The 57671-nt window shown below is 37.7% G+C and carries 49 protein-coding genes and 10 pseudogenes (1 of these 59 running past the window's edge); 54 read left to right on the forward strand and 5 right to left on the reverse strand.

The window, feature by feature from the left end; all coding sequences use genetic code 11:
- The coding region (locus tag JCM21531_RS05715; protein ID WP_243467290.1) for an OmpL47-type beta-barrel domain-containing protein at positions 1–1865 on the forward strand (1865 nt) is incomplete at its 5' end.
- Positions 1847–2317 carry an S-layer homology domain-containing protein gene (locus JCM21531_RS20855; protein ID WP_243467291.1) on the forward strand — a complete coding sequence of 157 codons (471 nt, stop codon included), beginning with the start codon at positions 1847–1849 and terminating at the stop codon, positions 2315–2317. The genes JCM21531_RS05715 and JCM21531_RS20855, both read left to right, overlap by 19 nt.
- Positions 2318–2464: 147 nt before the next feature.
- Here JCM21531_RS20855 and JCM21531_RS05720 read toward each other — a convergent pair.
- Positions 2465–4061: pseudogene (locus tag JCM21531_RS05720) on the reverse strand (peptide chain release factor 3).
- A 450-nt stretch (positions 4062–4511) separates the two neighbouring features.
- Here JCM21531_RS05720 and JCM21531_RS05725 point away from each other — a divergent pair.
- The 32 genes and pseudogenes from JCM21531_RS05725 to lipA all read left to right on the forward strand — a co-directional run bounded on the left by JCM21531_RS05725 (position 4512) and on the right by lipA (position 34199).
- Positions 4512–4988, forward strand: a complete 477-nt coding sequence (locus JCM21531_RS05725) for a hypothetical protein (RefSeq protein WP_038288152.1) — start codon at positions 4512–4514, stop codon at positions 4986–4988.
- 666 nt (positions 4989–5654) lie between these two features.
- Positions 5655–6194 carry an antiterminator LoaP gene (loaP, locus tag JCM21531_RS05730; protein WP_038288154.1) on the forward strand — a complete coding sequence of 180 codons (540 nt, stop codon included), beginning with the start codon at positions 5655–5657 and terminating at the stop codon, positions 6192–6194.
- 26 nt (positions 6195–6220) lie between these two features.
- Positions 6221–7831 carry a B12-binding domain-containing radical SAM protein gene (locus tag JCM21531_RS05735; protein WP_038288155.1) on the forward strand — a complete coding sequence of 537 codons (1611 nt, stop codon included), beginning with the start codon at positions 6221–6223 and terminating at the stop codon, positions 7829–7831.
- Between the two features lie 27 nt (positions 7832–7858).
- Positions 7859–8872: a radical SAM protein gene (locus JCM21531_RS05740; RefSeq protein ID WP_038288158.1), complete on the forward strand. Its 1014-nt coding sequence runs from the start codon at positions 7859–7861 to the stop codon at positions 8870–8872.
- A 50-nt stretch (positions 8873–8922) separates the two neighbouring features.
- Positions 8923–10191, forward strand: a complete 1269-nt coding sequence (locus tag JCM21531_RS05745; protein ID WP_038288159.1) for an ABC transporter substrate-binding protein — start codon at positions 8923–8925, stop codon at positions 10189–10191.
- Positions 10188–10906: pseudogene (locus tag JCM21531_RS25020) on the forward strand (GTP-binding protein). Before JCM21531_RS05745 ends, JCM21531_RS25020 begins: the two are co-directional and overlap by 4 nt.
- The gene (locus JCM21531_RS05755; RefSeq protein WP_201768053.1) at positions 10903–11919 is read left to right on the forward strand and encodes an ATP-binding cassette domain-containing protein; all 1017 of its coding nucleotides are present in this window, start codon (positions 10903–10905) and stop codon (positions 11917–11919) included. The pseudogene JCM21531_RS25020 and the gene JCM21531_RS05755 overlap by 4 nt, the downstream one beginning before the upstream one ends.
- 24 nt (positions 11920–11943) lie before the next feature.
- The gene (locus JCM21531_RS05760) at positions 11944–13485 is read left to right on the forward strand and encodes a class I adenylate-forming enzyme family protein (RefSeq protein WP_038288161.1); all 1542 of its coding nucleotides are present in this window, start codon (positions 11944–11946) and stop codon (positions 13483–13485) included.
- Positions 13486–13487: 2 nt separating this feature from the next.
- Complete coding sequence (locus tag JCM21531_RS05765; protein WP_038288166.1) at positions 13488–13763, forward strand: acyl carrier protein; 276 nt, start codon at positions 13488–13490, stop codon at positions 13761–13763.
- Positions 13764–13785: 22 nt separating this feature from the next.
- Positions 13786–14442: a class I SAM-dependent methyltransferase gene (locus tag JCM21531_RS05770; protein WP_054847011.1), complete on the forward strand. Its 657-nt coding sequence runs from the start codon at positions 13786–13788 to the stop codon at positions 14440–14442.
- Positions 14443–14597: 155 nt separating this feature from the next.
- Positions 14598–15155, forward strand: a complete 558-nt coding sequence (locus JCM21531_RS23575) for an aminotransferase class I/II-fold pyridoxal phosphate-dependent enzyme (protein WP_162149302.1) — start codon at positions 14598–14600, stop codon at positions 15153–15155.
- Positions 15152–15772, forward strand: coding sequence for a pyridoxal phosphate-dependent aminotransferase (locus JCM21531_RS23580; RefSeq protein ID WP_038288172.1), 621 nt, complete (start codon positions 15152–15154; stop codon positions 15770–15772). Before JCM21531_RS23575 ends, JCM21531_RS23580 begins: the two co-directional genes overlap by 4 nt.
- A gap of 5 nt (positions 15773–15777) precedes the next feature.
- Positions 15778–17532, forward strand: a complete 1755-nt coding sequence (locus JCM21531_RS05785) for a thiamine pyrophosphate-binding protein (protein ID WP_054847012.1) — start codon at positions 15778–15780, stop codon at positions 17530–17532.
- Between the two features lie 26 nt (positions 17533–17558).
- A complete protein-coding gene (locus JCM21531_RS05790) occupies positions 17559–18221 on the forward strand; it encodes an ABC transporter transmembrane domain-containing protein (protein ID WP_038288175.1) in 663 nt (220 codons plus the stop codon).
- Positions 18222–18325: 104 nt separating this feature from the next.
- Positions 18326–19276 (forward strand): ABC transporter ATP-binding protein, encoded by a 951-nt coding sequence (locus JCM21531_RS05795; protein ID WP_162149303.1) that lies wholly within the window; start codon positions 18326–18328, stop codon positions 19274–19276.
- 35 nt (positions 19277–19311) lie between these two features.
- On the forward strand, positions 19312–20085 hold the full coding sequence (locus JCM21531_RS05800; RefSeq protein WP_038288178.1) for an ABC transporter transmembrane domain-containing protein: 774 nt from the start codon (positions 19312–19314) through the stop codon (positions 20083–20085).
- Positions 20086–20090: 5 nt separating this feature from the next.
- On the forward strand, positions 20091–21014 hold the full coding sequence (locus JCM21531_RS05805; protein ID WP_054847014.1) for an ABC transporter ATP-binding protein: 924 nt from the start codon (positions 20091–20093) through the stop codon (positions 21012–21014).
- A 116-nt stretch (positions 21015–21130) separates the two neighbouring features.
- Complete coding sequence (locus JCM21531_RS05810; RefSeq protein WP_038288180.1) at positions 21131–21835, forward strand: hypothetical protein; 705 nt, start codon at positions 21131–21133, stop codon at positions 21833–21835.
- A 23-nt stretch (positions 21836–21858) separates the two neighbouring features.
- On the forward strand, positions 21859–22122 hold the full coding sequence (locus tag JCM21531_RS05815) for a hypothetical protein (protein ID WP_038288182.1): 264 nt from the start codon (positions 21859–21861) through the stop codon (positions 22120–22122).
- Entirely contained in the window at positions 22092–23732 is a 1641-nt protein-coding gene (locus JCM21531_RS05820; RefSeq protein ID WP_038288184.1) for a hypothetical protein, read from the forward strand. The genes JCM21531_RS05815 and JCM21531_RS05820 overlap by 31 nt, the downstream gene beginning before the upstream one ends.
- 237 nt (positions 23733–23969) lie before the next feature.
- Positions 23970–24128, forward strand: a complete 159-nt coding sequence (locus tag JCM21531_RS18255) for an acyl carrier protein (RefSeq protein WP_094184745.1) — start codon at positions 23970–23972, stop codon at positions 24126–24128.
- A 24-nt stretch (positions 24129–24152) separates the two neighbouring features.
- Positions 24153–26098 (forward strand): annotated as a pseudogene (locus JCM21531_RS20865) (dehydrogenase E1 component subunit alpha/beta).
- Positions 26092–27180 (forward strand): 2-oxo acid dehydrogenase subunit E2, encoded by a 1089-nt coding sequence (locus tag JCM21531_RS05830; protein ID WP_038288187.1) that lies wholly within the window; start codon positions 26092–26094, stop codon positions 27178–27180. Before JCM21531_RS20865 ends, JCM21531_RS05830 begins: the two are co-directional and overlap by 7 nt.
- Before the next feature lie 145 nt (positions 27181–27325).
- Positions 27326–28612, forward strand: coding sequence for an aspartate aminotransferase type Ic (locus tag JCM21531_RS05835; protein WP_054847017.1), 1287 nt, complete (start codon positions 27326–27328; stop codon positions 28610–28612).
- A gap of 121 nt (positions 28613–28733) precedes the next feature.
- Complete coding sequence (locus tag JCM21531_RS05840) at positions 28734–29423, forward strand: ABC transporter ATP-binding protein (RefSeq protein ID WP_038288193.1); 690 nt, start codon at positions 28734–28736, stop codon at positions 29421–29423.
- Between the two features lie 53 nt (positions 29424–29476).
- Positions 29477–29872, forward strand: a complete 396-nt coding sequence (locus JCM21531_RS20875) for a substrate-binding domain-containing protein (protein WP_243467292.1) — start codon at positions 29477–29479, stop codon at positions 29870–29872.
- On the forward strand, positions 29827–30477 hold the full coding sequence (locus tag JCM21531_RS05845; protein WP_243467293.1) for an ABC transporter substrate-binding protein: 651 nt from the start codon (positions 29827–29829) through the stop codon (positions 30475–30477). Before JCM21531_RS20875 ends, JCM21531_RS05845 begins: the two co-directional genes overlap by 46 nt.
- On the forward strand, positions 30452–31234 hold the full coding sequence (locus JCM21531_RS05850; protein WP_054847019.1) for an ABC transporter permease: 783 nt from the start codon (positions 30452–30454) through the stop codon (positions 31232–31234). Before JCM21531_RS05845 ends, JCM21531_RS05850 begins: the two co-directional genes overlap by 26 nt.
- 29 nt (positions 31235–31263) lie before the next feature.
- Entirely contained in the window at positions 31264–32529 is a 1266-nt protein-coding gene (locus JCM21531_RS05855) for a dihydrolipoyl dehydrogenase family protein (protein ID WP_059387190.1), read from the forward strand.
- A complete protein-coding gene (locus tag JCM21531_RS23585) occupies positions 32529–32654 on the forward strand; it encodes a hypothetical protein (protein WP_279378986.1) in 126 nt (41 codons plus the stop codon). The genes JCM21531_RS05855 and JCM21531_RS23585 overlap by 1 nt, the downstream gene beginning before the upstream one ends.
- 5 nt (positions 32655–32659) lie before the next feature.
- Complete coding sequence (gene lipB / locus JCM21531_RS05860; protein ID WP_038288196.1) at positions 32660–33325, forward strand: lipoyl(octanoyl) transferase LipB; 666 nt, start codon at positions 32660–32662, stop codon at positions 33323–33325.
- Positions 33318–34199 carry a lipoyl synthase gene (gene lipA / locus JCM21531_RS05865; protein ID WP_054847020.1) on the forward strand — a complete coding sequence of 294 codons (882 nt, stop codon included), beginning with the start codon at positions 33318–33320 and terminating at the stop codon, positions 34197–34199. The genes lipB and lipA overlap by 8 nt, the downstream gene beginning before the upstream one ends.
- A gap of 61 nt (positions 34200–34260) precedes the next feature.
- On the opposite strand, the gene JCM21531_RS05870 is transcribed toward lipA, so the two are convergent.
- Positions 34261–35850 carry a beta-sandwich domain-containing protein gene (locus JCM21531_RS05870; RefSeq protein ID WP_131464407.1) on the reverse strand — a complete coding sequence of 530 codons (1590 nt, stop codon included), beginning with the start codon at positions 35848–35850 and terminating at the stop codon, positions 34261–34263.
- A 944-nt stretch (positions 35851–36794) separates the two neighbouring features.
- Between JCM21531_RS05870 and JCM21531_RS05875 the strand changes: the two genes are divergently transcribed.
- From JCM21531_RS05875 to JCM21531_RS05950, 16 genes and pseudogenes are all read left to right on the forward strand, one after another.
- Positions 36795–37631: a DUF1848 domain-containing protein gene (locus JCM21531_RS05875; RefSeq protein WP_038288202.1), complete on the forward strand. Its 837-nt coding sequence runs from the start codon at positions 36795–36797 to the stop codon at positions 37629–37631.
- Between the two features lie 216 nt (positions 37632–37847).
- Positions 37848–38602, forward strand: a pseudogene (locus tag JCM21531_RS25025) (class I SAM-dependent methyltransferase).
- A gap of 73 nt (positions 38603–38675) precedes the next feature.
- Complete coding sequence (locus tag JCM21531_RS05885; protein ID WP_038288205.1) at positions 38676–39122, forward strand: VOC family protein; 447 nt, start codon at positions 38676–38678, stop codon at positions 39120–39122.
- 184 nt (positions 39123–39306) lie between these two features.
- A pseudogene (locus JCM21531_RS05890) lies at positions 39307–40977 on the forward strand (uridine kinase family protein).
- Between the two features lie 66 nt (positions 40978–41043).
- Entirely contained in the window at positions 41044–41397 is a 354-nt protein-coding gene (locus JCM21531_RS05895) for a DRTGG domain-containing protein (RefSeq protein ID WP_038288208.1), read from the forward strand.
- On the forward strand, positions 41394–41843 hold the full coding sequence (locus JCM21531_RS05900) for an ATP-binding protein (protein WP_038288211.1): 450 nt from the start codon (positions 41394–41396) through the stop codon (positions 41841–41843). Before JCM21531_RS05895 ends, JCM21531_RS05900 begins: the two co-directional genes overlap by 4 nt.
- Before the next feature lie 18 nt (positions 41844–41861).
- Positions 41862–43208 carry a [Fe-Fe] hydrogenase large subunit C-terminal domain-containing protein gene (locus tag JCM21531_RS05905; RefSeq protein WP_038288212.1) on the forward strand — a complete coding sequence of 449 codons (1347 nt, stop codon included), beginning with the start codon at positions 41862–41864 and terminating at the stop codon, positions 43206–43208.
- Positions 43208–43537: a DRTGG domain-containing protein gene (locus JCM21531_RS05910; RefSeq protein ID WP_038288214.1), complete on the forward strand. Its 330-nt coding sequence runs from the start codon at positions 43208–43210 to the stop codon at positions 43535–43537. Before JCM21531_RS05905 ends, JCM21531_RS05910 begins: the two co-directional genes overlap by 1 nt.
- Positions 43534–44243: pseudogene (locus JCM21531_RS25030) on the forward strand (PHP domain-containing protein). The gene JCM21531_RS05910 and the pseudogene JCM21531_RS25030 overlap by 4 nt, the downstream one beginning before the upstream one ends.
- A 261-nt stretch (positions 44244–44504) precedes the next feature.
- Complete coding sequence (gene nuoE / locus JCM21531_RS05920; RefSeq protein ID WP_038288229.1) at positions 44505–44999, forward strand: NADH-quinone oxidoreductase subunit NuoE; 495 nt, start codon at positions 44505–44507, stop codon at positions 44997–44999.
- Between the two features lie 23 nt (positions 45000–45022).
- Entirely contained in the window at positions 45023–45565 is a 543-nt protein-coding gene (locus JCM21531_RS05925; protein WP_243467296.1) for an ATP-binding protein, read from the forward strand.
- Positions 45549–45917: a (2Fe-2S) ferredoxin domain-containing protein gene (locus tag JCM21531_RS05930; RefSeq protein WP_038288236.1), complete on the forward strand. Its 369-nt coding sequence runs from the start codon at positions 45549–45551 to the stop codon at positions 45915–45917. Before JCM21531_RS05925 ends, JCM21531_RS05930 begins: the two co-directional genes overlap by 17 nt.
- Before the next feature lie 33 nt (positions 45918–45950).
- Positions 45951–47743 (forward strand): annotated as a pseudogene (gene nuoF / locus JCM21531_RS05935) (NADH-quinone oxidoreductase subunit NuoF).
- 19 nt (positions 47744–47762) lie between these two features.
- Positions 47763–49510: pseudogene (locus JCM21531_RS05940) on the forward strand (NADH-dependent [FeFe] hydrogenase, group A6).
- Positions 49511–49670: 160 nt separating this feature from the next.
- Positions 49671–50345 carry an endonuclease III domain-containing protein gene (locus tag JCM21531_RS05945; protein ID WP_038288239.1) on the forward strand — a complete coding sequence of 225 codons (675 nt, stop codon included), beginning with the start codon at positions 49671–49673 and terminating at the stop codon, positions 50343–50345.
- A gap of 78 nt (positions 50346–50423) precedes the next feature.
- Positions 50424–51029, forward strand: a complete 606-nt coding sequence (locus JCM21531_RS05950) for a flavin reductase family protein (RefSeq protein ID WP_038288241.1) — start codon at positions 50424–50426, stop codon at positions 51027–51029.
- A gap of 56 nt (positions 51030–51085) precedes the next feature.
- Here the strand turns inward: JCM21531_RS05950 and JCM21531_RS05955 are convergent.
- Positions 51086–52256 (reverse strand): annotated as a pseudogene (locus JCM21531_RS05955) (NAD(P)-dependent malic enzyme).
- A gap of 53 nt (positions 52257–52309) precedes the next feature.
- Positions 52310–53265 (reverse strand): annotated as a pseudogene (locus JCM21531_RS05960) (L-lactate dehydrogenase).
- A 512-nt stretch (positions 53266–53777) separates the two neighbouring features.
- On the opposite strand from JCM21531_RS05960, the gene JCM21531_RS05965 reads away from it, so the two are divergent.
- The gene (locus JCM21531_RS05965; RefSeq protein WP_038288244.1) at positions 53778–54128 is read left to right on the forward strand and encodes a hypothetical protein; all 351 of its coding nucleotides are present in this window, start codon (positions 53778–53780) and stop codon (positions 54126–54128) included.
- A gap of 44 nt (positions 54129–54172) precedes the next feature.
- Here JCM21531_RS05965 and JCM21531_RS05970 read toward each other — a convergent pair whose 3' ends face one another.
- Positions 54173–55420 (reverse strand): 6-phosphofructokinase, encoded by a 1248-nt coding sequence (locus JCM21531_RS05970; protein ID WP_038288248.1) that lies wholly within the window; start codon positions 55418–55420, stop codon positions 54173–54175.
- A 245-nt stretch (positions 55421–55665) separates the two neighbouring features.
- Here JCM21531_RS05970 and fba point away from each other — a divergent pair, with 245 nt between their 5' ends.
- The 3 genes from fba to JCM21531_RS20890 form a co-directional block, all read left to right on the forward strand.
- Positions 55666–56595, forward strand: a complete 930-nt coding sequence (gene fba, locus JCM21531_RS05975; RefSeq protein WP_038288251.1) for a class II fructose-1,6-bisphosphate aldolase — start codon at positions 55666–55668, stop codon at positions 56593–56595.
- 87 nt (positions 56596–56682) lie between these two features.
- On the forward strand, positions 56683–57252 hold the full coding sequence (gene lepB, locus JCM21531_RS05980; RefSeq protein ID WP_038288288.1) for a signal peptidase I: 570 nt from the start codon (positions 56683–56685) through the stop codon (positions 57250–57252).
- A 204-nt stretch (positions 57253–57456) separates the two neighbouring features.
- Positions 57457–57671, forward strand: the 5' portion of a protein-coding gene (locus tag JCM21531_RS20890; protein ID WP_243467297.1) for a peptidylprolyl isomerase. The gene runs 610 nt beyond the window's last position; the window shows 215 of its 825 coding nt (coding positions 1–215); the start codon lies at positions 57457–57459; the stop codon falls past the right edge of the window.

A 57671-nucleotide genomic window follows, 5' to 3' on the forward strand; every position in this document is an offset into this window, starting at 1 on the left:
AAAAAATAGCGGGATTGATAATTACAAATAATAAAATTAATTTTGAAGGTTATGTTAAAGATGAAAACGTAGGTGATACACTGGGGCTGTTCTTTAGCTTTGACAGCTATGATGAAAGCATGGCGGGAAATTCTTTTAAGGATTCCGTTATATCCGACGGAACGAAGCAGAGCATAAGCGGAGCCATAGATTTATCATCGTTTGATCTTAAAGACGGAGTTCACGACTTTTATTTTTGGGCAGTGGATAAAAGAGGAGTAAGGTCACTTCCGGAAAGAATAGAGTTTACAGTTGATACTGTACCGCCCGAAAAACCGGTGCTTACTCCAGACAAGACAGAAATCACAAATCAGAGCGTTGTAGTGTCGGTATATTATCCAACAGATGCAGCGGTCAAAGAGATAAAGATAAATGACGGACCTTGGATGCCAATAACCGATGTAACTAAAGATGACCGGATTGTAATGGATGAAAACGGTACAATAAAAGCAAGGGCAACTGATGAAGCCGGAAATGTTTCGGAGATAGCTGAACTTGTAATAAATAATATTGACAAGACTCCACCGGAGGCACCGGTTATTACCCAGAAACCTGAGAACGATACACCGACAAACGGTAGTGTATTTGTCACGATAAGCTATCCCGATGATGCTATTGTGAAGTTGTTTAAAATTGGCAAGGATGCGAAATGGTCGGATTATAAAGACAGTTTAACTTTAACGGTTAATGAGGCAGTTTATGCTGTATGTATGGACGAAGCGGGAAATTTAAGCGAAGAAGCTGTAAAAGTTGTGACTAATATTGATACATACCCTCCAACAGCACCGGTGATTAATACAAGTGCTCAGGAGACTGCAGAACAACCGATTACGGCTGCAATTGTGCCTGGAATTGACAAGGAGTCCGGAGTTAACAGAACTGAATACTGCTTAAAGGGTGCGACTACGAAAGATTGGGAAAAATACGAGGAAGGAACTGTAATAACCATATCTGCATTGGGAGAAACAGAGATTTGTGCAAGAACAATTGATAATGCCGGAAATATTTCTCCTGAGACAAGTAAAAAGGTTGTAATAAAAGAAAAGAAAGATGACGGCGGTAATGACGGTGGCAATAATGATGGCAACAACGGCGGTAATAACGGAGGTAATAACGGCGGTAATAACGGCGGCAACAATAATGGCGGTAATAATGGAGATAACAATAATGGAGGCAATAATAGTGGCGGCAATAACGGAGGTAATAACAATGGCGGCAGTAAAGACAATGAAATCCTGGAGCCCAACCCAGGTATTCCAGGAGCCAATCCGGTAGATTTGTCCATATTCATAAGTGCCGACAAATCGCAATATGAAGAAGGTGAAGTAATTACTTTTACTGTCATCTACAAGATCAAAACCAATGCTCAGGCAAATAATGTTATTGTAAAATCGGAAATACCAGCAAACACAACTGTTGTGGATATAGCTGGCGGCACTCGAAATGACGATAACATTGAATGGAAAATCGAAGCTCTTAAGGCGAATTCTTCGGGCAAAATTCAATATAAAGTCAAGGTAAATCAACTTGATGTTCCGGAGATAAGTTCATCTGCCACTACTTTCATTACAGCTGACGGAACATTGCTTAACAAGGATGACGATGAATCAAAGACTATTTTCCTTCTTTTCTCGAACCGATACGGTGAAAACTATCACGGCAAATATATTGCAGGTTATGAAGACAATACGTTCAGGCCTTTAAACAATATAACAAGAGCTGAAGTGGCAACAATTATGGCTAGGATATTAGGATTGAAACAAGAGGTTGCCGGAACCAAAACATACCCGGATGTGTCAAAGAACCATTGGCATATAACAATATAATTGCCGTGACAGAAAAAGGCTTGTTTACAGGATATGAAGATGGCTCATTCCGTCCCGACAACTTTATTACAAGGGCAGAATTTGCTACGGTTTTGGCTAAATATTTGCAGCTTAAAAATGTTGAGCATGATGAGGTGAATTTTTCAGATATCGCAAATCATTGGGCGAAGAACTACATAGATGAAATATTCAGGGTAAGACTGATAGAAGGTTACCTTGAAAATGGTGTGAGACTGTTTAAGCCTGATAACTACATAACGCGAAGCGAAGCGGTGACAATAATAAACAAAATGTTGTTCAGAGGTCCGCTTGAAGGGGCAAAGGTACCTTTCGCCGATGTTGAAGAAGGTTATTGGGCATACGGACATATATTGGAAAGCTCTATAGACCATTATTATGTACGAAACAAGGAGCAAAGTGAAACGATAGTAAGTAAGAAAACAGTGGAATAAGAGTTTTGGAATTATAGGCTTTATAAAGTAAAATTCAATATGACTCATGAATTAAATAAGGGTTGGCAATATACCAACCCTTATTTTAATCCTAAAAACTTTCTATAAAGCTTTTAAAGACAAATAAATGAGACATATAAATAAACATTAAAAATCTCTTTTTGCAATGTCATGCAGCTTTAACGAAGGATTTTTTTCCTCAGCCCACCGTATAGACCACTCATTTTCAAACAAAAGAACATATCTTTCATCTTCATCATGGACAACCATTGTCGTGCTTGTCAAAGTGAGATTTCGAGGTTCTATGTCATTGGACACAATCCAGCGGGCATGCTTATGGGGAAGCCGCTGAATTCTTAAATCGACACCGTACTCCTGCTTAAGTCTGTACTCTAAAACCTCAAACTGCAAAACTCCGACTACTCCGACAATAAGGGACTCAAATCCTATATCTATTTGTTTGAATACCTGTATTGTACCTTCCTCAGAGAGTTGATTGATACCTTTTATAAACTGCTTTCGTTTCATAGTGTCTACCGGGGTAACTTTGGCAAAATGTTCGGCCGGGAATATTGGAATTCCTTCAAACTTCAGATTGCTGTTGCCTTCGCTCAAAGTGTCTCCGATGTGGAATATTCCGGGGTCGAAGACGCCGATTATGTCTCCTGCATAAGCTTCTTCAACTATGGTGCGTTCCTGTGCCATAAACTGCTGAGGCTGGGAAAGACGCACTTCTTTTCCTTGCTGAACGTGGTAGACCGACATACCGCGGCTAAAGCGCCCTGAACAGATTCTAATAAAGGCTATTCTGTCCCTGTGAGCGGGATTCATATTTGCCTGAATTTTAAACACAAATCCGGTAAACTTGTCCGATTCCGGGTCTACTTCTCCTTCGGTGGAATTCTTGATGCCCGGTTTTGGAGACAGTTCCAAAAACTCTTCAAGAAAGGGCTGAACTCCGAAATTGGTCATGGCACTCCCAAAGAACATGGGAGTAAGTTCACCCTGCTGTATTTTTTTCCTGTCGAAAGCGTCTCCTGCCATATCAAGAAGCTCTATATCTTCACAGAGTTTTTTGTGATAATGTTCTCCTAGAAGCTCGGCGAATATCTTGTCATCAACGCTGCCTTTAGTTGAAGAAACGATAGTTTGACCGTGATTGCCTCCTTCGAACAATTCTATCTGGGAAAGTTTTCTGTTATATACCCTTTGAAGTCCCCGTCGGTTCCTATTGGCCAGTTCATGGGATAGGAACGGATTCCAAGGACATTTTCCAGTTCTTCCATAAGTTCGAAGGGGTCCTTGCTTGCTCTGTCCATCTTGTTTACAAAAGTAAATATAGGAATACCTCTCATTTTACAGACATGAAAGAGCTTTATAGTCTGTTCCTCCACACCTTTGGCTCCATCGATTAGCATGACTGCACTGTCGGCAGCCATAAGAGTACGGTAGGTGTCTTCACTAAAGTCCTGGTGACCCGGAGTATCCAATATATTAATGCAAAAGTTGTTGTATTCAAATTGCATAACGCTTGAGGTAACCGAGATACCTCTTTGTTTTTCAATTTCCATCCAGTCGGACGTTGCATATTTGCTTGCTTTTCTTGCCTTTACAGAACCGGCCAGCCTTATAGCGCTCCATACAGAAGGAGCTTTTCCGTCAAGGTTGTCTTACCGGCGTCAGGGTGGGATATAATTGCAAACGTCCTTCTTCTTTCAACTTCGTAACTAATTTTATTTTGCATAACAGCATAACCTCTTACCGTTAATTATTAATTTATTATGTATTATAAGGCAACAATTTATTTTATATTATTGCCTTGCGGCATGTCAATAATAAAGATTTGAGGAATTGTACGGCATATTTCTTACCTGTTGGAAATTCTATATATTGCATTTTTATGTTAAAGTCTGTACAGTGTTTTGCTTAGTGATATAATTATAGTATCAATATGGCGAAATTTTGATTTGCTGATAGTCTAGTATAATCATAAATGAAATAAAAACAATAATCCAAAACGGAGAAAAACTTCTGTATTGAGTTAAAACAAAGACACAGAGATTTTATTATTTGGAGGAATTTTTGATATGGCCAACAGATCAATGTTGTTAATTGGTAATTCTAAGCAATTTGACTATAATAAAATTATAATGAAAGTCAAAATATTATTGCTGTTGCCAATTACTCTATTCCTATGTTTTGGTTTGGTTTATTTTCTTATGAAGATCTTATCTATAGAAAACTCGAAATGTCAGACGGGACATTTGAAGATTGGCCTATATTAGTAGTAGAAAAGGATAAAGCTATTGAAAGAGCAACTAAACGAAAAGAAAGATTCTTAAGTGTACTTCCTAAAACATATGATTCTTTATACCAAAAGTGGATTTTTCTATTGCAAGATATTAATCTAAACTACATATTTCTTGATATGGACGAGATAAGGATGATGGAAAATGATACTGAGAATTTTGACAGGAAACTAAAAGAGATTTTGAATTCTTTAGATGATTTTAATTCGAATAAATTTGATATATTAATGAAAGATTTTGTTGGTATTCAAATAAAAGAAGGCATATTAGACAAAGAAATTAGTCATCCTAAATATAAAGAAGAAATAATTCACTTACTATGCGGTTATAGCTGGATAAGAAAGGTTCCGTGGGAAGAATAGTAAAAAGCCCCCCTTTTAAAGGGTATAATAGAATTGACATAAAAACCAACACTAGAGGGGTTGTACAATTCTTAAAGATAAATTGGAACTAAACATTTTTGGAATTATAAAACTGTGAAAGCAGCTAAAAAAAACCTTGCTATTTCAGCGGTTTCGAACTGTCCCTCTGCGTTTTTCCTGTGTTTCTCCGCCCTTCTGTAAGATTAAATAAGATATTGACAAACAATCTGTAAAATATTAAACTTTAAGTGGTGGTTTTCCAGATATTATGTTGAAAAACATCAAAGAAAATGCTAAAATAGTATAAATAAAAAAATGTTGTAATGTATTTATCTTTTACATAGTAGGGGAAGAAGTATAATATATATAAATTAAGAAAAATCAAAGTATCTAAAAGTATCTAGATAAGAAGCGATTTTAAAACAACCTGTGTTGTATTTTGCTTAATTAACTGGGGAGCAAGGTCAGTACTACTCTTTATTTTTCATACCCATGTTTATTTGAATTTATTAGCAATTAGTGCAGTCAAATCAAAGAAACAAATCCTGAAGGATATTAATCGTCGCCAGTTCGCGTTGATATCTGAGGGTGTCATGTTATAGCAATTTCTGTAGCACCAAGAGGAGGTGTGAAGGGGAGAGGCTGTGTCTTGGGGGGATGTCAGAGATGTGTAAATGGTTTGTCTTCTTTACACATACCGGTAAAGAGCATGCGGTTTGCAACTACTTAAACGGAATGTTTGACGATGAGAGGACAGTTGCATTTGTTCCTCAAGTAGAGCTGGTATATAAAAACTCAGGGCAGACTTATAAAAAGCTTAAACCTATGTTCCCGGGTTATGTCTTGGCTGAGTCGGTAATGGATTCAACAAAATTTGCACGTAAGGCATTACAAATAGTAAAGCAAACAACGCACTTTATTAATCTTTTGGGAAAGGAAAATCCCGAATTCATGTCTTTACATGAAAAAGAAAAGGAATTTTTGTTAAATTTTTGTGTTAACAGGCATCCTCACACGCATGTTGTTGAAAAATCAATCGGTTTTATAGAAGGGGATAAGTTGATAGTGACATCCGGCCCTCTATGCGGCAGGGAGAGCATTGTAAAGAGAATTGACAGACATAAAAAGCGTGCGGAAATAGAATTGGAGTTTATGGGTAATCTGAGACGTGTAAATGTTTCGTTGGAGGTTGTGTCGAAGATTTAATTATTAAAAATTTACGAGGTAAAAATATGGATGTATTGCTTCTGATAGATAAAAACCATTTTGGTACTGCTTATGATTCATTTACATCATTATTGCAAATGGGTTTTAAAAGGTTTCTGAAGAATCAGCCATTTCAGCTTGAGGAATATAGTACAAGCCTTCCTGAAATAGAGGTTGGATATTCCTTAACCGGTGTAGTCCTTTCTACGGCACTGTTTAATGCAGGACTGAAATTTAAAACGTTTGATAATTTCGATATAATAAATAAGAACAAAGAAGAGTTGATACAATATTTACAAACAGATTTGAAATGTATTGCGATTTCTACTACTTACATTGACGGATGTGCCAGACTGCAGGAAATTGTGGATTTTGTCAGGAATTACAATAAACAGGCCAAAATAGTCGTTGGCGGTCCGCTTCTCTTAAGCGAATTTGAAGATATATATACAAGTGTCAGACAAGTAGACTATTTTGTGTTTGGTGATGGGGAATACAGTTTTCCTAAATTGGTGCATAATATATGCAACGGTTCTGAAACCGCAATTGACGGTGTTGTTAAAAGACAGGACGGATCGGGTATCCCCGAGGTTCCTAAAAATATTCCCAATATCGATATAAATTCCGCCCCAATTCCTAAATGGGAATTAATACACGAATATTTTATAGGGGACGATTCTACTCCTACCCCAACTATTGAAGCTGTCAGAGGATGTGCATTTCGGTGCTTGTTTTGCACCTATCCCATTGCCGGCAGGTTTAGAACAAAAAATCCGGAACGGATAGTGGAAGAGATGAAGCACTTAAAGGAATTGGGTTATGATGCAATTCGTTTTATCGGGTCAAATTTTACATTTCCACAAGACTGGTGCATTCAAGTTTGTAATGAAATTAGTGCAAGCAAAATTGGAATGGAATTTTTCTGCTTTGGGAGAGTGACCGATTTAACTGATGAAGTGGTGGCAGCCCTCAAGACAGCCGGATGCAGTCAGGTGTTTCTCGGTGTTGAATCGGCACATGAGCCGATTTTGAATGCGATGGGCAAAAAAACATTGGAAAAAGACATACTGCCTGCGTTTGAAAGGCTTAATAAGAACGATATCTATTCAACCGGATCTTTTATCATTGGATTCCCCGGAGAGACACAAGACACGGTAAAAAAGGTTGCGGACTTAATCAAAGATTCGAAAATGGAATATTACCATTTATTCAGTTTGGGTATAAGTAAAGGATGCCGGTTGTTTAAAGAACGTGATAAGTTTAACTTGAGAATAAATGATGAATTGATAAGAACATCAAAATTCTATACATCCTGGGAACATGACACAATGAGTTCTAAGGAGGTCCCGGGATTGCAAATGCAGGTATTCAAAGACGTCTACCATCATTCGGAAAGTGTTATCGGGCTGATTCCAAGGCTTATAAGAGAGTACAAGCTCAACAGTTTTTTCAAGGATTTAGATAAGTTTGAGAGAAAAAAATTATACCAGTTGTTTCAAACTGGAATGTTTCAGTGTTTAAGACAGGTTGATGAAACAAGCTCAAGGGAAATCTGGAACAAAATTATTGATTTAAGCCGGAACGCCGAAAAAAGCAAGGTGTGTAATGTTGTAGCCGAGCTTTTAAGGCGAATATAAAATTTAGCAATAAAGGAGAAGGATAAAATGAGAGAGAGAATTACTTTTACAATTATTCCTACATACAAATGCAATATGTATAATTATTGCAGTTATTGCTATGCAAAAGAAATGAGTGACAAGTATGGAGAAATATCAGTTGAAAATTTCAGGAACATAATCAATTGGCTGAATGAGGAATACAAAAAAGTTGAAATTGTATTAATAGGTGGAGAATCTACAATGCATTCCAAATTTGATGAGCTACTCTCCATCATGAATGAAAATATAAAATCAGCCAAGCTGTACACAAACAATATGTACGGTGAAGATATTTTGAATTTGATTCTCCGTAGCCCGGTATTGAAAAAATTCAATATACATTATGAGGAGAAATATTTCTTTAATGAAGAATTGAAAAAAAGATATATGCACAATATTGATACGCTTTATAACGACGGAAGAATGATCAATCTTCGGTTCAATATCAACTCCAGCGATTTTGAATATGAAAATGTCTTAAACCTGGCACAGAAATATAAAGCTTTGATACTCTATTCAATTTCAGCCCCCGGAGGCGGAAATAACGATTACGTTCCTATAGAGTTCGTTGAGTCGTTTGCCCCAAGACTTTTAAGCTTTGTAAAAGATGCAAATGAGATGGGGATAAAGCTTAAATCCGCCAGACCGTTGCCTTTCTGCTCTTTTAGCGAGAGCGAACTGGAGTATCTGATAGATAAAGGCGGTATGAAAGGTTGTTGTAGCCCGTATAAAGCCATAAACCCGGATATGAGCGTGTTGGGGTGCAGCAGCTTAATTGATTTCGGCATGATAAAGGTACAGAACAAAAATGAATTTATAAAGAGTCTTGATGATTTTGAGTATTTGATAAATGAAGCCAAGTGGGAGCATATGTCAATCGGCAATTGTGAAGAATGTAATTACTTCCATAAAAAAATATGTCAGGGCGGGTGCCTGACTTACAAAGGGCCATTGTTCAATAATCCGCTGGAGGGGGGCGTGATAAGTTCGTGTTCAATGAATTTTTATGACAGGCATTGATATAATGACCGACCGGGTTATAAATCTAATATTATTTATTGGAGGTCAATATGGAATCAAAAGATAACAACCTCAAAACCTTATTGAGTAATTCAACCGTAGGAAAGATTGTTGATAAATATCCGTTTCTGATTGATACTTTTGTTGAACTGGGATTTACACCAATGAAAAATCCTGTTACCCGTAAAACTGTGTCTTACATGATAACCCTTGAACAAGCAGCTGCTTTTAAAGGTATGCATGTGGACGAGCTTATTCGGATACTCATTGAGAGAATCAGCGAAAATACGGATGAAGATGCCGTTCCCGGGAGGACGGAAGAATCCTGTGAAAATATTGTAAACATGGATTCTGTGCCGAAAGCGGATATACGTTTCTTGGGTATAGTGCCTTGTCCGATACGGAATGTTCTAATAGAGAAGTTTGACAAATTTGTTTCGGATTTCAACTACAGATTCGATAAAAAGCTGGCCTGGACTGTGGCAGGCGAGGGAACGGCCGGCGGTGATGTGCTTAAGGATATTATGGCCATATCAAACAGTAAAAGATATGATCGTTTGGTTGATTTGTTCACTGCAGTCGGTAAAGATATTTTTGTACATAATTTTTATGGAGGCAGAATATATAAGAATAACATATGGAAGAAGATCGGGTCGCATGCAGATGCCCACCCATTGCTGGAAGAGTTTAAAGACCCGAACGGTATTTTGCGTCTGGTTTATGGAACACCCTTTATTATGTCGTGCAGAAAGAGTGTGCTCGGTGATGTTGAACTTCCCAAGACATGGGTGGACCTGACTGATGAAAAGTACAAAGGCAAAATTGCCGTTCCGTCCTTGAATCTTCCTATCATTCCGGATCTGTTGGGTGCATTGTATTATCATTTAGGGGAAGAAAAATTCCAAAAATTCGCGGAAAACTGTTCTTATGACATGCATCCCGCTGAAGTATCCACCAGAAGAGATCGTGATGAAATACCGGGGATCTTTATTGTACCGGTGCATTTTGCAGAGATTTCTTCATCTTCCGGTGCTGTAGCCGTGTATCCTGAAGACGGGTCAATATTATTGCCTGCGTTTGCGGCAGTGAAGAGTGATGCAGTGCAAGAAACAGAAGAGTTACTGAAATTTTTAACGGACAAAGAGTTTTTGGAGGTCTTTAAGACCTGCGGCAGTATGGTTCCAAACCATAAAGATTTTGAAATTGATGAACGTTTATTACCTTTTATCACAAGACCTTGGCAAGATCTATTCGAGAGCAATCCTCTCACGTACACTACAAGATTAATTGAAATGATTAGGAAAAGGAGTAAGATATGAAACTGATAATAGCGGGCGGACCGCCATCTACCGGAAAAACCAGCGTGTTACTGCATACACTGGAGAAATTAAAAGATAAAGGCAAGAAGATCCATGTGGTGAAATTAGACTGCTTAGTTGGAGGAGACGAAGAAAGGTATAAAAAAAATGGCTTTGAGGCTGTAACGGTTTATCTGTTTATGTTTGTCCGGATCACTATCTTGCGACAAATATCGACCGAATCATCGAATGGGGATTTAAAAACAATTGCGACTACCTGATAATTGAAAGTGCCGGTTTATGCAATCGCTGTTCACCTCATCTGAAAGATGTACTATCTGTTGTTATTTTGGACATGCTCAGCTCAAATGCCCCTAAAAAAATTGGACCGCTTTTGAAGTCAGCGGATATTGCAGTGCTGACCAAAGGAGACTTGATATCGCAAGCAGAGCGGGAGGTATTCTGTATTCATTTATCCAGAGTTGCACCAAAAGTAAAAATACTAGAAGTTAACGGTTTGACGGGTCAACGGACAAATATCTTGTCAAACTGGTTTGAAAAGGCTGAAGACATTGACAACGCAGGAGGCCATTTGTCTTTAAAACTTAGATATCCTATGCCGGGAGCTGTCTGTTCATTCTGTCTGGGAGAAAAGCGTGTCGGACAGCATTTTGCAAAAGGAAGTTATCGTTTAATTCAATTTCCAGATTATCAGATAGGAGATATGCGGTTATGATAAAAGATTCATCGAGAGGACTTGAAAGCTTTACTGTTGAGGGACTCACTATAAATCAAATTCAGGAGTGGGTTCCGGATATTGAAATTATAATGAAGGATCTTGGAATTCCGATTACGAACAAAGATTCCTCATTGAAATATTTATGTGACGAAGCCGGTTATGAATTATCACAAGTATTGCAGGCTATTTTTTCAAGGGAAGCTCAGAAAAAAGAGATTGAAATGCAAAAGGAAGCGATTAACTTTTCAAATATTGACCGAATACGAATAGAAACCGGTTTTGATAAGGATGGAAATCGGGAACCCGTGGAGAGCATTGAGCTTCGAAGCGGTGAAATTGTTGCTATTGTTGGACCTACCGGTTCGGGAAAATCACAGTTGCTGTTTGATATTGAATCTCTTGCTGTGGGGGATACCGTTTCAAAACGAAAAGTGTATTTGAACGATAACCTGTGGGAAGTTTCGGATGACTCATACAATATGATACGTCCGATAGCACATATTTCCCAGACGATGAACTTTATTCTTGATTTATCTGTATACGATTTTCTTAATCTGCATATTGAATCTCGGCTTGGTATATCAAATAACGAATCGCTCATTGATGATGTTATCAAGACGGCTTGTAAATTGTGCGGAGAACCGTTTACAGGGGAGATGCAGTTGGTTTCCTTGTCCGGCGGCCAGTCAAGGGCTCTTATGATTTCCGATGCCGTTCTTATAAGCAAATCCCCTATTGTATTGATTGATGAAATCGAGAATGCAGGAATTAATAAGGATGTTGCTATAAATTTTCTTACCGGTAAAGGAGAAATTGCATTATTGGCAACTCATGATCCTGTCATTGCATTAAAAGCGGATAAAAGAATTGTTTTGAAAAATGGGGCAATATCAAAAGTCATCGAAAGGCAGAAAGAAGAAAGTGATATATTGGAAATGCTATTAGAAAATGAGAGAATCGTGGAGGATTTACGAAAGAAAATGCGCTTGGGCGAAACCATAGCTTTATAAAGATTTTAAAAGGAGATGCTTTGAATGGCCCATAAAAATATTCATTCGATTTACGATTTGATAAAAAAAGCTCAGAGTGAAAAAGGTGACAAAGTATTTATATTAAATCAAGCAGACGAGAGGAAAATCACGTATAATGAATTCTTTAATGATGTGAATGCTGCTTACAGGTACTTTTCCTCCCTTGAAATAAAGTCAGGGGATAAAATAGCTGTCATTTCCGAAAGCAGTTACTTGGGTTATGTTTTTATTACAGCCGCTCTTTCTTTTGGGATAACAATAAGCCCGTTGAGCACAAGTCTTAAAGAAAACGATCTGGATTATGCATTGTCGTTGATATGTCCCAGAGTGGTATTTGTCAGCCGGGAATGCAAAAAGAAGATGAGTTATATTGATAAATTCTCAAATAAATATACATTTATTACCATGGACGAGCAATGCAGTCTGGGCAAGGGATTGACCGAGACCGGCGAGTTAAATGAAATTTCGGCCGACGGCTCAATAATAATTTTCACGACGGGATCGACAGGAAGGTCAAAAGGCGTGGAATTGACTGTCCAAAATATACTGGCAAACATTTATGATGTTGTCAGGTATTATGGGATAAGCGATGATTCGAGACTTATAGCTTATTTCCCGCTAACAACAATAGGTTCGACGGTAATAAATATTTTGTCAACGGCTTATGCTGGAGCGAGCGTTTTCTTATGCAAACCCTTCTTGGAGCAGTCACTGTTTTTGGCGTTTGTGAAAGATTTTTGGAATATAATTCAGAATAATAAAATTTCACATATTTATGCCAACCCATCGGTGCTGAATATGTTACTGAAGTTTCAAAAGTCTTTTAAAACTTTGACATGGAAACCTAAAATGATTATCAGCAGTATGGCTCCTCTCTCAAAGGAAACTCAGAATGCGGTTGAGGATCTTACCGGAATTCCTGTATTGAACGGATACGGATTGACTGAAACTACATGTAGAAGCCTATTCGGATCTTATGACGATGAGAAAAGGAGAAAATGTTCTCTGGGCAAACCGATTTATCCTACAAAAATAATTAATGAAGCCGGTAACGAATGTAAACCGTATGAAGTCGGTGAAATACTGATTTCCGGACCAACCGTAATGAAAGGTTATTACAACGATTCGGCATCAACCGGCAATGTTATAAAAGACGGGTGGTTTTACACCGGTGATTTGGGCTATTATGATGAAGAACATGATTTTTACATTGTCGGACGTAAAAAGAACATAATTATTAAACACGGTAATAAGATATCTATTGAGGAAGTTGAGGAAGCTCTTCTTGGCTATAAGAAAATGTATGATTTTGCTGTTGTCGGTGTCCCTGACGAAAACATGGGGGAAAAAGTCGTATTGTTTTGCGTCGAATACGAAAATGAGCCGATAGATCAGAATGAACTGGTCAAATTCTGTAAAGATAATTTATCCGAGTATAAATGTCCTGACTTAATTAAAACAGTAAAAGCAATCCCGAGAAGTGCCAGCGGAAAAATATTAAGGGAAGAGCTAAAAAAATTATTGATAAGTGAGGAGAAGAATTAATAATGTGTCTTGAAAATAATATTTTTGAGGAAGTTAAAGATATTATTTTAGGTCTCAGTTCAGTTAATTTGTCTAATATTAATGTTACCGGGGAAACTAAGATTTTTGATGAATTGGGTATAAGTTCCATAAATTTTGTTGTTATGATTGCAGAAATAGAAGACAAATTTAATATAACTATTAATTTGGAAGATGTGGACGTTCTAAAATTGAATCAAATAAAATCTATTGTGGAGTTGGTGGAAAAAACTCTTGAGATTGAAAAGGCAGAGGATTAATAACAAGTTGGAGGTTGAATAAATGGAGACTGTATCTTCATGGAAAAACAAAATGGTGGTTGAATCCTTTATTAAAGGACAAAGGGCTGCCCTTCCCAATGCAATAGATCAATTGAATGTTATGCTTCATATTCTGCGGCATAACGAGGTTCCGACTAAAACATTTGTTGATTTGGGCGGAGGGGACGGAATACTTAGCCATTTGATTCTAGAGCAGTTTAGAGAGGCTCGGGGATATGTTCTTGATTTTTCCGATCCCATGATAGAAGCAGCCAATAAAAGGCTTGAGAAGTATTTGGACCGTGTGAAAATAATTAAATGCGACATTGCATTTCCGGATTGGCACGAAAAAATATTTACCGGTGGCATGGAAAAGGTGGATGCGTTTGTATCAGGCTATTGTATTCATCATTTACATCATGGCCGTAAATATGAACTTTATCAGGAAATATATGACCGGTTGGAACACAATGGCTTGTTCATAAATATTGAGCATGTTGCATCTAAATCTGCATGGGGTGAAATGCTCAGTGATGAAGCATTTATTGATTCGATATTTGAATATGAAAAGAATTTGGAAAATGCAAGGTCAAGGGAACAGATAAGCAAGGATTTTCATAACCGGGAGGACAAAAAGACAATATATTGCTTTCTGTGGAAACTCAGTGCGAATGGCTGAGGGAAATAGGCTTTAAGCAGGTGGATGTGTTTTTCAAGAGTTTTGAACTGGCAGTTTTTGCAGGAAAGAAACTATAGCAATAATAAAGATTTTTGGCGGAAAAGTAAATACATTCATGTGGTGCGGTTTTTTGAACGGGTAAATTGAGTTTCAGGGTGGGTAAAGTGAAAGCACACGGCAATTTCTTCGATAAGGTATATGAGAAACTTAGAATTGCAAAGGCGGAAGGTAAGAATGTTTTGGATTTAAGCATTGGAGACCCGGATTTGCCTCCCCCGGAATTTGCTACCGGGCTATTTATAAATCAAATGCATAAAGAGCATATTTACACTTATCCACAGATTTACGGCGAGAATACCTTTAAAGAGACTATAAGTGATTGGGCATATAGGAAACACGGAGTAAGTGTTCACCCTGAATATGAGGTATTGCCGCTACTCGGAGTTAAGGAAGGAATAGTTCATCTTGCGCTGGGAACTTTGGGTTATGGGGATGTGGGAGCATATGCAACACCGTCATATCCTATATACAGGCAAGCAATAGAAATGTCCAAAGCTTCTTCCGTAATAATTGAAACCAAGCCCGAAAACGGGTATTTACCTGACCTCGAAAGTTTATGCTCCAATGACTTAAGGAGTATTAAGTTATTATATTTAAACTACCCGAACAATCCTACAGGAACAGTGTTGATGAATCTTTTTGCAAATCGTTGATTGACATTGCATTGAAGCATAATATTTATATTTGTCTGGACTGTGTTTATTCAGACATAATACCGTTTTCATCCTATAAACATTTTTCAATATTAAGTCTGCCGGGTGCCATGGATTGTTGTATCGAGATGTATTCGTTTTCAAAGAGCTTCAATTTGCCGGGAATACGTTTGGGGTATGCCATTGGAAACAGGAAACTGATTGAAAATTTGAAAAGCATTAAGACTGTTGTTGATGTGTCGGCCTTTAAACCTATTCAGTATCTCGGAAAAGAAATTTTGGAGAAAGACATTCGTGGAGAACTTGAGCATTTTTACTCCCGGAACAATTCCGTATACGCACAGCGTATAAACAAGTTCCGGGAATTATTTAGATTACATAATATAGAGTTTTATAATAATATTGCCACTTATTATGTTTGGTTTAATACGAAAAGAATTTCGGACGGTGGAAATTTTGGAGAGCAATTGTTTGACGATGAGGGGATTCTAATTGTCCCCGGTTGTGAATTCAATTCGTGTGATGAGGGTTGGTGGCGAATTTCCATTTCCAGGTCTGATGATATAATAGATGAGAGCATTGACAAACTCATCAGGTTTCTTGCAAAGCTGAGGTGACATAATTGTATATAAAAGACATAGTTACTTTATGGTTAAAAAAATTAGGGGTGGATACTGTTTTTGGGATACCTGGCAGTTACGTCTTACCAATTATAGACTCTGTCTCAAGTTATGGAATTCGTTTTATTCTTACCCAGCATGAATATGGTGCTGCTCTTATGGCAGACGGATTTGCCAAGGCCAGTGAAAAAGTCGGGTGCATAATTACCACAACGGGTATAGGAGCAACAAACGCGTTAAGCGGTGTTATAAATTCATTTTCCGATTCTCAACCGGTATTAATTATTACCGGACAGGTTCCTGTTGAGAATTTCGGAAAAGGCGCGATGCAGGAAAGTGTAGGGATAAACCGGACAGCAGATCTTGAAGGTTTATTCAGTAAGATTACCAAGTATTCGAAAATTATTAAAACTGTAGATGAACTGTTACCCGCACTTTATGAAGCGGAATTCAATCTCCTGGAGAAAAGAAAGGGTCCGGTGCATTTGTGTATTCCTGTGGACATACTTCAGTCCGAGATTGAATTCTCCGGGTTCAAGCCTTCTAAAAACTTTGAAAACCCTGTAATTGATAATACAGAATTAAACGCTTTAACACAACTTCTGTCAGAGTCCAGAAAACCTTTGCTCTTGTTGGGGGCCGGAGCAAAATACAGGTGCAATGAAAAAATCGTATCTGACTTGGCCCAATATGGATTGCCTGTAGCTACGAGTCTCAGGGGAAAAGGTTTGCTAGATGAAAGGAACCCGATGTCCTTAGGATGCATAGGTTTGTACGGACATTCCCATGCCAATTATTATCTTGGTATGCATGCTGACTTGATAATTGCTGTGGGAATCTCCATGAGTGAGTTTTCGACACAGTGTTGGGACAGACCTTTTAAAAAAGCCAAGCTGATTCATGTGGATATTGATCCTGAGCAAATTGGAAAAGTGTACAATCCAACGTTGGGGATTAATATGGATTCCCATGAATTTTTAAAATATTTAAGCAAATTGGATTTGCTTCAGACAAAAACATGGGATGAGGCCAGAGATGCAGTAACGGCGTCAAAGGAGAAGTTTATCCGTAAATATGAAAACATACAATATGATTGTAACACCGAAGGAAAGATAAATCCGGTTCAGGCAATCCGGAGTGTGTTCAAATTGATGCCGGAGGATAAGACGGTTTGGGTGTGTGATTCTGTTGTTTGGACGGAAACGAATATATTGCTCAACGGTGCGGATAAACATATTGAAGCCCTTAACCAGGCATCCATCGGATATGCACCGGCTGCCTCTATCGGTGTTAAATTGGCACGAAACTCCTGTTACGTTGTAGCGGTTTTTGGGGATGGAGGTTTCCGCCAAACGGGATTTGAATTGGCAACAGCGTATAATTATGATGTGCCGGTTTTATGGCTAAACTTAAACAACGAAAAGTACGGTTCTATTTATAATGCCCAAAAAAAGTATTATAACGGGAATATTGTGGGTACCACATACAAAGCAATTGATCATGTCGGATTGTGCAAGGCATTAGGAGTTGATGCAGTTAAAGTCACGAACGTATATGAGCTGGAATTGGCGGTTCAATCCTTTATTGAGAGAGAAAGACCGTTGCTGTTGGACATTCAGATAGATGAGACTTTACCTGAGATGAAAGCCCGGCAGTTAATACGCTATCAACAATGGAAATTTAGCGACTCTGCAAAGAGCAAGGATGTAAAAGAACAGCAGCTTGCTTTAAAAGCAATTTTGGATAACAGATATTAACGTATCAGTGAAGAAGGGCAGGTCTTATGAATACCGTAAGATACACATGGGGATTGTTTAAAAAGAGTAAAAGAAAATTCTTTATATGGTTTTTTATAATGTTTCTTGCAAGTATAGCTGTAGCTGTGCCCCAGATTGTTATCAGAAGAATGGTGGATATAGCATTGCCTTCGGGTAAATTTTCTGTTGTGGCCTTTTACGCATTACTTATTGCTGCTTCATTCATTATAAGTTCGTTATTGCAGTCGTTGTCGAATCTGCTTTTGGAAAAAATGGTCATTAAGCTGATTAATGATAAGAGGTTATATGTTTTTAGATTGTTTCAGACAAAGCAATTGAATAAAATTACTGAATTTGGAAGCGATTCGCTGTACCAGAGGATTACGGAAAGTATTCTTGTAATTAAAGAAAAAATTATTTTAATTATGAGGGATATTTTCGGTGTTACAGTTACAGCAATTGTTTGCTTTATAATTATAATAAAGACGGATGTTTTTATACCGTTTCTTTTTATCACAGTATATATACCTTACATCTTAATAAGAAGATACCTTTTCAGCAAGAAAGGGTATAGTTTTGATTTGCAGGCAGAATCGAACAGGAAAATCCTTCAGTTGATAAAAGAGAATATACAAGGGATACGGTTAATAAAAGTTCATAACTGTGAGGCAAAAGAAATAGAGAGCTGAAGGAGAAACAGCAAGAGAATATCGATATACAGATTAATCATATAAATTTTTTCAGCCAATTGGTCATACTTAATATAATTATGAACCTGGTACCTGAAGGTATTGTGTATGGATATTTGGGTTATAAGGTTTTACTGGGGCATAGCTCAATCGGAAGTGTAATAATGATGGTAGGGCTTTTATCCCAAGTTCGCAACTTCATATGGCAGGTTTCGCGTTTCAGTATAATGATGCATGAGTACAAAACACACCTTAAAAGAGTGTATGAACTTGAAGAATTGCAGGATGAACCGTATATAAACAATGAAGACAAGATAAATGATCATTCAATATCAGGTGAGGTGGATTTTGAGAATATAAGCTTTGGATACAACGGTATACCGGTATTGAAGGACTTTACTTTGAAAATAAAAAAGGGTCAATCGGTAGGTATTGTAGGTCTGAGTGGTGTTGGAAAGACAACGCTTGCAAATCTGCTTATGGGTATAATAGCTCCAATGGAAGGTGAAATCAGAATTGATAACATACCTTTAAGTCAGATTAATTTGGAAAAATTCAGGCAAAGCGTATTTTATATAACCCAACAGCCTTATATGCTTAATGATACAATCAGAGCAAATATTTGTTACGGACTTGACGATGTCGATGAAAAAGAAGTTTGGAAAGCGGTAGAAAACGTAGACATGCTTGAATTTGTAAAAGGTTTGAAAGAGCAATTGGATACAGTGATTGGGGAACGGGGAATACAATTGTCAGGTGGACAGAAGCAAAGGATGTCTATCGCAAGAATTTTCCTGAGGAAACCTAAAATCCTTATTTTAGATGAAGCCACCGCTTCATTGGATCTTGAATCAGAATATAAAGTACAGAAAACATTTGAAAAATTGCAGAAAGGCGTTACCAGTATTATTATTGCTCACCGGTTGGCAACATTGACAAAAGTTGACAATATTGTTGTAATTAAAGACGGTGGAATAATCGAACAGGGTTCACATATGGAACTGTTGCAAAAAAAGGATATTATTATCAACTTTATATGGAGCAGTATAATATAGAAAGTTTAAGTAGTTCAAAGTAAGGAGCTTGCTTTATGAAAAGGGCGTTGGTTGCAAGAATAATTTTGTGCATAATATTATTTCAGATTGTTTCACTTTCATATCCGCTGCTTACGGGTTTGCTTGTAGACCGGCTTGTGAAAAAGGAATGGAACTTGTATATCTACTGTTTGACAGCAGTGTTATTCATTCCGTTTGCCCAGGGGTTTTTAGAGTGGAGGAAAGCACGGGGACTTACTGTTTGGAGTGAGCAGAATGCTGCGCAATTAAGATTAAAATTAATCAGCAAACTGTTCAATGTTCCTATTCATTATTTTTCATTTTCTAAAACAGGTGAGATTATAACAAGATGCACGGATGACGTTAAGCAGTTTATACATTATCAAAACATGAAATTTCAAGCCTTTGAAAAACTGCTGATACTTGTTTTCGTCGGAGCGGTACTGGGTTATAAAAATATAATGTTTATGTTATTTGTATTTGTGTGTGGTTTGCTGTATGTAATTCAATCGAAAAAGATATCTCCCATGATTTCTAAATTATACAGAAAATCAATAACAACCCGTGAGAAATTTAATGAGTTCATTCGCGAACGCATACAAATATTAAGTTTAACCAGACTTTCGGGTTGTTCGGAGTGGGAGTGCGAAAAACTGAAAAAATTACTTGACGAAGAATTTGCAACCGAGACGAAAAATGCTACGATTACCTTTATCAATGATTTTGTTTCTTCATTGGTTCGATCAATAATAAGCGGTGCTTTGTATTTATATGCGGGATGGCTGCTTGTAAATGACCGTATCAGTTAGGGGACTTGGTTGCAGCATTGGCCTATTATTTTCCGCTCATTGAGGTTTTGAACAGTTACAGTACTTTTGTACAGGATTTTAAAAAGTTTAAAATTTCAAAAGAACGTGTTGATGAAATACTGAATATTGATGAGGATGACTATCAAGCAGGAGAAAAAAACATTCCCCGTGTTGAAAAAATCAGCTTCCAAAATATATCATTTAATTATCCGAACAGAAGCAGTGTTCTTAAAGATATATCCTTCACTTTGGAGAAAGGAAAGGTAACAGCACTGGTGGGTGTCAGTGGAGGGGGAAAAACAACCTTGTGTGAGTTGCTTTTAAAATTTTATAAACCGTGTTCCGGTAAAATATTGATAAATGACAGCATTGATCTGGCAAAGCTGGATGGAGGCTTATGGAGGGAATCAATAAGTTATGCCCCTCAGAATAGTTTCTTCTTTTCCGATTCAATTTCCGCAAATTTGTTATACGGTTCCCAAAAAGGTTCAAAAGACAGGATGATGGAGTTGACTAAAAGGCTTGAACTCGATAATGTTATAACAAGCCGTGAAAACGGTTATGAAACGCAGATTAACAATGATTTTATCACATTTTCGGGAGGCCAGAAGCAGAGGCTTTCCCTGGTCAGAGCAATGATTCCGGAAAAGCCTGATGTCTTAATCCTGGATGAACCTACATCTGCACTCGACTATATATCGGAAAAAGCAGTTATGAAACTAATTTTTGAGTTTAAAGAAGACACAGCAGTTTTAATAATAGCCCATAGACTGTCTACAATTATTAATGCAGATTTGATTCTGGTTCTTAAAGACGGAATGATTGTTGAAAAAGGCAGACATGAGGAATTATTAAAGCTAAAAGGCGAGTACTACAATCTTTACAAGCATGAATTGATCCACAAAAAAGAGGTGGAAAATGTTGTATAAAAGCAGTACATATTTTGCTGCAGCATATGCAGCGACAGTTGGATTCTGCGATACCATCCTGTAAGGTTTATAGCGGGAACTGTAAATAAACTGATATTTTAGCGGGGTTTTTTATAATGGGTGTTCAAGATTATCTAAATAAAGTTATTGAGTCAGCATTGCACTATCCTGTAACTTTTTCAGGAGACAAAAAAGCCATACTCAACAGATGGCTTGTTAAAGCAGAGATTGTTGATGTTTTAAATGAAAACGGAGTTGATCCCTATATAAGCGAAAATGGGATCGTTATATCTGAAAATGAAGCGGACAACCTTTCAGATGAAGAGATAGAAAGTAATTGGAGATATTATATTTCAGATCATGAAAGGTCCTTTTACCACTATAATTCTCCGGAGAAACTCTTTAAAAATGCTTGCGAAAAAGGCAAAGAGAAGATGGTGTATTGTCTTTGCAATATCTTTAGCAATGATGATAAAGAGGTGTTGGTACATATATCAACAAACCTGCCGTCGCCTATAAGGGTTTGGATTAATGGGGAGTTATGCGTTAGCGGAAATCCCAACTACTTTGCAAAAAATTCTGCCTTTATTTTTAAATTAAACAAGGGGAATAATGCTGTATTAGTGGAGAGGAGCATGTTTGTACGAAACAGAATGCTTTCGATTGCAACGAGGTTTTTCACTTTTGTAGTTACTCCCTTTGACGAATTTATTTCCAATAAAACAAACAAACGGTTTTTAGACAGGAATGTGCTGAATTATTTGAAGTTTGGCTATGCATTATTCCTTCGAAAGCATTTTATCAACCCGGGGAAAAAGTAAGCTTTATTATATTGCCGAAGTCTATGCCTTATAGTAAAAACGTTCCGGTTAAAGTTACCGTTAAAACTGCTTTGGGAAGGACGGTCAGTACCATATTTGCAGAAGTTTTGAAAGTTGTTTCCGTTGAAACTGACGACTCTGTCAGGGGCGTTATATCCATAATAGCTGAAGGGAATGCAGGATATAAGAAAAAGGAAATTGTGAATGTTTTTTACGGAAATTTTAAAGAGGAAAAAACAAGCTTATTGAAAAAGCCATGGAAAGGCAAGACAGCAATGAAGAAATGATAAAGACTTTTTCCGAAATCACTGATATGTATGATATGCGTACAGGTTTAATAAAGGCCGGTTCCGAAACAATGCATGAATACATGTACCATCAGATGTTTGAAGCCTGTTTAAACTTTGAAAGATATGTGTTTAAACCGAATTCCGGCAAAAAGCTCAGTTTGTTTGATGTTTTTAAAGAAAGCGTAATGGTTTTTGACAAAAGCGATATTGACGGAGGATATTTTATATACAATATTTACTTGCCTTCGAACTATTCTCATAATAAGGAATATGCTTTGTTGGTATACATGATTTTTGACGACAGCATGACCAGGTATCCTGTTCATCCATATAGAATAGTCAGAGAGAAATCTGGCGATGCAATAGTATTAAGTTTTGTAACCCGATGGGAGTATCAGTGGGATTATATAAATGAAATAAATATTATTAATGTTGTGAATGAAACTTTGGAAAAATTCAATATTAACAGGGATAGGGTTTATTTAATAGGAATCTGCGCAGGCGCTAACAGAGCGTTTAATTTACTTTGTAAAATTCCGGATGTCTTTTCCGCTTTTATCAATATAGCGGGAACACCTATATTTGATGATAAAGAGCCCGAATCTTTAAATTTGGATAATATCCGAAACACTCCCATTGAATTGCTTTTTACCGTTAATGACATGTGGTACAATGTATCGGCCGTAATAAACAGTTTAAAAACCTTTTACAAAGCTAAACAGTGGATATTCCATGATATTGAGCATGAAGAGTTTATTGACCTGTTTAACAGTAAAAAATTATTGAATTACATTATGAAAATACCAAGTTGCAATTTTCCGAAGGTTGTTCAATTTACAACTTCCGAACCGGTTTTCAATAAATCTTATTGGCTGAAAATTGAGAACTTTATAAGCCTGAAGGAAAAAGCAACCGTTTATGCACAAATTGAAAAAAGGAATATGATCAGAATCGAATGCAATAATATTGACTTTTTGAGTATTCTTATTAACAGATTTGCAATGGATATCGATCAAAATATAACCATCGCAGTAAATGGAATTGAAAAGAATATGCCAATCAGTGATTACTGTAAAATAGAAATAAAAACAGATGGCAATAGATTGGCGGTGAATGAAATTCCGCTTTGCGAAGAAAGCTTTTACCGTAATTATCGGACTTTGAAAATAAATGAAAATCTGCTGGGTATCAGGCAGTTATATTTGAAAGAATGTTTAATAGTTATAAACAATAATCTTGACGGCCAAAATGAGGAATTTTATAATAAACTTTATCGAATATTGCAGCAACCGTTGGAATTCAGGGCCAGGAATTACAGATACAAAACTGCCTGCGAAAAAGATATTGGCATCGCAAGGTTGGGACAATCTAATTTTGTGGCGGTTGTCGATTCAAGAAATATGAGCAGTCTTCACAGGAGAATTATTGATGAAACAGGCATTTTGAAAGTCGGCAAAGAATTTATTAAACTAAAGTTTAACCCAAAAGAGTATCAAGGAGAGTATTTTGCACTTATTAAGGCTATAAATCCGTTTAATGCCGAACACCGGATTTTAGCGATAGTTTTTAACAGTGATAATCTTCAGAATAAAATAATCGATTTTTAGGTTCATTCAGCCGGAACCCTATTTTTAACAGCGATGCTGTGGTTTATAGCAATGGGGTTTTTGAAGAATTCAGATATTTAACGGACGGAAGCAATGTTGCATATTAAATAAAACAAGTGGGGAAGAGAGAGTAAAGAATATGACGGACAGACAATATGAAGAAACAATAATAAACATTTTATGTGAAGTGTTGGAAGTGAATAAAGACTTGTTTAACAACATCAAAAAAACGATCCTCTGGGGAGCTTGGGCCTTAATTCCCTCAAGGCCATTCAAGTAATTGTAAAGCTTGAAGATACATACGGAATATCCTTTGAAGATGAAGACCTTTTCTTTGATAAAATTAATACTCTGGAAAAAATCATTAACACCCTTGGCAAATACGTAAAAGAGTAAATTTCTAAAAGAGGAAGAAAAATAATGACAGATATTAGTTATTTTAAGGAAGCATTGCTAATTCGAAGAGTTGAAGAGAAACTGTTAGAACTGTTTTCCAAAGGGAAAATAAACGGTACAATACATACCTGTGTCGGTCAAGAGTTTTCAGCGGTAGCTTTTATCAATCAGATAAACGAAAATGACATAATTGTTTCAAATCATCGCTGCATGGGCATTTTATCGTATACAGCAAGAGTTATAGAGAATTAATTGCTGAATTGATGGGGAGTAAAAGAGGGGTATGCGGTGGTATCGGAGGGAGCCAGCATTTACACTGGAAAAACTTTTACTCTAACGGCATTCAGGGTGGTATGGTTCCAATTGCTGCGGGTTTGGCTCTTGCAAGCAAAATGGGGAAAAAAGACGGTATTTCTCTGGCTTTTATTGGGGACGGCACCTTGGGGGAGGGAATACTTTATGAAACAATGAATATTGCCTCAAAGTGGAATATTCCCATTCTTATTATTTGCGAAAATAATTATTACGCCCAGTCTACAAAACAGGAATTGAATTTGTCCGGAGATATTGTAAAGAGGGCGGAGTGTTTTGATATAAAGGTATTTAAAAGTAACACCTGGGAGTTGGAGCAGCTTTTTAACAATGCAAAAGAGAGTATAAATTATGTTAGAACAAACGGTAAACCGGCTTTTCATTTGGTTGATACATATCGCCTGAATGCTCATTCAAAGGGTGATGACTATAGAGATAAAAGTGAGATAGAGATGTATTACCGAAAGGATCCGCTGAATGTTTTCAGAAACACAAACCCTGATTTGTATCAGGAGTTATTAAATGAAATTGATAAGGAATTGGATGCCGTTATCGAAGAAGAAACGGAAAAATTTGCAGAAATAAGAATTGATGAATATTATGATAATCCGGAAGGTGGAGAAGAATCCGAATATATTTGGAAAGAGCCGGATGAGATTGAAATCAGGCAATCCGATCTTATTTATTCTTTTTTTAAGGAAGAAATGAGAAAAAACGAGCAAGTGGTTTTTATCGGGGAAGATGTACTGGCACCGTATGGAGGAGCTTTTAAAATCTCGAAGGATTTGAGTACTGAATTTCCTGAGAGGGTGCTTACCACACCGATAAGTGAAGCCGCAATAACAGGAATTTCAAATGGATTGGCTTTAGCCGGCTACAGACCGTTTTTAGAAATAATGTTTGGGGATTTTATAACTTTATGTTTGGATCAGGTTTTAAACCATTCGGTAAAATTTTTCCATATGTATAATAAGCGTGTTAATTGTCCCATTGTTTTGCGAACCCCCATGGGCGGAAGGCGGGGATATGGCCCTACTCACTCGCAGACATTGGATAAATTGTTGCTGTGTATTGATAATATAAAAGTTATTTCCCTGAATTCTTTAACTGATCCCAGACCCATATATAAATCGATTTTGGAAAATGAAAAAAACCCGGTAATTGTTATAGAAAACAAGGCAGATTATGCGAAAAAAATAACAAAAGCAAATGTGGAGAATTATAAGTTTGAATTAGCATATGTCCGAAATTATCCCATTGTCAGAATCAGACCGATTGTTTCCAGACCGACGGCAACAATTGTAACTTATGGAGGAATGAGTTCCATTGTGGTGGATTGTATCGCGACATTGTTTTATGAATACGACGTAAAGGCGGAGGTAATAATTCTTTCGAAAATTAAGCCTGTTGATTATGATGAAATAATACGCTCAACCAATGTAACGGGACATCTTTTTGTGGTTGAGGAAGGAAGTGCTTGTAACGGAATAGGAAGTGAAATAATTGCTTCGGTCTTGGAAAGAACAGAGAACAGAATATATGCTAGAAGAATTGCATCAGTGCCTGTTCCTGTTCCGGCCAATAAAAAACTGGAGGAAGAGGTTTTGACAAACAGGAGAAATATTATACAAGTCATAGGCGGTGTGTTTAAGTGTTAGTACTGCAAGAAATATTTGTGCCTCAGGAATCTGTTAATGACGAGTTTGTGAGAATAAGCAAATTATATTTTAAAAGCGGTGACTACGTTAATTCAGGGCAGGCTATTTTGGAGTTTGAAACTTCCAAAGTGAATGTATGCATTGATTCTGAGTTTGACGGATATATAGAGTTTTTTTGTAAGGAGGGTGATGAATTAAGGGTAGGGGAACTGATTTGCAGAATATATGATTCAATGCCCTGTACCGATTCAAAGGACAATTATCATATAAAAAACGATACGGAAAATCATGATGAAATCGAAACAATATATTCCAAAGCTGCTTTGGAGCTGATTGAATCCTCAAAGATTAACAAGGCTGTTTTTCAAGGAAGAGATCTGGTAAATGTTGATGATGTTAAAAATGTAATTAAGAATACGGGACATGTTAAGGAGGATAGAAATCTCCAAAAGGAGCAAATTTTCGATAATGATGAAATTGAATATAAAACATTGAGTAATATTAAAAGATCAGAGATAAACAACTTTCTTGACGCGGGAAATGTTACAAGTACGGTTTATTTATATTTGGACGTAAAGGAAAGTTATAGTCCGGATAATACTAATAATTACCTTTTGTCGGTTGTCGTTTTGGAAGTTTTCAAATTGCTTAAAAAGTATCCGGAGTTAAATGCATTCTTTTCTGGTGACGGAATTGCTTACTATAAGAGTATTAAAATCGGCATGGCAATTGATGCGGGATATGGGTTGAAAGTGGTAAAATTGCCTGACCTGGAAGGAAAAACCGTTAGTGAAGTTGAAAACGAAATATTTCGTGCCATTAAAAAATATTTAAGAAATAAGCTTTCAATAGACGATATAACGGGTTCCACATTTACAATAAGTGACATGTCTAATGAGGGGGTTGCGTTTTTTTCACCTCTGGTTAGTTCGAAACAATCGGCTGTTTTGGGTATATCCGGATTCGATGAAAAACTCAGGCGATATACGGTTTCGTTAACTTTCGATCACAGAGTGACGGAAGGAAGGAAAGCCACTATGTTTTTAAAAGAACTGATTGAAAGCATAAACTGTTATTTTTAGAGAATTCTTTTTTGGAATTTGATTGCATAATGCTTTAAAACAGCTGAAATTGGGTTTTTGGAAGCAATACATCATTTGGTTTTCAGGTTTGGAATTAAAACATTGATTCTGTTTTGCAAACTCTGACAGGGAAAGGAGGATATGAATTTTGAATTTGCCGCAGTTTTTTAATAATAATTTGAGTGAGTTATATGACAGGTATTATAAATTTGTGGATCGAAAGATGCATTTGGATATATCCAGATCGAAACCGTGTCAGGAACAATTGGATTTGTCTTCGGAATTGATTACTTGTTTAAATTATAGGGACTGTTTGGCGTCAGATGGAACTGACTACAGAAACTATGGGATTGTAGACGGGATAAGGGAGGCAAAAAAACTATTTTCCCAGTTGCTTGATATGAATGAAGATGAAATAATAATCGGTGGAAATTCAAGCTTGAACTTAATGTACGATTTTATAGCACGGGCTATGACTCATGGGGTTCCGGGCATTAATGTGCCGTGGATGTTGTCGGACAAAGTAAAATTTATATGTCCGTCTCCGGGATATGACCGGCATTTTGCAATTTGCAAGCATTTCAATATCGAAATGATCAACGTTGAGATAAAAGATTATGGTCCTGACATGGATGCGGTTGAGGAACTTGTGGCTAATGATGAGAGCATTAAAGGAATATGGTGCATGCCGCAATACAGTAATCCCACAGGCACTGTATATGCCGATGAAGTGGTGGACAGGCTGGCTGCTATGAAAACCAAAGCCTGTGATTTCAGAATATTTTGGGATAATGCTTACGCTGTTCATCATTTTTCCGAGAACCCTCCGGTATTGAAAAACATATTAAAAGCTTGTAAAGATGCAGGCAACCCTGACCGTGTTGTGATTTTTTCCACTACTTCAAAGATAACTCTACCGGGAGCAGGAGTTGCGATGATGGCTGCATGTAAAGAAATCATAGAAGGTATTAAAGTTCAGCTTTCAATGCAGACAATCGGCCCCGACAAGATTAATCAGTTAAGACATGTTCGTTTTCTAAAGAATATGGACAACATAAGGGAACACGTAAAAAAACATGTTAAAATAATAAAACCCAAGTTTGACATGGTATTGAGTGTTTTCGAAAGAGAGCTTGACGGTAAGGGGATGGCCTGGTGGAATTATCCCCAGGGAGGATACTTTATTCATTTAAAGACGCTCAAGGGGTGTGCTTCGGAAGTTGTGGAAATGGCAGCCAGGGCCGGACTTGTTTTGGGAAATCCGGGAACGCTTTTTCCATATGGAGTGGATCCTGAGGATAGGCATATACGGATTGCCCCCACATTTCCTTCGGTTGAGGAACTGGAAAATGCTATGGAATTATTGTGTATATGTATACAAATTGTTACGCTAAAAAAATATTCGGACGGTACGCTCCTCTTTAATACTTGATGAAGACGTTGTCAATACCTTAAAAAATTAACGGGAAGCTGTTTAAGATTTATGGCAAAAGGGTATAGACCACGATTGCTTTCATTACTGTTTGTGCTGTAGCGGCGGAATGGAGGATGAAATGAGACTGGAGGGAATTTACAAAAGCTTTGGAGAGGAAGAAGTATTACATGATATAAATATTTCCATTAATGATAAAGAAATAACCTGTATTTTAGGGCCTTCCGGATGCGGTAAATCTACTTTGCTCAATATAATTGCCGGGATCATAAAACCTGATAAAGGGACGATTAAAGAAAGCAAAAAAAAAGTCGGGTATGTTTTTCAGGAAGACAGGTTGTTACCGTGGAAAACTGTATTTGAAAACATTAAGTTGGTAAATAAAAAAGCATCGGACAAAAGTATAAGAGATTTAATTAGAATTGTGGGACTGGAGGATTCTCAAAAAAAGTATCCGGCCCAATTAAGCGGAGGCATGAGACAAAGGTGCTCTATAGCAAGAGCTTATAATTTTCAGTCGGAAATACTTTTGATGGACGAGCCTTTCAAATCGCTGGACTATGATCTAAGAATCAGCATGGTAAAATGTTTGATTGATATATGGTGTAAACTAAACAATTCAATTGTATTTGTAACCCATGAGATAGATGAAGCTGTACTGCTGGGGAATAAAATAATAGTTCTGTCCGGGAACCCCTGCAGAGTGGATACTGTAGTTAATGTCAGTATGCCTCAACAGGAAAGAAGAATCGATGACAAGAAAATGGTGGACTTAAGGTGCCGTCTATTAAAAATTCTATCAAGACAATAAAATTAAAATTTATAATCAATAGCAAAAAAATTGAAAGAAAAGGGTGTATATCAATGAAAAAAGTAATTAGCATGATTTTGATTCTAAGTTTTATGGTATTTGTATTTTCGGGATGTGCTTCAAATGTAAATAAAACTGATGGGGAAACCTCAGCCGGAACGGAAAAAATGAAGATAAAGGTGGCAGCTCCCCAGGGTGCACCTACCCTTAGCATGATAAAAATGTTTAAAGACAACCCTGATTTTGGAGAAAACTTTGAGTTAAGCTATGAATCGGTAAAGTCACCGGATTTAATGTCTTCCAGAATCATTTCCGGAGAAATTGATATTGCAGTGGTTTCCACTAATTTGGCCGCCACACTTTATAATAAAGGAGTGGATTATAAACTGGCGGCATCCAGCGTGTGGGGCGCCTATACATTGTCGGAAACGAAAAAACGGAAGATTTAGAAGAACTTCGAGGGAAGGAAATATATACTATGGGAAGAGGCCTTACGCCGGACATTGTTTTAAGATATATTCTTTCCGGCAACGGTATCGATCCGGAAAAAGATGTAACGTTAACCTATGTTGGGGAAGGCACTGAATTGGCATCGGCTTTTATATCGGGAAAGTGTGCATTAGCTGTTATACCGGAGCCGATACTTTCAAATGTTATGTTAAAAAAGCAAAATACATTGATTTTATTTGATTTGCAAAAAGAGTGGATAGAATTAAACAAGGGTAATTTTGGTTATCCGCAAGCCTCTCTTATAATAAAAAATGATATTATTGAGAAAAATCCGCAGTTTGTTGAATTGTTTTTGAAAGAATATGAGAAGAGCATCAATTGGTTGTCGGAAAACGTCCAAACAGCCGGTGAATACAGCGAGGAGTTGGAAACCGGCATATCAAAAGATGCTGTAGTTAATGGATTTGAAAGGTCGAATATTAAATTTGTAAATTCAAAAGATGCGAAGGAATCAGTAGATGATTACCTGAAAATTCTTTATGAATATTCTCCGGAGGTTATAGGAGGGAAACTTCCTGATGAAGATTTCTATCTTGAAAAATAATGTATTCAAAGAATTGATTTATACCGTTGTTTCAATAATAGCAATGTTAATTATTTGGAAAATAGTTTCCGTTGTAGTTAATAAAGAGGTGCTTATTCCTTCACCTGAAGTTACTTTGCGGGAAATTATAAGAATTGTTGAATCACCTGCTTTTTTTGGTTCTGTTCTTAATACATCAAAAAGGGCAATAATAGGATTTTTAATTGCTTTGGGTACAGGAATGCTTTTTGGTATGCTGGGGGGACTTTTTAAGGCTATTTACTATTTGCTAAGACCTTTTGTGCTGATAATCAAAGCGGTGCCGACCATGGCAATGATACTCCTCACGCTTATATGGTTGGAATCTGAAAAAGCTCCGATATTGGTAGGGTTTGTGGTAATATTCCCAATCATATATGAGAATGTTGTTCAGGGGATCAGAAACGTTGATTCTAAGTTGGTTGAAATGATGAAAGTATATAATATTAATAAGTTAGATACTATAAAAGAACTATACATACCGTCGATAGTATCATACTTGAACGGTGCAATGTCTGCTGCCGCGGCATTGAATCTTAAAATAGTAATAGCAGCTGAAGTTTTGAGCCAACCGAAATTATCAATGGGTACAAGTTTTCAAATGGAAAAGGCGAATCTTAATACTGCAGGAGTTTTTGCCTGGTCTCTTATAGCAATATTTATGGCGGGGGTTTTTGAGCAAATGCTTAGAATCACTAAAATTGCGAGAAACGGAAAGACGTTGCATCATGAGCAATAGTATAACGGTAAATACAGGGTGGTACAGATATGAGCTACGATTTAATCGTTATTGGAGGAGGTCCGGCTGGGTACTGGGCTGCAAGAAGAGCTTCAGACGAAAATCTAAGGACATTGTTGATTGAAAAGAAATCAATCGGAGGAACATGCTTAAACGAGGGGTGTATACCTTCAAAGGTGTTGCTTAATTCTGCCAAGTTGTTTACGTCTGTAAAAGAAGGTGCAAAATTCGGGGTTGTGGCAGATAATGTTAAATTTGAACCGGAAACTGTGATTGAAAGAAAAAACAGAATTGTAAAGAAGCTCTCCGGGGGGATATTGAACCAGCTCAAATCCCGCGGTACTGAAATAATTTATGGGAAAGCAAAAATTATCGGCAAGATGGACGGAGTATTTGAGTTAACGGTTAATGATACTGTTGTCAGAGGGAAAAATCTTCTGATAGCTACCGGATCAAAACCTAAAATTCCTGTAATAGATGGAATTATGGAGGGTCTCGAGAACGGATATGTTTTAACAAACAGTGAGTTTCTCGATTTAAAATCACTGCCTGCTTCTCTCGTTATACTGGGAGCCGGTGCCGTTGGGCTGGAGACGGCCTCTTACTACTCAATGCTGGGATGTAAGGTAACTGTATTGGAAATGAGTGATCGGATAGCTTTAAATACCGGCAGAGGATTTGCAGAGAACTTGATGAAAATATTCAGGAAGAAAGGTATAGATTTTTATTTTAACAGCAGTATATTAAATATTTCTCACGATTCGATAACTTTTTATTCCAACGGGAGAGAATATGTACTGCATCCGGATTACGTACTTTTGTGTACAGGGAGAACACCTGTTGTTGACGAACTGGGCATTGAAAATATTGGGTTGACGCCGGAAAAAGACGGCATTAAAATCGATGAAACCTGTCAAACGAATATTTCGCGTGTTTATGCGGCCGGTGATGTGACGGGGGGATCCATGCTGGCCCATACGGCATTCAGGCAGGCGGATGTATGTGTCAATAATATTTTGGGCAAAAAGGATGTTATGAGATATGACAACATTCCTTATGTAATATATTCTTGTCCTGAAATTGCAGGAGTGGGAGAAACAGAAGAATCTGCTGCCGGAAAGGGCATTAATTATGAAAAACATACATTATCTTTGCAATACAGCGGCAGGTTTGTTGCGGAAAACGAGTCCGGCTTTGAATTGTGTGAGATATTGGTTGATAAAAACAGCCGCAGGTTGATAGGAGTTCATATTGCGGGAAGCTATGTATCGGAGATATATATGGTGCAGCTGTAATGATTGAAAGAAAAATGGAATTAAAGGACATCAAGGAAGTTGTTTTTCCTCATCCGAGCATATCGGAGATAATCCGGGAAGGGATTTTCCAGATAGATTCGATTTTAGGAAGCGAAGGCGGTTAGAGTGGATGTCAACCTGTAACTTAATACTGCCGGGATGCATGGAATATTCCCGAGCATTGGAACTGCAGAAAAAACTTTTAAATATGAGATATGAGAATGCAATCAACGATACTTTGATTTTATTGGAACACTCGCATGTATATACTGTTGGAAGAAACGGAAATATCAAAAACCTTTTGGTAGATGAAAGTTTTCTTGACCAAAGAAGCATAAAGCTGTTTAAAATTACACGGGGGGGAGATATTACGTATCATGGCCCCGGACAATTAGTGGGTTATCCGATAGTTGATCTCAATGGTTATGGAAGAAGTGTACATCGCTTTATGTCGATGATGGAAAACCTCTTTATTCGGCTGTTGAAAGAAGAGTTTGGTATATTAGCCGAAACTGACGAAAAATACCCGGGGATCTGGGTGAATAACAGCAAGTTGACTGCATTTGGATTTGGAGTTAAAAAGTGGATTACATATCACGGATTTGCCTTTAATGTGAATACTGACATGAGTTATTTTTCTAACATTATTCCTTGCGGAATAAAGGATAAGGGAGTAACATCGCTTGAAAACATTTTAAATCGAAGGGTGAATTTTGAAGATATTATGATGATGGTTTCGGATTATTTTAAAAAAATCTTTGGGTATAAGGAAATGTTGCAGGTGCGGTATGAGTAAACCGGTATTTCCTGAATGGTTAAAGGTCAAGGTAAATATCAACGGTTTGAGAAAAATTAATTCGATAGTAAGCAACTATTCTTTGCATACGGTATGTAACGAGGCGAGCTGTCCAAACATCGGAGAGTGCTTCGGAATCAATACAGCAACTTTTCTGATTCTTGGCAACCGTTGCACAAGGAATTGTAAATTTTGCAGAATTATGAATGAGCAACCTTTACGGGTGGACGGGGATGAGCCGGAAAGAATTGCCGGAGCCGTTGTTGAACTTCGGCTCTCTCATGTGGTGGTAACCTCAGTCACACGGGACGATTTGGAAGACGGTGGAGCCTCCCATTTTTTCAAAACGGTGAAAGCGATACACAGACATTCAAAAATGACTTCCGTAGAAGTTTTGGTACCTGATTTCAATGGAAATGAAAAATCGCTGAATACGGTATTGGAAGCAAAGGTTGATGTTTTAGGCCATAATATTGAAACGGTTGCTTCGCTTTATGGAACTGTAAGACCCGGGGCAAATTATGAACGTTCTCTGAGTCTCTTGTCAAAAGCAAAAAAGACCGACAGTAATATAATAACAAAATCAGGCTTTATGGTGGGGTTGGGTGAGACTGCGAATGAAGTGTTTGAGCTAATGAAAGACTTAAAAGATACAGGTTGCGATATACTGACCATAGGGCAATATCTCAAACCGTCCCGAAAACACATGGATGTTGTTGAATACGTTCATCCCGATATCTTTAAAGAGTATAAGCAAAAAGCATATCAGATTGGATTTAAGCATGTTGAATCCGGACCGCTGGTAAGAAGTTCATACCGTTCATCGGAAGCTTATAAAAGGTGCAGGCAACTAACGGTTAATCCGCATATGTAATTGAGGAAAAGTTTATCCATACTTAACATATGAGATTGCAAACCGTGGTTTTGCCTGCGGTTTATTTTATAAGTGTAATTGCGAATATATGGATGTTGCGGCGATTGCACAACCTTATTTTGTTTATCTCATTTCCGCCGAGATTATACTCGTACTGAAATATTTTTGCATTAAAGTGCAATTGCTTTGTTGTACCATCTTTGCGTTGATATGCTTCTCCGCTCCAAAACTGTTTTTCTCCGTATAAGGCAAACTGATAAAAATCCGATATGGATATTTCAACTTCACTTACCACGTTGTCGTCCATGAGAAATTCTATTTTCTCACTATAGCTTCCGTACTCGGAACAAGCCAGCATAAAAAACTCCGTATACTTTCCTTTTGGTATCTCGATCTCCTGGCCTTGGCAGGATATATTGTCACAGTCACCGGTCTTTGCTTTGCGTGCCATCTGAAATAGTTCACTGGAATTTAAACGTTTGTGCAATAGATCATCGTCCAGAAAATAGATTCCGTTTCCTGTCAAATCGGCAATGTCTCCGTCAGTATTGTTCAAAGCAAACCCTACATTGTTGAAATATTTGCTTAAATCTACTTTTTCGATGGTTTTCAGGCTGTTATAATATTTTTGGTTATACTCGTTCACCTTTTTCAAGAAATCAAGGAGCTTTAAATTATTTTCTTTTTCTTTTTGAGCATACTGTTCTTTTTCTTTTTGGGTAAAACACCTTTTTGTCAATGCCTTCTGATATAATCTGTAAAAACGGTTTTCTCTTGAAGTAATGTAATCATTACGCAGGGCAATATATTCATCTTCTTGAAAGATATAGTTCTTTTGATTATCCAAACACTGTTCCAGAGCCAGAAACAATCCCTTCACATTACCGATAAACTGCCTGGCGTAGAATTCCGGAAAAGTTGATATACTTTCGCTTAATTCCTGCAGGTTATCCATGATTTTTAGAAAATTGCTGTCATATTGCATCATATCCGATATAAAATAGCTGATTATCTGCTGAAATGTAATATGAGTGTTTTCATCGCTTTCAAGGGTAAAAAAGCCGTCAAAACAATCTTTCATGTATTTTTCGGCTTTTCCGGTATAATTGCTTTCCCACATGGTTGTAAGCATGTCTTCCGTTACTCTGATCGGAAACAGAACATCTGCATCATTATCAAGTAATTCCGTTCCACGCAAAAATGCACTGTCTCTGATACGGAATGTATTATTTTCCGAATTCCATGCGTCTATTACCAGAAGATGCAGTTGTTCTCCTTCTTCTGCCTTATAATAAATATTATAAAACAGAGAACTGTATTTCGTATAAACCAGTACAGGTTTTTTTCTTTTCATACATGCTTTCAGTTTCTGTATCATTTCTACCTTGTCGGATGCACGATGCCTTTCCAATCTAAGCCCCAGGCGTCTAAAAACATTATCGCTTCTGTTGGCAAAGGAGTCTAAGAACTCCTGATCGGGTATGGTTTCCTTCTTTGACCAGTTTTTTTCGACGGCTGACAGGATACCGAAATAATAATAAAAGTTTTTGTCATAATACCCTGCAGCCGCTGCCATTGGTATGTCAACACAGTCGAACATTTCCCTGGTGAATCCATCTTTATACATGTCAATATCCAACGAAACAAACACAGGTGAATCTCCTTTCCGTAAAACCTTTTTTGTATTAATAATTGAAATCAACATTTGCCTCATTATTGTATTTGTGACGGCAACACAATTTTTTTACAATTCCTCTTAACTGTTTTAAAGTTGCGAAGGGCTTTTTCATACTCGGACTCATTCCTTTCGACGTGCTGTTTATGTAAAATGAAACTGACATCGAAAATTTATCAATTCATTTATTATTATAATATACTTGTGATTAGTAAAACAAGCTAAGATATCAAACAGAGAACCGTCCGAAACCGCTGATTATATAATAAAATTTCAAAAATTATATGCTAAAATGAATAAATAAAGCATTTATTAATGAACTACTCGAAAAATCCTATTGTGAATATTACGGCAGACCTGTAAAAGTGCCGTAACATATGTTAAGACTTTTAATCCTTCGGTATTTATACAATTTAATCTATGAACGCATAAAAAAGAGACTTTATTAAACCTTGCTTGCATGTGGTTTCTTTGAATCAATCCTGAAGAATCGGAAAACAATTCTATGACAATTATGGGGGATACAAATCAGAGAGTAAATTCCCATAGGGGTATAGATTGCTGGGAAGAGTTAATTAACCACATTTATCATGATTTATGGCCTCAATATTTTGAAATCTTCGGATGAAAACTTTAGTGATACCGGCTTTGATTTAAAGATTTTGCACACGGCAATAACCAGACCCATGCATTATTTGCACGGTCTCTATAAAGGTAATATAGCTTCTCATTTGAAGGAATTTGCTTAGTAAATAAAAACTAGTGATATTGTTTTTGGAGTTTTGTTAAATATATTTATCAGTGATGTTTCACTACTTTTGAAAAGTCAAAAAGGTTATATTATAATAGGAATGCTTATTAAAATATAGATTTTAATAAGCAAAATATATCCGATAATTACTAATGGGGGAATTTAGCCAGTGCTTGAGATAATAAGCTGCAGCAGAAGAACGGATATTCCTGCCTTTTATTATGACTGGCTGCAAGAATGTCTAAAAAATAAATATGTTATGGTAAAAAATCCTTACAATAAATCCACATACATGGTGGATTTGTCTTGTGAAAAAGTGCACTCAATTTGCTTGTGGTCCAAGTCCTTTGCCAATGTACTAAAAGACCCGAAATATTTGTCGCTGTACAATCTCTATTTTCAGTTTACAATCACGGGGTATTCAAAGCTTTTAGAGCCAAATGTTGTTGACACAAATGAAGCGGTCAGACAGATGGAGCAACTGGCACGAAAGTACTCACCGCAGCAAATTAACTGGAGATTTGACCCTATTGTTTTTAGCTTAAAAGGAGAGAAAGAACCGGTACCGGAAAACTTTGAAAGAGCGAGGCTAAAGGTGTTTGAGGCTCTATGCAAAGATATTTCGTCTTTTGGAGTAAATCGCTGTACCATAAGCTTTCTTTGTTTGTATAAAAAAGTGGAGCAGAGAATGAAAAAATGCAATTTTACTTTTTCTCATCCTTCACAAAAAAAGCAAATTGAGTTTGTAAGTCAATTAGTTGAGATTGCTGATAAGTATGGGGTTACTATATATACATGCAGCAGTCCGGCTATTGAGTCAATACCCGGAGTAAAAAAGGGACATTGTATAGATGGAGCTTACCTTGAGGAATTGTTTGGAAAGAGAGCTTCGCGGGCAAAGGACTCGGGGCAGAGGAAAGAATGCGGATGCACCAGGTCAAAAGACATAGGAGGCTATGATGAACAGAGCTGCAAACATGGGTGCCTGTATTGCTATGCAAGATAGTTGAATTGGGATGTTGATTTGCTCATATAAAATGTATAAAATTGATATATAATATTTTTGCAAATATCCTTTGTTCTGTATTTATTACCCATTGCCATGAATGGCAATGGAGGATTTGAACTTCGAAAATATTTTGAAAATTTCCGGCTAATGAAAAGTGAATAAATGCCGGTTGACGACTGGCGTTAATGTTTTCTTACAGGGAGAGAGATTTATATGAGTGAAAAATACACAGAAATAAATTCTAAAGTTATTGATAAATGGGTGGAAGAAGGTTGGGAATGGGGGCAGCCCGTTAGTCATGAGATGTTTGAAAAGGCAAAGAACAATGATTGGTATGTGCTGTTAACCCCAACAAAACCTGTACCAAAGGACTGGTTTTGCGAAATAAAGAATGCTGAAATTTTGGGTTTGGCATGTGGCGGCGGACAGCAAATGCTATATTTGCAGCATTGGGTGCAAAATGTACGGTACTGGATTATTCGGAAAAGCAATTGCTTAAAGAAAAAGAGGTTGCCCAAAGAGAAAATTATGAGATTAGGATAGTTAAAGAAGATATGTCAAATCCTTTGCCTTTTGAAGATGAATCTTTTGACTTGATTTTTCATCCTGTTTCCAATTGCTATATCGAAGACGTTTATTCTGTTTGGAAAGAATGCTACAGGGTATTGAGAAAAGGCGGAATTCTATTGGCCGGATTAGATAACGGCATTAATTATGCTTTCGACGATGAGCAAAAAATGTTGGTTCGCAAATTGCCGTTTAATCCGTTGAAAGATGGGCAATTGTACCGGGAGTCAATAAAAAATAATTGGGGAATCCAGTTCTCCCACACCATAGAAGAGCAAATTGGAGGACAATTAAGAGCAGGGTTTGTTCTTACGGATATATATCAAGATACAAACGGAGAAGGCAGGCTTCATGAATTCAATGTGCCATCTTTTTTTGCAACAAGAGCAATCAAAAAGTAAGTAGCAACTTGAACACCGGTAGGAAAATTTGAAGTAGAAAATATATAGTTTATCGGGAGAGGATGGGTTTGTAATGGTTGGAGTAGAAATTGATATGATTGTGGCAGACAGTTTGAAAGCACTGGAATTGTACGAAAAAATATTTGATATTCAGCGCGTTGAGGTATCCAATCTTCCCAAAGGTGAAAATGAAGTTGTTTTTACTTTGTATGGAGCACGTTTTCACATGCTGGATGAAAATCCTGAATTCGGGTTAAAAGCACCGGACCCTGATAAACCCAATACAATTTGGTTTAATATAGCTGTCCCAGACATTAAGGAAACATTTGTAAAAGCGATAAACGCGGGGTGTACAGAGATACAGCCGGTGACCGAAATGCCTGATTACGGATTGTCAAATGCCATATTTTCCGACCCCTTCGGTTATCAATGGATGCTGCATCAAATACATAGGGAAGTAAGCCATGAAGAACGCATTCGGCTTTGGGAGAATTCTCGTGAAGAAAAAAATGAACATTAAAAAAGATGAGAAGTATGTTAATAAGCAGGAGATATGAATCTTCGATAAGCTCCTGCTTAAATTATATATGAATTTGTTTACATTTTATATTTAAAAGAGGAATTTTGCACTTGTTTATAGAATAATTCTATTAAAGCACGGAATAATTAACTACAAAATATTTGCATAAGGGGTTATTGGAAGTATGAAAGAGAACAATTTGAATATGATTAAAGTAGTGTTTCCGGATAATAGTGAAAGAGAAGTGTATGAAGGAATATCTTTGCAGGAATTGAGTGAAAAGTGCAAAAAAGAATATAAATCAACCATTGTAGCAGCAAAGGTTAACAACGACATAAAGGAATTAAGCTATCGTCTTTATGACAGTTGCCGGGTGGAGTTTATCGACCTTACGTATGAAGATGGAATGAGGATATATAAAAGGAGTCTTAGCTTTATTCTCATTAAGGCTGTAAATGATCTTTTTCCCGATAGAAAGGTTGTGATATGTCATTCCATCAGCAAGGGGATTTACTGTGAGGTTAAAGGCGATAAGCCTCTTACTGTTGAAGAAGTAGACATGATAAAAAATAGAATGATAGAACTTGTTAACTTAAAGATTCCTTTCATAAAGAAAATAATGTCCCTTGATGAGGCGCGGGAAGTCTTCAGGAAAATCGGAAGGATGGACAGATTCCGTTTTATAGAGCATAGAAAAAAGCCCTATGTAACTTTGTACGAATGCGATGGGTTTGAAGACTATTTTTACGGATATATGGTGCCTCATACGGGTTATTTGGATAGATTTGATTTAAAATACTACCATCCGGGCTTGATATTGATGAGTCCGGAAAAAACCAATCCGGACAAAATACCGGAGTACAAAGAACAAAAGAAGCTTTTCAGCATCTTTTCTGAGTACAAGAAATGGGGAAAAATACTTGGCGTTGAAGATGTGGGGGCTCTGAATGATATTGTCAAGGAAGGCAAAATAAATGAGCTTATAAGAGTTGCAGAAGCCTTGCATGAGAAGAAAATTGCGCAGATTGCGGATATGATAGCCTTTAATGAGCATAAGAAAAAAGTTGTTCTGATTGCCGGTCCTTCTTCATCGGGAAAGACCACCTTTGCCCATAGACTTTCAATACAGCTTAGGGTAAACGCTTGAGGCCTGTTACCATATCCTTGGATGATTATTTCGTCAACAGGGAGCTTACTCCCAAGGATGAAAACGGAGAATACGATTTTGAGGCTTTAGAGGCTATAGATATCAAGCTCTTCAACCAGCATCTTGCTGAGTTGACAGCGGGAAAGGAAGTTGACGTTCCGATTTTCAATTTTCCTAACGGCTGTAGAGAAAGCTTTTGCAGAAAGCTTAAAATCGATGAGGACCAGATAATCATAATTGAGGGAATACACGGTTGAATGAAAAATTGACAGCTTCAATTGCAAAGGAGAGCAAATTCAAGATATATGTAAGCGCACTTACATCGATGAATATAGATGAACACAATCGCATACCTACTACGGATACAAGAATTATTAGAAGAATCGTGAGGGACTTCCAATTTAGGGGTTGCAGTGCGGCAAACACTATAAACCGCTGGCCTTCGGTAAGAAGAGGTGAAGAAAGAAACATATTCCCGTTCCAGGAAGAGGCGGATGTAATGTTCAATTCGGCACTTATGTTTGAACTGGGAGTCTTAAAGACGTATGCCGAACCGCTGCTCATGGAAATTGATTCTTCTGAGCCTGAATACTCCGAGGCAAGAAGACTTATAGAGTTTTTGAGTAATTTCTTGTCCATAGACACAAAAGAGATTCCACCAACTCAATAATACGGGAGTTTATCGGCGGAAGTTGCTTTTATCACTAATAATATTACTGTGCAAATTATTAATGGGTTTTGGTCGATATAAAATGTAAAGGTTAAGGTGTGTGTATGAAGGCTAGAGAGATTTTGGAAATTCTGAATGCAGAGCTTTTAACAGGAGCTGAAAATCTTGATATGGAGTTTAATGCAGCTTGCGGCTCGGACCTTATGAGTGATGTTATGGCTTATGTCAAAGAAAATGTAGTTTTATTGACGGGGCTTGTGAACCCTCAAGTAGTCAGGACTGCTGAAATGATGGATATAAAGCTGATAGTTTTTATCAGAGGAAAAAGGCCTGAAGGAAAGATTATAGAAATGGCAAGAGAAAAAGGCATAGCCGTCATGACCACAAATGACCCAATGTTTATTGCGTGCGGAAAGTTGTATAGTGCAGGTATAACAGAAAGAGGTGTTTGGGATTGAGTGACGGTATAATAAGGAAAAGCTTTGTTATACCTGCAAACGATTTTACAATTGCCGGAGAAGCATCGAGCAGCGTCAAGAAAATGCTTATACAGCTTGGTGCAGATCCGCAGAAAGTAAAAAAGACAGCCATATCCATGTACGAGGCCGAGTTAAACGCTGTCATTCACGCCAATGGAGGAGTGGCGGAAGTAGAAATTGACAGGCATAAAGTTTTTATACGAATTAAGGATGAAGGCCCGGGAATACCTGATTTGGAGCTGGCTATGCAGGAAGGATATACAACCGCTCCGGATAGCATCCGTGAGATGGGATTCGGTGCCGGAATGGGTCTACCGAATATGAAAAGATATGCTGATAAGCTTGAAATAACAACGGAGGTAGGAAAAGGAACTGTTGTTGAGATTACCGTGTTTTTAACGGATAATGAAAAAGAGGACCATTAACGTGTTTGGGGGGATAACATGAGTCCGTACTTCCACTCGGTTACTCTGGATGAGGCCAAATGCAAAGGTTGTACCAACTGTATAAAGAGATGCCCCACAGAAGCAATTAGGGTAAGAAAGAGCAAAGCCAGAATCATAAATGAAAGGTGTATAGATTGCGGTGAGTGTATAAGGGTTTGTCCTTATCATGCCAAAAAGGCTATTACCGACCCTGTTTCCATTATAGATGACTATAAATACAAGGTTGCCATACCTGCTCCTACCCTATATGGACAGCTAAAGTCAGCGCAGTCGAGAGACCATATTCTCACAGCGCTTAAAATGTGTGGCTTTGACGATGTTTTTGAAGTTGCAAGGGCAGCCGAGATTATTACCAACGAAACAAAAAAGATACTTGAGGAGCAAAAATTTCAAAAACCTCTCATATCTTCTGCATGTCCAGCTGTTGTGAGACTTATTCAGGTAAGGTTTCCAAATCTTATTGATAATATATTAAAGCTTAAGTCACCAATGGAGGTTGCGGCAAAGATTGCAAAGGATGAAATAACCCGGGACAAGAAGATTCGCCAGGAAGATATCGGCGTATTTTTTATTACTCCTTGTGCCGCAAAAGTAACCAGCATAAAAGCGCCTTTGGACAAAGAAAAATCCTTTGTGGACGGAGCAATTTCAATTTCGGATATTTACTTAAAAGTACTTTCTTCTTTGGGCAAAATTGATAAAGTTGAGAAACTTTCAAGGGCAGGTTTTGTTGGAGTTCGATGGGCTAATTCCGGAGGAGAGAGCACGGCCCTTGGAACGGATAAATTTCTTGCTGTTGATGGCATTCATAATGTAATTGCAATTCTTGAGGAAATAGAGGACGAAAAGTTGGAGGATATAGATTTTGTTGAGGCTCTGGCGTGTCAGGGAGGCTGCCTTGGGGGTCCTTTAACTGTGGAGAATATGTATGTTGCCAAAACAGTAATTAAGAAATTTATTGACGAAGCAAAAGAAACGGGATTTGAGACAGCTTCAAACGAAAATTACCATTATGATATTGCATGGACGGGAAAAGTTGAGTACAGGCCAATAATGAAGCTGGACAAAGATTTTGATATAGCGATGAAGAAGCTTGAGACCCTTCATCTCATAAACAATGGATTGCCCGGTCTGGATTGCGGTGCATGCGGTGCTCCAAGCTGCAGGTCACTTGCCGAAGACATAGTAAGGGGCAATGCCAATGAAACCGACTGTATATTTAAACTGAGGGAAAAAGTAAGAAGCCTTGCAATTCAGATGATGGAGCTGGAAGCAAAGATGCCTCCTGTACTCGATAAAGATGAGACTTCGGAAATTAAATCTAAGAAAAGGGGAGATATTTGATGAAGGTTAGGGAATTTGCCGGGCAATTGAATATGGAGATATTGACAGGAGAAAATGGCCTGGAGAAAGAAATAAAGGGTATGTATATCTGCGACTTGTTAAGCTGGGTAATGTCCCATGCTACAAAAGGAGATGTATGGATTACAGTGCATACTCATGTCAATATTGTGGCAGTTGCTGTAATGGTGGATATACCTTGTATTATTATTCCTGAGGGGATTGAGGTCGAGGAGGCAACTATAAAGAAAGCTTCTGAGGAGGATATTGCAATATTGAGAACATCGAAAACTGCATATCAAATAGCTTGTGAAGCAGGAAAATTGTTATGAAAGTATACACAGACCTTCATATTCACTCTGCATTATCCCCCTGCTCGGATAATGAAATGACACCCAACAATATTGTCAACATGGCATTTTTAAAACAGCTTGATATCATTGCGGTGACCGACCACAATTCGGCCGAGAACTGCATTGCAGTGGCTGAGTGCGCGAAAAAGAGGGGAGTTGTTGCAGTGCCCGGCATGGAGCTTGAAACCAGGGAAGAGGTCCACCTCGTATGCCTTTTTCCCGGTATCGATGAGGCTCTTAGTATGCAGGAAATAGTGTATAATGCACTTCCGGATATAAAAACCGGGAGGATATATTTGGGGAGCAAATTGTTATGGATGCCCGGGATAATGTTTTGAGGCATGTGGACAGACTTCTTTTAACTGCATCAAACCTCGGCATTGACGATGTGTTTGGCCACGTTGGAGCATTGGGTGGTGTTGTAATTCCTGCCCATGTGGATCGCGATTCTTATAGTATTATTTCAAATCTGGGAGTTGTGCCAGAAAATCCCGAAATAAAATATCTCGAAATCTCAAAAATGTGCGACAAAAAAGCATATCTTGACAAAAATCCATATCTTCGGAGGTTTAATTTTATCAGGTCTTCCGATGCCCATTCATTAGGGGACATACTGGAAAGAGAGATTACCATAGAACTTGAGGAAGTAAGCATCGAATGCCTTATAGAGACATTGAGAAAATAACAAATTTTTATCAAATCATATACTGTATATAACACTTCATAAGAATACTGTATACAATTTTACATTGCGGTTTTAGTCCGTGAGATTTCTCACAATCCCTGATAATAAAAGCATTTCAAACTATTATAAGAACATTAAATGTAATACTAAAATGTATTGAATAATGTGTAAATATCTGATATAATTAAAGCGATATTGTTAAATTGTTAACATGCATTTTGGAAATGAAATCAAACGTCTGGTTAGGGGGTTATTAAAGAAATGAGCGCAAATGGTTGCTGCTGCTGCAGCGGAGTAGACTCTAGAGATCAAAAGCTGCAGGAAATAATCGAAAAATACAAGAATACAAGAGGGGCACTTGTTCCCGTACTGCATGAAGCACAGGAAGTGTACGGTTATCTGCCTCTGGAGGTTCAGAAAAAAATTGCTGAGGGTCTTAACGTGCCTTTGGCAGAGGTTTACGGTGTTGTAACATTCTATACCCAGTTTTCCTTAAATCCAAAAGGAAAATATAAGATCCAGGTTTGTATGGGTACTGCATGTTATGTTAAAGGTTCCGGAGCCATTTTGGAAAAGCTCAAAGAAAAGCTGGAAATTGATGTGGGAGGATGCACCGGTGACGGGAAGTTCTCTCTGGAAGCTTGCAGATGTATAGGAGCTTGCGGATTGGCACCGGTAATAACGATTAATGACGATGTATACGGCAGACTTGTACCGGATGACATAGAAGGAATACTTGAAAAGTATAAGGAATAATGAGAGACTTATCTTTACATTTAATGGATATGATACAGAACTCAATAACTGCCAAGGCGACTAGAATTAGCATTCTAATATGTGCGGACAGAGAGTCGGACCTTCTGGAGATGGAAGTAAAGGACAACGGTATAGGAATGGAAAGCGACTTTCTGAAAAATGTTGTCAATCCTTTTACCACTACAAGGGACACCAGACGAGTGGGTCTTGGTATTCCACTTTTGGAAGCTTCTGCAAACAGAGCTTCGGGTGAACTTAAAATCACTTCCGAGAAGTTTGTTGGTACTACGGTGAAGGCAAGTTTTAAAATATCGCACATAGACCGGATACCCTTGGGAGATTTGGCGCAGACTATGGAAGGTATTATCATTGCAAGGCCTGATATTGAATATGATCTTACTCTTGACAACAAAAAGGAAAGATTTAATTTCAACTCCTCTGATATAAAGAGGAGACTCGGAGAGGTTCCGATCACTAATTTTGAAGTGATTAAATGGATTGGCGAATATTTAAATGATGGTGTAAAGACTATTTTTGGAGGGATATTAGATGAAATCCTTAGCTGAATTAGAAGAAATAAGAAAAAAGACTCTTGATCAAATAAATTTAAGAACAAACAATCAGGATGTAAGAGTTGTTGTAGGTATGGCAACATGTGGTATTGCTGCCGGAGCAAGACCGGTTATGAATGCATTTGTTGAAGAATTAAGCAAAAGGAATTTAAGCAATGTAGCGGTTACAATGACAGGATGTATTGGTATTTGCAAACTTGAACCTGTTGTTGAGGTAATTGACAAGGACGGCAGCAAGGTAACATATGTTAAAATGACTCCCGAAAAGGTTGCACGTGTTGTTGCGGAGCACATAGTAAACGGAAGAGTTTGTGCAGAATATACCATCGCGGAGGCAGAGAAATAGTTACTTTTTTATTTTTGTTAAGGAGGGTTATAAATGCAATTATATAGAGCGCATGTTCTGGTTTGTGGGGGTACAGGCTGTACTTCATCAAACTCCAATAAAATAATTAGTGAGTTGGAAGCACAGATTGCCAATAGTGGTATACAGAACGAAGTAAAAGTTGTAAGAACCGGATGCTTTGGACTTTGTGCCGAAGGCCCGATTATAGTGGTTTATCCTGAAGGTTCAATGTATACAATGGTCAAAGTTGAAGATGTAAAAGAAATAGTTGAAGAGCATCTTGTAAAAGGAAGAATCGTAAAAAGGCTTCTTCCCGGCGGCAACGTCAAGGATGAGAATGTTTCGGCAGAGAGCAGTGACTTTTTTGCAAAACAGCATAGAATTGCGTTAAGGAACTGCGGTGTTATAAATCCTGAGAATATTGACGAGTATATTGCTTTTGAAGGATATAAGGCATTGGGAAAAGTATTGACAGAAATGACTCCCCAAGATGTTGTTGATGTTATTAAAAGATCCGGCTTGAGAGGAAGAGGGGGCGGAGGTTTCCCTACAGGAATCAAGTGGGAGTTTGCCATGAAGCAGGAGGCAGATCAGAAATATGTATGTTGTAACGCCGACGAGGGAGACCCTGGTGCGTTTATGGACAGAAGTGTTCTTGAAGGAGACCCTCATTCTGTAATTGAAGCTATGGCGATTGCAGGTTACGCTATAGGTGCAAATCAGGGATATGTTTATGTAAGAGCGGAATATCCGATTGCTGTAAAGAGACTTGGTATTGCCATACAGCAGGCAAAAGATTATGGGCTTCTCGGTAAGAACATATTTGGAACGGACTTTAGCTTTGACCTTGAGATAAGGCTTGGTGCCGGAGCTTTTGTGTGCGGTGAGGAAACTGCTCTTATGACATCAATAGAAGGACATAGAGGAGAGCCGAGACCAAGGCCGCCATTCCCTGCGGTAAAAGGTTTGTGGCAAAAACCGACTATACTGAATAATGTTGAGACCTACGCAAACATCCCTCAGATTATTCTAAATGGTGCCGAATGGTTTGCAAGCATTGGTACTGAAAAGAGCAAAGGTACCAAGGTATTTGCAGTGGGAGGTAAAATCAATAATACCGGTTTGGTTGAAATTCCTATGGGTACAACTCTGAGAGAAGTTATTTACGACATAGGAGGAGGAATACCGAACGGTAAGAAGTTTAAAGCTGCTCAGACCGGAGGCCTTCCGGAGGATGTATTCCTGCAAGCCATATTGATACGCCGATTGACTATGATTCATTAATCCAGTTGGGCTCAATGATGGGTTCCGGCGGACTTATAGTTATGGACGAAGATACCTGTATGGTTGATATAGCAAAGTTCTTCCTCGAATTTACCGTTGATGAGTCATGCGGTAAGTGTCCTCCATGCCGTATAGGAACAAAGAGAATGTATGAAATTCTTGAAAGAATTACTGAAGGTAAAGGAGAAGAGGGAGATATTGAAAAGCTGGAGATTCTGGCAAAGAATATAAAGGCAGCAGCTTTGTGCGGATTGGGACAGACAGCTCCGAATCCTATTCTCAGCACATTAAGATACTTCAGGGATGAATATATTGAACACGTTAGGGATAAGAAGTGCTCTGCAGGAGTTTGTAAGTCATTGATGCACTTTGAAATAGATGCGGAAAAATGTAAGTGCTGCGGAATTTGTGCAAAGCAGTGTCCTGTAGGTGCAATAAGCGGTGAAAAGAAGGTTCCGTATGTTATAGATCAAAACAAATGTATCAAGTGTGGCGTTTGTGTAGAGAAATGTCCGTTTAAGGTCATTTCTAAAAAAGCCTAAAGGAAGGAGAGGTTAAGAGATGCAAATGGTGAACATTACTATAGATAACTGCAAGATACAGGTTCCGGCCAATTACACCGTGCTGGAAGCTGCAAGACAGGCTAATATAGACATACCTACGCTTTGCTTCCTCAAAGATATAAATGAAGTAGGTGCCTGCCGTATGTGTGTAGTGGAAGTTAAAGGTGCCAGAAGCCTTCAGGCAGCCTGTGTATATCCCGTATCCGAGGGACTTGAAGTATACACTCAGACACCTGCGGTAAGGGAAGCCAGAAAGGTTACCTTGGAGCTTATATTGTCAAACCATGAAAAGAAATGCTTGACCTGTGTGAGAAGTGAAAATTGTGAACTGCAAAGATTAGCAAAAGATTTGAATGTTAAAGATATCAGATTTGAAGGTGAAACGAGCAATTTACCGATAGACGATCTTTCTCCTTCTGTTGTAAGAGATCCGAACAAGTGCGTTCTGTGCAGACGTTGTGTCAGTATGTGTAAAAATATTCAGAGTGTTGGAGCTATTGAAGTTACCGAGAGAGGATTCCGCACTACTGTATCAACAGCCTTTAACAAACCTCTCAGTGAAGTACCTTGCGTAAACTGCGGACAGTGTATCAATGTATGTCCTGTGGGAGCATTGAGGGAAAAGGATGATATCGAGAAGGTTTGGGATGCTCTTGCAAATCCTGAGCTTCATGTATTGGTTCAGACAGCTCCGGCGGTTAGGGTTGCATTGGGAGAAGAGTTTGGAATGCCTATCGGTTCTAGAGTAACCGGTAAAATGGTATCGGCATTAAGCAGACTGGGCTTTGACAAAGTATTTGATACCGATACGGCTGCTGACCTTACAATAATGGAAGAAGGTACTGAACTTTTAAACAGGATTAAAAACGGCGGAAAGCTTCCTTTGATAACATCCTGCAGTCCGGGATGGATAAAGTTCTGTGAGCATAATTATCCTGAGTTTTTAGATAATTTGTCCAGCTGTAAATCACCTCAAGAGATGTTTGGTGCGGTTTTGAAATCCTACTATGCTCAGAAAAATGGAATTGATCCTTCAAAGATATTTGTTGTATCGATAATGCCATGTACTGCAAAGAAGTTTGAGTCTCAAAGACCGGAGCTTTCTTCAACAGGTTATCCTGATGTGGATGTTGTTCTTACCACAAGGGAGCTTGCAAGAATGATTAAAGAAGCAGGTATTGACTTCAAATCCCTTCCGGATAAGCAGTTTGATGACCCTATGGGCGATGCATCCGGAGCCGGTGTAATCTTTGGAACTACCGGAGGAGTTATGGAAGCAGCTATCAGGACTGTTAGCGAAATACTGAGCGGTAAATCTGCAGACAATATTGAGTATAATGATGTAAGAGGTCTTGAAGGCATAAAAGAGGCATCTGTGGAATTGGAAGGCATTACGCTGAAGGCTGCTGTTGCTCACGGTCTCGGTAATGCTAGAAAACTTCTTGACAAAATAAAAGCTGGAGAGGCGGATTACCATTTTGTTGAGATAATGGCATGTCCCGGCGGTTGTGTAAACGGTGGAGGACAGCTATACAGCCATCAGTGGTAAGAAGTTGGACAGATTTGAGAAGCGAAAGAGCAAAAGCAATTTACGAAGAGGATAGAGAATTGCCTATAAGAAAATCCCATGAGAATCCAAAGGTAAAGATGCTGTATGATGAATACTTTGGAGAGCCGGGTGGTCACAAGGCTCACGAACTCTTGCATACTCATTATGTAAAGAGAGAAAACTATCCTATTGAATAATATAAATTAAAGAAAAAACTAAAAACTGTTCTGTTGATTAAAGTTAAATAAATGATATAATAGGGTCAGGCATATAAAGCCTGACCTTTTTTAAAGTGTTTTTAGCAAAGTATTTTTATCGTGATGGATGTTAGCTAATAACTTTTTGGAGGTAGGCAGTTTGGATATAGAAATTAGCAAAAGACTAAAAGAAATATACAATCTTATGTATGAAAGAAGTGGTTCTAGAAACTGGTGGCCGGCTGATACCAAGTTTGAGGTTATAGTTGGAGCGATACTGGCACAATTTGTTTCGTGGAAAAATGTTGAAAGCGCAATTCAAAATCTTATTAGGGAAAATTTACTCAGTATAGAAGGCATCTGCAATGCAGAAACTGAAAAGCTGGAGGAGCTTATAAGGTCTACAAGATTCTATAAACAGAAAGCAAGAAAATTAAAAGAATTCTGTGGATATGTCAAGGAGAAATACAATGCCGATTTGGACAGCTTCTTTGACAAAGATATTTATGAGCTCAGAAAAGAGCTGCTTTCATTATATGGTATAGGCGAGGAAACAGCTGACAGCATTATTCTATATGCTGCCGAAAAACCTATATTTGTTGTGGATGCATACACCCGAAGGGTTTTCAATAGACTGGGTTATTTTAATGAGGACATTACATACGGGGAAATGCAGAAGTTCTTTATGGAGAATCTGGAGCATGATACAAAGCTGTTTAACGATTTTCATGCCCAAATAGACGGAGTGGGAAACAAGTACTGTAATGGTAAAAAGCCGGACTGCAAGGAATGTCCTTTGGAAAGCATATGCAAAAAATGCGGTCTTAATTTATAAAATTAATTTATAAAATATATAGATATGTATTTTGAATTTTCAAAACAAAAATAAAATTGATATAAAAGAGGTAGAACAATGGCAAAGCAACTGTGGAAACCATCTACTATACTAAATCCGGTTCCGGCCGTCATGGTAAGCTGCTGCGATAGGGAAGGAAAGCCCAATATAATTACTATTGCCTGGGCCGGAACAATTAATTCGAAACCTCCAATGGTTTCAATATCTATAAGGAAAGAACGGTACTCATACAATCTAATTAAAGAAAAAAGACAGTTTGTTATAAATCTTACCACCAGAAAGCTGGCTTTTGCTGCCGACTTTTGCGGTGTAAAGTCCGGCAGGGACGTTGATAAGTTTGAAGCTATGAAGTTGACCTGCGAAAAAGCTTCTGTAGTGGATGTGCCGTTGATAAAGGAGAGTCCTGTGAACATTGAGTGCACAGTGAAGGATATAATTGAGTTGGGTTCTCACGATATGTTTATAGCAGAGATTGAAGCCGTAAATGTGGATGAGTCCATCATTGATAAAAACGGAAGGCTTTGCATGGAGAAAGCAGACCTTATATGCTACTCCCATGGTGAGTACTGGTCTTTGGAAAAATCATTAGGGTATTTTGGATATTCGATAACTAAAAAGAAGAAGGTTTTGAGAAGAAGGACAAGTAATAAAAAAGGCAGATAGGGTAAAAACCTTGTCTGCCTTTTTAAATATCTTTAATTTGTTAATTGGATTTCTTATTATTTTCTTGCAACTCCGGTCTTTCTTGCAGCCTCAGCAACTGCTGCAGCTACAGTCTTTCCAACTCTCGGATCGAATGGGAGCGGAAGAATGAAATCAGGATTAAGCTCTTCATCACTTACTAATGAAGCTATTGCTTTCGCAGCAGCTATCTTCATTTCGTCATTGATGTCACTTGCTCTTACGTCAAGCGCACCTCTGAATATTCCAGGGAATGCAAGAACATTGTTTATCTGGTTCGGGAAGTCGGATCTTCCTGTACCTATTACTTTTGCTCCTGCTTCTCTTGCTTCGTCAGGCATTATTTCAGGAGTCGGATTTGACATTGCGAATATGATCGGATCCTTAGCCATGGATCTAACCATATCCTTTGTAACTGTTCCCGGAACAGAAAGTCCGATGAACACGTCAGCACCCTTAATTACGTCTTCAAGAGTACCTTTCTTTTTCTCGAGGTTTGAGATTTTAGCCATAAGAGCTTTTTCGCCGTTCAAATTATCTCTGCCCTCATAAATTGCTCCTTTGGTATCGCAGAGGATAACTTTCTTAAGACCCATGCTCATAAGGAGTCTTGTTACAGCTATACCTGCAGCACCCGAACCGTTTACAACAACTTCTATATCTTCGATTTTCTTATCAACAAGTTTTAATGCGTTGATCATTGCAGCAACAGTAACAATAGCAGTACCGTGCTGATCATCATGGAAAATCGGAATATCACATTCTTCTTTAAGTCTTCTTTCAATTTCAAAGCATCTTGGAGCAGATATATCTTCGAGGTTTATACCTCCGAAGCTTCCGGAAATAAGCTTAATTGTGTTTACAATTTCGTCTACATCTTTTGATTTAATGCAGAGTGGGAATGCGTCTACATCACCAAACTTTTTGAAAAGTACGCATTTACCTTCCATTACAGCATTCCAGCCTCAGGACCTATGTCTCCGAGACCCAAAACTGCCGTACCGTCAGTGATAACTGCTACAAGATTCCAACGTCTTGTATATTCATAGGAAAGATTAACATCCTTTTGAATTGCAAGACATGGTTCTGCTACACCGGTGTATATGCAAGGGACAAATCCTGTTTGCTGTCAACAGGAACCTTGTTTATAACTTCAATTTTTCCCTTCCATTCGCCGTGAAGCCTTAATGATTCTTTTCTGTAATCCATTTAATTCTACCTCCAAATTATATTATTAAATATCTGCGGATATTCATTTACAATTATAAATTCTTTACTTCGTTCAATACAGCTTTTACCTGATTTGCTGAATGTCTTAAAGCTTCTTCTTCTTCAGGAGTCATGTTAAAGTGGAGAACTTCCTGAACACCTTCGGAATTGACGATGGATGGAAGGCTGATTGCAACGTCTTCTATTCCATACATACCGTTTATAACGGTTCCGACAGTTCTGATTGTATTCTGATTTTTAAGAAGCGTTTCAACTATTGTATTAATTGAAACTGCAATACCGTAGTATGTTGCACCTTTGTTCTTAATAATAGTTGCACCGGCTGTTTTAACATCTTCGGCAATTTTAATCTTATCTTCTTCTTTAAAATCGTATTTTGGATCATTGATATAATCGTTGATGTTTTTACCTGCAATATGTGTACAACTCCACAATGGAAGCTGTGAATCACCATGTTCACCGATTATGTAACCATGTACATTCTTTGCGTCAACGCCTAACTTTTCACTTAACAAGTATCTGAATCTAATACTGTCAAGTACAGTACCGGAACCTATAACTTTTCCGACAGGAAGACCGGACACTTCTGAATCATATAAGTAATAATATCAACGGGATTGGATACTACAAGTATTACACCATGGTTGTAGTGCTTCATAATGTTTTGAGTTAATTCTTTGGCTATTAAAACATTTTTCTTTGCCAGATCGAGACGTGTTTCACCCGGTTTTCTGTTGGCACCGGCTGTGACAACTATAACGTCACAGTCTTTGATGTCCGAATAGTCGCCGGCATATAAAGACATTTGCCCCATGAAGGGAAGACCGTGGTTTATGTCCATAGCCTCACCCATAGCTTTTTCCTTAAATACATCGATTAAAACCAGTTCATTTGCAGTTTGCTGTAAAGCCATTGTGAAGGCTGCGGACGCACCCACAAAACCAGTACCTATGATTGCAACTTTTGACTTACTTTTTACCATTTGCATACCATTCCTTTCAATTGCCCAATATATTTAACGAATTAGATCGTTTGTTGATTGGAGCTTATTTAAATTTTAACTGCGGAATTAAATCCACAGATATTATCACTGATTGGAAACCTGTGTTTAATGTACTTTGGTGAAAATTTGCAAGCTAAAACATCTAAAATTGTAAATGTTGAAGCTATGTAACAAATTTTCCCCCATTTTAATTTAATCTAATTAAACACATTGATAACATTTTAACATTAATTTAAATCTGCGTCCATAACTGAAAAAGGGAAATGCATTACTTTATAAAATCAAATTTTGAAGTTATCAAGAAATTATGACTGTTTTCTCCCTGGGATGCAAGATTTCGCGATATTTCATGCATTTGAATTTTTTTTTTTATAAAAACTACCCTTTGAAAAGGCAATTCCCATAGGTGACCCGGATAGACTTTTTTGCCGATACTATATATAATAAATAATATATGAAAAAATTGTCCTAAGATGGAAGAAGGAGGTGATCTATATATGGTTAAATATTTGATAAAGCATGAGGAATTGGTAAAGGAAGCTCTAGCTAAGAATAACTGCTCTGACTGGGAAAGTTTCAGGAGTTATCATAAAACGCAGATTGAATTTCTGCAGCATGAGCGGCTGGTACATTTACTGGTAACTTTGTTTTTTGGACTTTTCTTTCTTATATCTGTTCTTGCGGCTGCGGTTTCCGAGAAGCTGGAGATATTGCTTGTGGCCCTTCTTTTATTAATACTTTTGATACCTTATATTGCACATTATTATAAATTGGAGAATGGAGTTCAAAGGTTGTATGAGCTTTATAATAAAATCGATGAAAAAAGCAGCAATAACAAGACCGCCTGAGTTTTATACCCAGACGGTCGTTATCGTTTTTAATTAAATCATATTTACTTCTTTGCAAGAACCTTTTTGAGTTTTGCAAACCTTGGAAGTCCATCTTCGATAGGTGACTTTGATTCTCCCTGAATTAATGGAAGAGCATAATTGATAAAGTCTTGTGTAAGACCTGTTCCGTCAGGTTTAATCCACTCCAATGGAACTTTCTTTTCAGTATTTGCAACTTCACTGAGATTTAAGAGCTTGATATTGCACTTGTATTCAGGACCTTCTCCTCTTTCAAATGCAACCATGTAGTCTGTCTTTCCTTCAACAGCATATTTTACAGCTGACTGCCCTGCAAGGTAAGCTTCATTTACGTCGGTAAGGGAAGCAACGTGAGCAGCACATCTTTGGAGAAGGCTGAACTCTATGCCGCGAACCTTTGCACCGGTTTTTTCCTTAACAATGTTTGCCAATGTGGAAGCAAGACCACCTAATTGTGCATGTCCGAAGGAGTCTTTTGTTTTTGCAAGGTCCGAACCGTATTCGGATATATATTTTCCGTCTTTATCCTTGATACCTTCAGATACGGCAACAATAACTTTTCCGTTTTGCTTGTAGATTCTTGTTGTATCTTCAATGAATTTATCCAAGTCAAAGGGAACCTCAGGAAGATATATTAAATCAGGTCCATTGCCTTTGTAAGAAGCTAAAGCTGAAGCGGCAGTGAGCCAACCTGCATTTCTTCCCATAATTTCGAGGATTGTTATCATTCCTGTGTCATATACTCTTGCATCATGATAAACTTCCATAGTAGATGTAGCAATGTATTTTGCAGCACTTCCGTAACCCGGGCAGTGGTCTGTTCCCCAGAGGTCGTTGTCTATCGTCTTCGGAACACCCATAACTCTGCACTCATAGCCAACTTTCTGCATGTATTTGCTGACTTTGTTGCAGGTATCCATTGAGTCGTTTCCGCCATTATAGAAGAAGTATCTGATGTTGTATTTCTTGAATACTTCCAAGAGTCTCTTGTAATCTGTCTCATCTTCATCGGCATTTTTGAGTTTGTATCTTACGGAACCTAACGCTGAGGAAGGGGTAGTTTTTAAAAGATCCAATTCATATGAATCTTCTTTGCTCATATCAAAGAAGTTTTCTTCCAAAATACCCTTAATTCCGTGAGCTGCTCCATAAACAGCCGTAATACAATCTTGCTTTAAAGCTTCCTGGATAACACCTGCCGCACTTGCATTGATAACTGACGTTGGACCGCCAGACTGTCCGAATATGCATGCACCTTCTAAACGGCTCATACTAAAACCTCCTTAAAATATGTAAAATGAATGTGTTCTTTTGTATAAAATTAGTTTTTAACACAACTAAATAAAAATATAACATAATTGATTTTGAATTGCAATTCTACTTGAACCAAAAATATCAAATAATTTTTATTTTATCCTTGATTTTAGATTTGAATTTGGTAAAATAAATATGATAAAAACTTAACAAGTGTGGCTATAATAACTAATACACTATATTTTTATAAGGAGTTGAAAATATGCCATTAGTTACTAGTACTGAAATGTTTAAAAAGGCCTATGAAGGCAAATATGCTATAGGTGCATTCAATGTTAACAATATGGAAATCATTCAGGGTATTACAGAAGCAGCAAAAGAAGTTAACGCTCCATTGATTCTTCAGGTTTCTGCCGGAGCAAGAAAGTATGCAAATCATACATACCTTGTAAAACTCGTTGAAGCAGCTATTGAAGAAACAGGACTTCCTATCTGTTTGCATCTTGACCACGGTGACAGCTTCGAACTTTGTAAATCATGTATTGACGGTGGATTTACATCCGTTATGATTGACGGTTCTCACTTACCTTTTGAAGAAAATATAAAGCTTACAAAGCAGGTTGTTGACTATGCTCATTCAAAGGGTGTTGTTGTTGAAGGAGAGTTGGGAAGACTTGCAGGTATAGAAGATGATGTTAATGTGTCTGAGGCAGATGCAGCATATACCGATCCTAACCAGGTTGAAGAGTTTGTTGCAAAAACAGGAGTTGATTCCTTGGCTATAGCTATCGGTACAAGCCATGGAGCTTACAAATTTAAAGGAGAAGCAAAATTAAGATTTGATATATTGGAAGAAATTGAAAAAAGACTTCCGGGCTTCCCGATTGTTTTACACGGTGCATCCTCAGTTATGCCTGAATATGTTGAAATGATTAACAAGTTTGGCGGAAATATGCCTGGAGCTAAAGGTGTGCCGGAAGATATGCTGAGAAAGGCTGCTTCTATGGCTGTTTGTAAGATAAACATAGACTCAGACTTAAGGCTTGCTATGACTGGAACAATCAGAAAGTATTTTGCTGAAAATCCGTCACACTTTGACCCAAGACAATACTTAGGTCCTGCAAGAAGCGCAATAAAAGAGATGGTTAAACATAAAATTGTAAATGTTCTCGGATGCGACGGAAAAGCTTAATATTTGAAATATCTTACATTATGGTGGAGGTCGAATAATGGCCTTCACTTTTTATGTTTGCGAATAAACATTTATAAAGAGAAAGGCATGGATGCAAATATGGATAACCTTGAAACTACCGATAACGGAAACAATAACAAGAAGCAAGAGATTTTTAAAGAAATTATAAGCTGGTCTTTGTATTTGTTGGGAGCGGTGGTAGTAGCCCTCTTGCTTGTCAGGTATGTAATTGTAAACGCATATGTTCCTACCGGCTCGATGGAAAACACTATTATGCCCGGGGATAGAATTATTGCAAGCAGGATTCATTACTATTTTTCCGAGCCTGAAAGAGGAGACATTGTAGTGTTTAAGTTTCCGGACAATGAAGAGATGCTTTATGTTAAGAGGGTTATCGGGCTTCCGAATGAAACGGTGGAAATAAAGGATGGGAAAGTGTATATTGATGGAGAGCTTCTTGAGGAACCCTATATTAAAGAAAAGACATGGGGAGACTTTGGTCCCTATAACGTTCCGGAAGGCAGCTATTTTATGTTGGGAGACAATAGAAACGGTTCGATGGATTCAAGAGAATGGAAAAATAAGTATGTAAAAAAGGAAAAAATTATCGGGAAGGCTCTATTTAAATATTTTAAAGGATTTAAGATTTTATGGTAATACAAATTTGCTATACAGGCTCAGATGGAATGATTCTGAGCTTTTTCTATTGAGCCTACTTTTGATGAATAACATTGAACTATGGGACAAAAGTGTGATAATATTGAATTAAGGCGTGATAATGGATTTATACATATTACCATCAGGACTCGCCTCATAACGAGATTTACATGTTTCAAAAATTCTATGTGGGGGTTAGTCAATATGGCAGACAAAAAGAAAATAGCTGTTATAACCGGTATAGTTGTTTTGATTGCGGCTATAATTATTGCATCGGTATGTGGGTATAATTATTTTTCAAAAAGAAACATACCTGAAGAACCAAATAATGACTCAAGGTTTGAAGTTCTTAAAATTAACGGCACTTATGTAAGCAGTGACATTATGAAGGAAGAAAGCAATAAATTTTTTGAAAAGTA

It is taken from the genome of Acetivibrio straminisolvens JCM 21531, assembly GCF_000521465.1.
In the GTDB taxonomy this organism is placed as follows: domain Bacteria; phylum Bacillota; class Clostridia; order Acetivibrionales; family Acetivibrionaceae; genus Hungateiclostridium; species Hungateiclostridium straminisolvens.

What these genes read in the sequence shown, in the direction of transcription:
- JCM21531_RS05725 (WP_038288152.1), top strand. Translation starts at nt 4,512, where the DNA reads ATGTTTTGGTTTGGTTTATTTTCTTATGAAGATCTTATCTATAGAAAA.
- loaP (WP_038288154.1), top strand. Translation starts at nt 5,655, where the DNA reads ATGTGTAAATGGTTTGTCTTCTTTACACATACCGGTAAAGAGCATGCG.
- JCM21531_RS05735 (WP_038288155.1), top strand. Translation starts at nt 6,221, where the DNA reads ATGGATGTATTGCTTCTGATAGATAAAAACCATTTTGGTACTGCTTAT.
- JCM21531_RS05740 (WP_038288158.1), top strand. Translation starts at nt 7,859, where the DNA reads ATGAGAGAGAGAATTACTTTTACAATTATTCCTACATACAAATGCAAT.
- JCM21531_RS05745 (WP_038288159.1), top strand. Translation starts at nt 8,923, where the DNA reads ATGGAATCAAAAGATAACAACCTCAAAACCTTATTGAGTAATTCAACC.
- JCM21531_RS05755 (WP_201768053.1), top strand. Translation starts at nt 10,903, where the DNA reads ATGATAAAAGATTCATCGAGAGGACTTGAAAGCTTTACTGTTGAGGGA.
- JCM21531_RS05760 (WP_038288161.1), top strand. Translation starts at nt 11,944, where the DNA reads ATGGCCCATAAAAATATTCATTCGATTTACGATTTGATAAAAAAAGCT.
- JCM21531_RS05765 (WP_038288166.1), top strand. Translation starts at nt 13,488, where the DNA reads ATGTGTCTTGAAAATAATATTTTTGAGGAAGTTAAAGATATTATTTTA.
- JCM21531_RS05770 (WP_054847011.1), top strand. Translation starts at nt 13,786, where the DNA reads ATGGAGACTGTATCTTCATGGAAAAACAAAATGGTGGTTGAATCCTTT.
- JCM21531_RS05790 (WP_038288175.1), top strand. Translation starts at nt 17,559, where the DNA reads ATGAATACCGTAAGATACACATGGGGATTGTTTAAAAAGAGTAAAAGA.
- JCM21531_RS05800 (WP_038288178.1), top strand. Translation starts at nt 19,312, where the DNA reads ATGAAAAGGGCGTTGGTTGCAAGAATAATTTTGTGCATAATATTATTT.
- JCM21531_RS05810 (WP_038288180.1), top strand. Translation starts at nt 21,131, where the DNA reads ATGGGTGTTCAAGATTATCTAAATAAAGTTATTGAGTCAGCATTGCAC.
- JCM21531_RS05815 (WP_038288182.1), top strand. Translation starts at nt 21,859, where the DNA reads ATGCCTTATAGTAAAAACGTTCCGGTTAAAGTTACCGTTAAAACTGCT.
- JCM21531_RS05820 (WP_038288184.1), top strand. Translation starts at nt 22,092, where the DNA reads ATGGAAAGGCAAGACAGCAATGAAGAAATGATAAAGACTTTTTCCGAA.
- JCM21531_RS05840 (WP_038288193.1), top strand. Translation starts at nt 28,734, where the DNA reads ATGAGACTGGAGGGAATTTACAAAAGCTTTGGAGAGGAAGAAGTATTA.
- JCM21531_RS20875 (WP_243467292.1), top strand. Translation starts at nt 29,477, where the DNA reads ATGAAAAAAGTAATTAGCATGATTTTGATTCTAAGTTTTATGGTATTT.
- JCM21531_RS05850 (WP_054847019.1), top strand. Translation starts at nt 30,452, where the DNA reads ATGAAGATTTCTATCTTGAAAAATAATGTATTCAAAGAATTGATTTAT.
- JCM21531_RS05855 (WP_059387190.1), top strand. Translation starts at nt 31,264, where the DNA reads ATGAGCTACGATTTAATCGTTATTGGAGGAGGTCCGGCTGGGTACTGG.
- JCM21531_RS23585 (WP_279378986.1), top strand. Translation starts at nt 32,529, where the DNA reads ATGATTGAAAGAAAAATGGAATTAAAGGACATCAAGGAAGTTGTTTTT.
- lipB (WP_038288196.1), top strand. Translation starts at nt 32,660, where the DNA reads ATGTCAACCTGTAACTTAATACTGCCGGGATGCATGGAATATTCCCGA.
- lipA (WP_054847020.1), top strand. Translation starts at nt 33,318, where the DNA reads ATGAGTAAACCGGTATTTCCTGAATGGTTAAAGGTCAAGGTAAATATC.
- JCM21531_RS05885 (WP_038288205.1), top strand. Translation starts at nt 38,676, where the DNA reads ATGGTTGGAGTAGAAATTGATATGATTGTGGCAGACAGTTTGAAAGCA.
- JCM21531_RS05895 (WP_038288208.1), top strand. Translation starts at nt 41,044, where the DNA reads ATGAAGGCTAGAGAGATTTTGGAAATTCTGAATGCAGAGCTTTTAACA.
- JCM21531_RS05905 (WP_038288212.1), top strand. Translation starts at nt 41,862, where the DNA reads ATGAGTCCGTACTTCCACTCGGTTACTCTGGATGAGGCCAAATGCAAA.
- JCM21531_RS05910 (WP_038288214.1), top strand. Translation starts at nt 43,208, where the DNA reads ATGAAGGTTAGGGAATTTGCCGGGCAATTGAATATGGAGATATTGACA.
- nuoE (WP_038288229.1), top strand. Translation starts at nt 44,505, where the DNA reads ATGAGCGCAAATGGTTGCTGCTGCTGCAGCGGAGTAGACTCTAGAGAT.
- JCM21531_RS05925 (WP_243467296.1), top strand. Translation starts at nt 45,023, where the DNA reads ATGGATATGATACAGAACTCAATAACTGCCAAGGCGACTAGAATTAGC.
- JCM21531_RS05930 (WP_038288236.1), top strand. Translation starts at nt 45,549, where the DNA reads ATGAAATCCTTAGCTGAATTAGAAGAAATAAGAAAAAAGACTCTTGAT.
- JCM21531_RS05950 (WP_038288241.1), top strand. Translation starts at nt 50,424, where the DNA reads ATGGCAAAGCAACTGTGGAAACCATCTACTATACTAAATCCGGTTCCG.
- JCM21531_RS05965 (WP_038288244.1), top strand. Translation starts at nt 53,778, where the DNA reads ATGGTTAAATATTTGATAAAGCATGAGGAATTGGTAAAGGAAGCTCTA.
- JCM21531_RS05970 (WP_038288248.1), bottom strand. Translation starts at nt 55,420, where the DNA reads ATGAGCCGTTTAGAAGGTGCATGCATATTCGGACAGTCTGGCGGTCCA.
- fba (WP_038288251.1), top strand. Translation starts at nt 55,666, where the DNA reads ATGCCATTAGTTACTAGTACTGAAATGTTTAAAAAGGCCTATGAAGGC.
- lepB (WP_038288288.1), top strand. Translation starts at nt 56,683, where the DNA reads ATGGATGCAAATATGGATAACCTTGAAACTACCGATAACGGAAACAAT.